Annotated in this window: 50 protein-coding genes (1 of these 50 running past the window's edge); 23 read left to right on the top strand and 27 right to left on the bottom strand. The window is 71.5% G+C overall.

Going from position 1 to position 57,479, the window contains the following annotated elements:
* Both ACWDRW_RS33210 and ACWDRW_RS33205 read right to left on the bottom strand, forming a co-directional pair.
* Positions 1-1,930: the 5' portion of a substrate-binding domain-containing protein gene (locus ACWDRW_RS33210; protein WP_451729932.1), read on the bottom strand. The gene continues 827 nt to the left of window position 1, outside the view; 1,930 of the gene's 2,757 nt are visible here — the first part of the coding sequence; the start codon lies at positions 1,928-1,930; the stop codon falls past the left edge of the window.
* Positions 1,931-2,061: 131 nt separating this feature from the next.
* The gene (locus ACWDRW_RS33205) at positions 2,062-2,319 is read right to left on the bottom strand and encodes an SCO2583/SCO2584 N-terminal domain-containing protein (RefSeq protein WP_451729929.1); all 258 of its coding nucleotides are present in this window, start codon (positions 2,317-2,319) and stop codon (positions 2,062-2,064) included.
* Between the two features lie 296 nt (positions 2,320-2,615).
* Between ACWDRW_RS33205 and ACWDRW_RS33200 the strand changes: the two genes are divergently transcribed.
* On the top strand, positions 2,616-3,296 hold the full coding sequence (locus tag ACWDRW_RS33200) for an esterase/lipase family protein (RefSeq protein WP_451729926.1): 681 nt from the start codon (positions 2,616-2,618) through the stop codon (positions 3,294-3,296).
* A 188-nt stretch (positions 3,297-3,484) separates the two neighbouring features.
* Here ACWDRW_RS33200 and glnA read toward each other — a convergent pair whose 3' ends face one another.
* The gene (glnA, locus tag ACWDRW_RS33195; RefSeq protein WP_451729923.1) at positions 3,485-4,894 is read right to left on the bottom strand and encodes a type I glutamate--ammonia ligase; all 1,410 of its coding nucleotides are present in this window, start codon (positions 4,892-4,894) and stop codon (positions 3,485-3,487) included.
* A gap of 210 nt (positions 4,895-5,104) precedes the next feature.
* Between glnA and ACWDRW_RS33190 the strand changes: the two genes are divergently transcribed.
* Entirely contained in the window at positions 5,105-5,572 is a 468-nt protein-coding gene (locus tag ACWDRW_RS33190) for an RDD family protein (RefSeq protein WP_451729920.1), read from the top strand.
* Between the two features lie 64 nt (positions 5,573-5,636).
* Here the strand turns inward: ACWDRW_RS33190 and ACWDRW_RS33185 are convergent, their stop codons facing one another.
* The 4 genes from ACWDRW_RS33185 to lipB all read right to left on the bottom strand — a co-directional run bounded on the left by ACWDRW_RS33185 (position 5,637) and on the right by lipB (position 8,756).
* A complete protein-coding gene (locus tag ACWDRW_RS33185) occupies positions 5,637-6,338 on the bottom strand; it encodes a DUF4191 domain-containing protein (RefSeq protein WP_451729917.1) in 702 nt (233 codons plus the stop codon).
* A gap of 76 nt (positions 6,339-6,414) precedes the next feature.
* Entirely contained in the window at positions 6,415-6,618 is a 204-nt protein-coding gene (locus ACWDRW_RS33180) for an SCO2195 family GlnR-regulated protein (RefSeq protein WP_451729914.1), read from the bottom strand.
* Between the two features lie 266 nt (positions 6,619-6,884).
* Positions 6,885-7,850, bottom strand: coding sequence for a lipoyl synthase (gene lipA / locus ACWDRW_RS33175; RefSeq protein ID WP_451729911.1), 966 nt, complete (start codon positions 7,848-7,850; stop codon positions 6,885-6,887).
* 108 nt (positions 7,851-7,958) lie between these two features.
* On the bottom strand, positions 7,959-8,756 hold the full coding sequence (gene lipB, locus ACWDRW_RS33170; protein WP_451729908.1) for a lipoyl(octanoyl) transferase LipB: 798 nt from the start codon (positions 8,754-8,756) through the stop codon (positions 7,959-7,961).
* Positions 8,757-8,990: 234 nt separating this feature from the next.
* Here lipB and ACWDRW_RS33165 point away from each other — a divergent pair, with 234 nt between their 5' ends.
* A complete protein-coding gene (locus tag ACWDRW_RS33165) occupies positions 8,991-10,427 on the top strand; it encodes a regulator (protein ID WP_451729905.1) in 1,437 nt (478 codons plus the stop codon).
* Between the two features lie 16 nt (positions 10,428-10,443).
* On the opposite strand, the gene ACWDRW_RS33160 is transcribed toward ACWDRW_RS33165, so the two are convergent.
* Complete coding sequence (locus tag ACWDRW_RS33160; RefSeq protein WP_451729902.1) at positions 10,444-11,799, bottom strand: NAD(P)/FAD-dependent oxidoreductase; 1,356 nt, start codon at positions 11,797-11,799, stop codon at positions 10,444-10,446.
* Positions 11,800-11,970: 171 nt separating this feature from the next.
* A complete protein-coding gene (locus ACWDRW_RS33155) occupies positions 11,971-12,867 on the bottom strand; it encodes a TIGR01777 family oxidoreductase (protein WP_451729900.1) in 897 nt (298 codons plus the stop codon).
* Positions 12,868-12,937: 70 nt separating this feature from the next.
* Between ACWDRW_RS33155 and ACWDRW_RS33150 the strand changes: the two genes are divergently transcribed.
* Entirely contained in the window at positions 12,938-13,429 is a 492-nt protein-coding gene (locus ACWDRW_RS33150; protein WP_451729897.1) for an N-acetyltransferase family protein, read from the top strand.
* Between the two features lie 145 nt (positions 13,430-13,574).
* On the opposite strand, the gene ACWDRW_RS33145 is transcribed toward ACWDRW_RS33150, so the two are convergent.
* A complete protein-coding gene (locus ACWDRW_RS33145; RefSeq protein WP_451729894.1) occupies positions 13,575-14,768 on the bottom strand; it encodes a MarP family serine protease in 1,194 nt (397 codons plus the stop codon).
* A gap of 218 nt (positions 14,769-14,986) precedes the next feature.
* On the opposite strand from ACWDRW_RS33145, the gene ACWDRW_RS33140 reads away from it, so the two are divergent.
* Positions 14,987-15,802 carry a peptidoglycan recognition protein family protein gene (locus ACWDRW_RS33140; RefSeq protein ID WP_451729891.1) on the top strand — a complete coding sequence of 272 codons (816 nt, stop codon included), beginning with the start codon at positions 14,987-14,989 and terminating at the stop codon, positions 15,800-15,802.
* A gap of 89 nt (positions 15,803-15,891) precedes the next feature.
* Positions 15,892-16,080, top strand: a complete 189-nt coding sequence (locus tag ACWDRW_RS33135; RefSeq protein ID WP_451729889.1) for a hypothetical protein — start codon at positions 15,892-15,894, stop codon at positions 16,078-16,080.
* A gap of 24 nt (positions 16,081-16,104) precedes the next feature.
* Here ACWDRW_RS33135 and ACWDRW_RS33130 read toward each other — a convergent pair whose 3' ends face one another.
* The 7 genes from ACWDRW_RS33130 to ACWDRW_RS33100 all read right to left on the bottom strand — a co-directional run bounded on the left by ACWDRW_RS33130 (position 16,105) and on the right by ACWDRW_RS33100 (position 26,573).
* On the bottom strand, positions 16,105-16,629 hold the full coding sequence (locus tag ACWDRW_RS33130; protein ID WP_451729949.1) for a DUF4240 domain-containing protein: 525 nt from the start codon (positions 16,627-16,629) through the stop codon (positions 16,105-16,107).
* Between the two features lie 56 nt (positions 16,630-16,685).
* A complete protein-coding gene (locus tag ACWDRW_RS33125) occupies positions 16,686-17,675 on the bottom strand; it encodes a helix-turn-helix transcriptional regulator (RefSeq protein ID WP_451729886.1) in 990 nt (329 codons plus the stop codon).
* A 72-nt stretch (positions 17,676-17,747) separates the two neighbouring features.
* Entirely contained in the window at positions 17,748-20,450 is a 2,703-nt protein-coding gene (gene aceE / locus ACWDRW_RS33120) for a pyruvate dehydrogenase (acetyl-transferring), homodimeric type (RefSeq protein ID WP_451729883.1), read from the bottom strand.
* Between the two features lie 308 nt (positions 20,451-20,758).
* Entirely contained in the window at positions 20,759-21,388 is a 630-nt protein-coding gene (locus ACWDRW_RS33115; protein WP_451729880.1) for a GntR family transcriptional regulator, read from the bottom strand.
* A 172-nt stretch (positions 21,389-21,560) separates the two neighbouring features.
* A complete protein-coding gene (gene sucB / locus ACWDRW_RS33110) occupies positions 21,561-23,357 on the bottom strand; it encodes a 2-oxoglutarate dehydrogenase, E2 component, dihydrolipoamide succinyltransferase (protein ID WP_451729878.1) in 1,797 nt (598 codons plus the stop codon).
* Positions 23,358-23,417: 60 nt separating this feature from the next.
* The gene (lpdA, locus tag ACWDRW_RS33105; RefSeq protein WP_451729875.1) at positions 23,418-24,806 is read right to left on the bottom strand and encodes a dihydrolipoyl dehydrogenase; all 1,389 of its coding nucleotides are present in this window, start codon (positions 24,804-24,806) and stop codon (positions 23,418-23,420) included.
* Positions 24,807-25,049: 243 nt separating this feature from the next.
* A complete protein-coding gene (locus ACWDRW_RS33100; protein WP_451729872.1) occupies positions 25,050-26,573 on the bottom strand; it encodes a leucyl aminopeptidase in 1,524 nt (507 codons plus the stop codon).
* Positions 26,574-26,916: 343 nt separating this feature from the next.
* Here ACWDRW_RS33100 and ACWDRW_RS33095 point away from each other — a divergent pair, with 343 nt between their 5' ends.
* The 4 genes from ACWDRW_RS33095 to ACWDRW_RS33080 all read left to right on the top strand — a co-directional run bounded on the left by ACWDRW_RS33095 (position 26,917) and on the right by ACWDRW_RS33080 (position 32,822).
* Entirely contained in the window at positions 26,917-28,983 is a 2,067-nt protein-coding gene (locus ACWDRW_RS33095; RefSeq protein WP_451729870.1) for a hypothetical protein, read from the top strand.
* Positions 28,984-29,074: 91 nt separating this feature from the next.
* Positions 29,075-30,598 carry a GT4 family glycosyltransferase PelF gene (pelF, locus tag ACWDRW_RS33090; protein ID WP_451729867.1) on the top strand — a complete coding sequence of 508 codons (1,524 nt, stop codon included), beginning with the start codon at positions 29,075-29,077 and terminating at the stop codon, positions 30,596-30,598.
* A complete protein-coding gene (locus ACWDRW_RS33085) occupies positions 30,595-32,169 on the top strand; it encodes a hypothetical protein (RefSeq protein WP_451729864.1) in 1,575 nt (524 codons plus the stop codon). Before pelF ends, ACWDRW_RS33085 begins: the two co-directional genes overlap by 4 nt.
* Positions 32,166-32,822: a spherulation-specific family 4 protein gene (locus ACWDRW_RS33080; RefSeq protein ID WP_451729862.1), complete on the top strand. Its 657-nt coding sequence runs from the start codon at positions 32,166-32,168 to the stop codon at positions 32,820-32,822. The genes ACWDRW_RS33085 and ACWDRW_RS33080 overlap by 4 nt, the downstream gene beginning before the upstream one ends.
* Here the strand turns inward: ACWDRW_RS33080 and ACWDRW_RS33075 are convergent.
* Positions 32,811-33,593: an adenosylcobinamide-GDP ribazoletransferase gene (locus tag ACWDRW_RS33075; protein WP_451729859.1), complete on the bottom strand. Its 783-nt coding sequence runs from the start codon at positions 33,591-33,593 to the stop codon at positions 32,811-32,813. The two genes, ACWDRW_RS33080 and ACWDRW_RS33075, sit on opposite strands and share 12 nt — an antisense overlap.
* Positions 33,594-33,669: 76 nt before the next feature.
* Here ACWDRW_RS33075 and ACWDRW_RS33070 point away from each other — a divergent pair, with 76 nt between their 5' ends.
* A complete protein-coding gene (locus ACWDRW_RS33070) occupies positions 33,670-34,416 on the top strand; it encodes a hypothetical protein (RefSeq protein ID WP_451729856.1) in 747 nt (248 codons plus the stop codon).
* A 66-nt stretch (positions 34,417-34,482) separates the two neighbouring features.
* Here the strand turns inward: ACWDRW_RS33070 and cobT are convergent, their stop codons facing one another.
* Entirely contained in the window at positions 34,483-35,604 is a 1,122-nt protein-coding gene (gene cobT, locus ACWDRW_RS33065) for a nicotinate-nucleotide--dimethylbenzimidazole phosphoribosyltransferase (RefSeq protein ID WP_451729854.1), read from the bottom strand.
* A 167-nt stretch (positions 35,605-35,771) separates the two neighbouring features.
* Between cobT and ACWDRW_RS33060 the strand changes: the two genes are divergently transcribed.
* Complete coding sequence (locus ACWDRW_RS33060) at positions 35,772-36,524, top strand: methyltransferase domain-containing protein (RefSeq protein WP_451729851.1); 753 nt, start codon at positions 35,772-35,774, stop codon at positions 36,522-36,524.
* Here the strand turns inward: ACWDRW_RS33060 and ACWDRW_RS33055 are convergent.
* Positions 36,508-37,710 (bottom strand): bifunctional adenosylcobinamide kinase/adenosylcobinamide-phosphate guanylyltransferase, encoded by a 1,203-nt coding sequence (locus tag ACWDRW_RS33055; protein WP_451729848.1) that lies wholly within the window; start codon positions 37,708-37,710, stop codon positions 36,508-36,510. The genes ACWDRW_RS33060 and ACWDRW_RS33055 overlap by 17 nt on opposite strands.
* A 127-nt stretch (positions 37,711-37,837) precedes the next feature.
* On the opposite strand from ACWDRW_RS33055, the gene ACWDRW_RS33050 reads away from it, so the two are divergent.
* Complete coding sequence (locus ACWDRW_RS33050; RefSeq protein WP_451729845.1) at positions 37,838-38,050, top strand: hypothetical protein; 213 nt, start codon at positions 37,838-37,840, stop codon at positions 38,048-38,050.
* Between the two features lie 69 nt (positions 38,051-38,119).
* Here the strand turns inward: ACWDRW_RS33050 and ACWDRW_RS33045 are convergent, their stop codons facing one another.
* The 3 genes from ACWDRW_RS33045 to ACWDRW_RS33035 form a co-directional block, all read right to left on the bottom strand.
* Positions 38,120-39,181 (bottom strand): S1C family serine protease, encoded by a 1,062-nt coding sequence (locus ACWDRW_RS33045; RefSeq protein WP_451729842.1) that lies wholly within the window; start codon positions 39,179-39,181, stop codon positions 38,120-38,122.
* Between the two features lie 78 nt (positions 39,182-39,259).
* Positions 39,260-39,961, bottom strand: coding sequence for a methyltransferase domain-containing protein (locus ACWDRW_RS33040; protein WP_451729839.1), 702 nt, complete (start codon positions 39,959-39,961; stop codon positions 39,260-39,262).
* 83 nt (positions 39,962-40,044) lie between these two features.
* Positions 40,045-40,719: a DUF3043 domain-containing protein gene (locus tag ACWDRW_RS33035; protein WP_451729837.1), complete on the bottom strand. Its 675-nt coding sequence runs from the start codon at positions 40,717-40,719 to the stop codon at positions 40,045-40,047.
* Positions 40,720-40,920: 201 nt separating this feature from the next.
* On the opposite strand from ACWDRW_RS33035, the gene ACWDRW_RS33030 reads away from it, so the two are divergent.
* The 6 genes from ACWDRW_RS33030 (at position 40,921) to ACWDRW_RS33005 (ending at position 49,628) form a co-directional block, all read left to right on the top strand.
* Complete coding sequence (locus tag ACWDRW_RS33030) at positions 40,921-41,718, top strand: PspA/IM30 family protein (RefSeq protein WP_451729834.1); 798 nt, start codon at positions 40,921-40,923, stop codon at positions 41,716-41,718.
* Between the two features lie 22 nt (positions 41,719-41,740).
* Complete coding sequence (gene pspAA, locus ACWDRW_RS33025; RefSeq protein WP_451729831.1) at positions 41,741-42,019, top strand: PspA-associated protein PspAA; 279 nt, start codon at positions 41,741-41,743, stop codon at positions 42,017-42,019.
* A 149-nt stretch (positions 42,020-42,168) separates the two neighbouring features.
* Positions 42,169-43,398, top strand: coding sequence for a sensor histidine kinase (locus ACWDRW_RS33020; RefSeq protein WP_451729828.1), 1,230 nt, complete (start codon positions 42,169-42,171; stop codon positions 43,396-43,398).
* Positions 43,395-44,078 carry a response regulator gene (locus ACWDRW_RS33015; RefSeq protein ID WP_451729825.1) on the top strand — a complete coding sequence of 228 codons (684 nt, stop codon included), beginning with the start codon at positions 43,395-43,397 and terminating at the stop codon, positions 44,076-44,078. The genes ACWDRW_RS33020 and ACWDRW_RS33015 overlap by 4 nt, the downstream gene beginning before the upstream one ends.
* 131 nt (positions 44,079-44,209) lie before the next feature.
* The gene (locus ACWDRW_RS33010; protein WP_451729822.1) at positions 44,210-47,311 is read left to right on the top strand and encodes an efflux RND transporter permease subunit; all 3,102 of its coding nucleotides are present in this window, start codon (positions 44,210-44,212) and stop codon (positions 47,309-47,311) included.
* An 88-nt stretch (positions 47,312-47,399) separates the two neighbouring features.
* Positions 47,400-49,628: a protein kinase domain-containing protein gene (locus ACWDRW_RS33005; RefSeq protein ID WP_451729819.1), complete on the top strand. Its 2,229-nt coding sequence runs from the start codon at positions 47,400-47,402 to the stop codon at positions 49,626-49,628.
* A gap of 18 nt (positions 49,629-49,646) precedes the next feature.
* Here ACWDRW_RS33005 and nadA read toward each other — a convergent pair whose 3' ends face one another.
* The gene (nadA, locus tag ACWDRW_RS33000) at positions 49,647-50,831 is read right to left on the bottom strand and encodes a quinolinate synthase NadA (protein WP_451729816.1); all 1,185 of its coding nucleotides are present in this window, start codon (positions 50,829-50,831) and stop codon (positions 49,647-49,649) included.
* Positions 50,832-51,155: 324 nt separating this feature from the next.
* Here nadA and ACWDRW_RS32995 point away from each other — a divergent pair, with 324 nt between their 5' ends.
* Positions 51,156-51,512, top strand: coding sequence for a HesB/IscA family protein (locus ACWDRW_RS32995; RefSeq protein WP_451729813.1), 357 nt, complete (start codon positions 51,156-51,158; stop codon positions 51,510-51,512).
* Between the two features lie 91 nt (positions 51,513-51,603).
* Here the strand turns inward: ACWDRW_RS32995 and ACWDRW_RS32990 are convergent, their stop codons facing one another.
* Together ACWDRW_RS32990 and ACWDRW_RS32985 are read right to left on the bottom strand one after the other, a co-directional pair.
* Positions 51,604-53,145, bottom strand: a complete 1,542-nt coding sequence (locus tag ACWDRW_RS32990; protein ID WP_451729810.1) for a hypothetical protein — start codon at positions 53,143-53,145, stop codon at positions 51,604-51,606.
* A gap of 94 nt (positions 53,146-53,239) precedes the next feature.
* Complete coding sequence (locus ACWDRW_RS32985) at positions 53,240-53,449, bottom strand: hypothetical protein (RefSeq protein WP_451729807.1); 210 nt, start codon at positions 53,447-53,449, stop codon at positions 53,240-53,242.
* Positions 53,450-53,582: 133 nt separating this feature from the next.
* On the opposite strand from ACWDRW_RS32985, the gene ACWDRW_RS32980 reads away from it, so the two are divergent.
* Positions 53,583-54,557, top strand: coding sequence for a carbohydrate kinase family protein (locus tag ACWDRW_RS32980; protein WP_451729804.1), 975 nt, complete (start codon positions 53,583-53,585; stop codon positions 54,555-54,557).
* Positions 54,558-54,616: 59 nt separating this feature from the next.
* Here ACWDRW_RS32980 and ACWDRW_RS32975 read toward each other — a convergent pair whose 3' ends face one another.
* Positions 54,617-55,993 (bottom strand): aminotransferase class V-fold PLP-dependent enzyme, encoded by a 1,377-nt coding sequence (locus tag ACWDRW_RS32975; RefSeq protein ID WP_451729801.1) that lies wholly within the window; start codon positions 55,991-55,993, stop codon positions 54,617-54,619.
* Positions 55,994-56,238: 245 nt separating this feature from the next.
* On the opposite strand from ACWDRW_RS32975, the gene ctaC reads away from it, so the two are divergent.
* Together ctaC and ACWDRW_RS32965 are read left to right on the top strand one after the other, a co-directional pair.
* Positions 56,239-57,198: an aa3-type cytochrome oxidase subunit II gene (gene ctaC / locus ACWDRW_RS32970; protein WP_451729798.1), complete on the top strand. Its 960-nt coding sequence runs from the start codon at positions 56,239-56,241 to the stop codon at positions 57,196-57,198.
* Positions 57,195-57,479 (top strand): cbb3-type cytochrome c oxidase subunit I (locus ACWDRW_RS32965; RefSeq protein ID WP_451729796.1); only part of this gene is annotated, 285 nt, incomplete at its 3' end. The genes ctaC and ACWDRW_RS32965, both read left to right, overlap by 4 nt.

Genomic DNA, 57,479 nt, shown 5'->3' with positions numbered 1-57,479 from the left:
GGAAGTCCCGAGCCACCTCCCGCTTCGCCTCGCTCATGCCGTTCAGCTCGATGTAGGGGTGATCGGAGTAGAGGATCCCGTCCGTCGGATAGAAGGAGACCAGGGGCGTGTCCGGCTTCGAGGTCTTCCCGCAGCCCTTGTCCTTGCTGAGCGCGCCGCAGGGATGTCCGGCGTTGTAGGCCGCGACGGTGCTCTCCTCCAGCGTGACCGCGGAGATGTACGACATGGCCTTCTGGGCGCTGGTCTCGTCGGCCCGGCGGAGGTTGGCGAGGAAGGTCAGGGTGGTCTCGCCGTAGTGGACGGCGGACTGTTCGATGCTCTCGACGAACGCGCGGTTCCGGCGCTCGTCGAGGCGCGCCTTACTCAGCTCCCCGTGGGCGCCGGTCGCGGCGTAGAAGGCGCCGAGCGTCGCGTTGAGCCCGGAGGTGGAGTAGGCCGGATTGGTCTTGCCGAGCCTGAAGTCGCCCCACTCCGGCTTGTCGCGTTCGCTCCAAAAGCCCTTGGCGTTCCTCGACCAGTCGGCCAGCTCGCGCCACGTGAACTGGTTCTCGGGCCAATCCAGCACGTCGGCCATCGGCTTCGGCATCGCGACGGTGAGCGGGCTCTTCACGATCGAACTCGCCTGCTTCGGGAACAGGCCCTTTGCCTCGCCCTTGGCACGAGCACGGGCCATCGAGAGCCACGAGGACCCGGCCGGAGCCCAGACGTCGGGCCGGTTGCCGTCGTCCTCGCCCCAGCCGCGGGTCAGTGCCCGCATGGCCTCGCCGGAGTTCTTGTCCTCGACCTGGACCTCCACGCATCTCCCACCGGCGGCCCGGTTGCCGTACTCCTTCGCCGCGTTCCGCATCGGCTCCGACTTGTCGACGGAGGCGGCTATGTACAGCACGGTGTTCGCCTGGGTGCACGACGGCAGCGCGGCGGATGCGGAGAGCGGGGTGGAGCCGTCGGTGACCGGGCCGCCGGTCCCGCACGACTGGAGGGCGATCACCGCGAGCACGGTGGCCACGGCGACCGACGGGACCGCCCACACCAGCCTCCGCCGACCGACCCTCGCGGCGACCGGCCTCTTCCGGGGCGGAGGGGCCGGACGGGTCGCCGCGTCGGGCTCCGGCCCGGCAGGTGGCTTGCCCTCCTTCGAGGGCAGACGAAGGGACAGGGTGGGCAGGGTGCGGGTGGACGGGGCGAGCGGCTCGACGGCTAGGGCGAGGAGAACGCCGACGGCGACCTCGGCCGCGTTGAGCGCGGCGTGTTCGTGGGCGTTCGCGGCCTCCAGGACCTTCTTCTCCCCGTCCGCCAGATCGCTGATGCCCCGGATGAGGAGCCACTGCAGTCCCTTGGAGGCATGGCTCTGGGTGGCCTTCGCGAAGCCGGCGCCCTCCGTCTCGATGGCCGCCGTGTCCTCGTAGAAGGTCCGGATGATCCGGTGCTCGGGGGCCAACGGGGAGTCGATCACCGTGTCGCCGGACGCGATCGGCTTGAAGTGGATCGTGTAGGTGCTCAGCGGGCCGAGCCTTCGGGCCACCCGCTCCGCGGTGCCGATGATGTCGGCCGGAGGCTCCCAGCTTCTGGGGCGGGCCTGGAACCCCTCCGCGGACTGCTTGCCCCGCTGGTACTCGTACACGGTCTCGGCGACGACGACATCCCGGGGGGCGGCGTCCTTGCGGCCCGCGGCGATACCGACGAAGAACGCGACCTCGGGCCGCACCTCGGTGAGCAGGCTGCTCACGGCGGCCGCGGTGGCGGTGTTGCCGGTGCCGGCCCTGACGAGGTGGACCCGCCAGGGCACCTGGCCGATCAGCTCGTAGACGACGTGATCGGCCTGGTCGGCCACCCGTTTCGCGCCGGCGTTCGTGAGATGCGCTTCGACCTTGTCGTACTCCACGGGAATCGCCGTGAAGACGATCGCTGTGCGCGGACGGGCTGCTGCCACACCTGACCAACCGATCTTGACGCGGACTGAAGATGAGGGATCACCCAAGGGCTCAACGACATCATGCAGCCCAACACCCCTGGCAGACACGGGTATTGACAAGAGCGCTCTACGGTACGGCGGCGCGGCCGCTAGGGTGCCCTGAAGTTCGCGTACCCCAGCAGCACGATGACCGCCGCCACGCAGCCGAGCACCACGGCGGTGGATATCCACGACCGGCGCCTGCTGTGCCGTACCGGATCGGGGTCGCCCCGGAAAGGTACGGGTCCGGGCGGGTTCTCCTTCCAGCGCGCGGCCAGCATCCTGGCCCGCGCGGAGGGTTCCTTGTGGGCGGCGGCATCCGCCCACTTGATGTCGAACTCCCGCTCGCCGTCGTCCTGTTCGGACATCCCCGTAAACCCTTCTCGAACAGCAGTACCCCCACGATACGACGACGCCGCGCCCTGAGACACGGGAACGGGGGCGCCGGCGGACGGCTCAGGCGTCGATCACACGTCGAAGAACTGAGGGGCCGGGAACTTCCGCGATCCAGGCTCGCCGGCTCACAAACGCTACGAGGCGGAGCGAAACCGCGGGTCAGCGGCCCTGCACCGATTCCTGCGCGGCTATTGACTCTGCCGACCTACTGGGGAGTAACCTCCTCCCGGCCTCCCCCCACAGAGCCGCCGATCACCCGAGGTACGCGTTGAAGAAGTACGTGCTTTCCGCCGTCGTGAGCACTCTGCTCGCGTTCACGTCCGCCGCTCCGGTTCACGCCGCCGACACATCGACCTTCGGCCCGTCCAGCCAACCTGTCCTGTTCGTCCACGGATACAGTTCGTCCGGCTCCTACTGGAACACCATGGCCGACGCCTTCCGAGCCGACGGCTGGCCGTCGTCCCACCTGGACCAGTGGAGCTACGACTGGCGACAGTCCAACACCACCACCGCCCAGCAGCTGGCCGCCGAGGTGGATCGCCTGCTCGCGGCCACCGGCGCATCCAAGGTCGACATCGTCACCCACTCCATGGGCGGGCTGTCCAGCCGGTACTACGCCAAGAACCTGGCAGGCGGCGGAAAGATCGACGCCTGGGTCTCGCTGGCCGGTCCCAACCATGGCACTGACTGGGCCAACGGATGCGGCTATGCCTCCTGCCTCGAGATGCGTATCGGGTCCGCTTTCCTCACCTCGCTGAACTCCGGTGACGAGACCCCGGGCACCCCGCGCTACGGCACTTGGTGGTCGCCCTGCGACACCATCATCAACCCGGACAGCAGTGTCTCCCTGAGCGGGGCGATGAACACCCAGACCGCCTGTCTCGGTCACATCGCCATCGGCTCGGATCCGACCGTCTACGGCCAGGTACGCGACTTCGTCAACGGCTGAGGCGCTGCCTCACGCCCGGCCCGCCCGGGCTGTACGCCGGACTGGGCGGCGCCGGGCCGAGCTTCTGCGGTCGTTCGCGATGCGGGACCGAAACGACCGTCGGCCGTGCCTTTCCGGTGAGGGAAGAGCACGGCCGACGGCCCACACACGGCCCAGGGAAGCGGAAACCCGCCTGACCTGGGGCGATATCACACGTCGAAGTACAGCTCGAACTCGTGCGGGTGCGGGCGCAGCTGCAGCGGGGCGATCTCGTTCGCGCGCTTGAAGTCGATCCACGTCTCGATCAGGTCCGACGTGAAGACGTCGCCCTGGAGGAGGAACTCGTGGTCGCGCTCGAGCGAGTCGAGGACGGCCGGGAGGGAGGTCGGGACCTGGGCCACGTTGGCGTGCTCCTCGGGAGCCAGCTCGTAGAGGTCCTTGTCGATCGGCTCGGCCGGCTCGATCTTGTTCTTGATGCCGTCCAGGCCCGCGAGCAGCAGGGCCGAGAAGGCCAGGTACGGGTTGCCGGAGGAGTCGGGCGCGCGGAACTCGACGCGCTTGGCCTTCGGGTTCGAACCCGTGATCGGGATACGCATCGCGGCGGAGCGGTTGCGCTGCGAGTACACCAGGTTGATCGGCGCCTCGAAGCCCGGCACCAGACGGTGGTAGGAGTTCACCGTCGGGTTGGTGAAGGCCAGCAGCGACGGAGCGTGCTTGAGGATGCCGCCGATGTAGTAGCGCGCGGTGTCCGACAGGCCCGCGTAACCGGCCTCGTCGTAGAACAGCGGGTCGCCGTTGCTCCACAGCGACTGGTGGACGTGCATGCCCGAGCCGTTGTCACCGAAGATCGGCTTCGGCATGAAGGTCGCGGTCTTGCCGTTGCGCCAGGCCACGTTCTTCACGATGTACTTGAAGAGCTGCAGGTCGTCGGCGGCGGCGAGCAGCGTGTTGAACTTGTAGTTGATCTCCGCCTGGCCCGCGGTGCCCACCTCGTGGTGCTGGCGCTCGACCTTCAGGCCCTGCTTGTCCAGCTCGAGGGAGATCTCGGCGCGCAGGTCGGCGAAGTGGTCGACCGGCGGGACCGGGAAGTAACCGCCCTTGTAGCGGACCTTGTAACCGCGGTTGTCCTCCAGCGCACCGGTGTTCCAGGCGCCCGCCTCGGAGTCGATGTGGTAGAAGGACTCGTTCGCCGAGGTGGCGAAACGCACACTGTCGAAGACGTAGAACTCGGCCTCGGGACCGAAGTACGCGGTGTCCGCGATACCGGTCGAGGCGAGGTAGGCCTCCGCCTTCTTCGCCACGTTGCGCGGGTCACGGGAGTACTGCTCGCCCGTGATCGGGTCGTGGATGAAGAAGTTGATGTTCAGCGTCTTGTCCCGGCGGAACGGGTCGACCCGGGCGGTCGACAGGTCCGCGCGCAGCGCCATGTCGGACTCGTGGATGGCCTGGAACCCACGGATCGACGAACCGTCGAACGCGAGCTCCTCATCCGGGTCGAACGCCTCGACGGGCACCGTGAAGTGCTGCATGACGCCCGGCAGGTCGCAGAAGCGGACGTCGACGAACTTGACGTCCTCGTCCGCGATGAACTTCTTGGCCTCGTCGGCGTTCTGGAACATCCAGCTCCTCCTACTCCCGACCGTCCGCGCCGGGGTGGTAGTTCGTTCGTGCGGCCAGTGCGGTGGCACACGCTGACCTCGACCCTAGGGACGCGTGATTTCTCGGGCGTGACCCATTTGTTTCGCACAAGTTAACCGGCTCGGCTTCCACCGTAGCTCCGACGCACCCCACCTGTCCTGGGTCATATACGGGCGCAGTACCGTGGACGGGTGGACAACAGGCAAGCAATCGGATCGTGGCTGTCCGGGCCCCGCGCGGCCATGGAAGACGCCGGTGTCGACTTCGGATACCGGGGCGAGCAGCTCGGTCTGCCCGAGCACGGGCCGGGCTCGATCGCCCGCCCCGGTCGGCGGCTCGGCGCCCTGGCCGTGGACTGGGGCCTGTGCCTCTTGATCGCATACGGCCTGATCACCCAGGGCTATGACACGGCGACCGGCAACTGGGCGCTGCTCATCCTGTTCCTGATGAACGCCCTGACCGTCGGCAGCGTCGGCTTCACCCCGGGTAAGCGGCTGTTCGGCATGCGGGTGGTGGCCCTGGAGACGGGCCGCGTCAACCCGCTGCGCGCCCTGCTCCGCTCGGTCCTGCTCTGCCTCGCCGTACCGGCCCTGATCTGGGACCGCGACGGCCGCGGCCTGCACGACCGGCTGGCGCGCACGGTGGAAGTGCGCATCTAGTTCGCCGTACGACGAAGGGGGCGCCCGGAGTGATCCGGGCGCCCCCTTTCTCGTACGAGACGAATCAGCGGGCCTTCGGGCCGCCCTTGGGCAGCTTCATGCCCTTCGGCATCGGGCCCTTCGGCAGCGGCATGTTGCTCATCAGGTCGCCCATGGCGCGCAGCCGGTCGTTGGTGGCGGTCACCTGGGGGCCGGAGAGCACGCGGGGCAGCTTCAGCATGGTCGTGCGCAGCTTCTTCAGCTCCACCTGACCCTCGCCGACGCCGACGATCAGATCGTGCACCGGCACGTCCGCGACCACGCGGTTCATCTTCCGCTTCTCGGCGGCCAGCAGGCTCTTCACCCGGTTCGGGTTGCCCTCGGCGACCAGCACGATGCCGGCCTTGCCGACGGCCCGGTGCACCACGTCCTGGCTGCGGTTCATCGCCACCGCGGGGGTGGTCGTCCAGCCCCGGCCGATGTTGTCCAGCACGGCCGCCGCTGCGCCGGGCTGTCCCTCCATCTGCCCGAAGGCCGCCCGCTCGGCCCGGCGCCCGAACACGATCGCCGTCGCGAGGAAGGCGAGCACGAGGCCCAGGATGCCGAGATAGATGGGGTGACCGATCAAGAAACCGATCGCGAGGAAGACACCGAGGGTGACGATTCCGACAGCCGCGAGTACAAGACCGATCTTCTTGTCGGCCCTGCGGGTCATCTTGTAGGTCAGAGCGATCTGCTTGAGTCGCCCGGGGTTCGCAGCGTCCGCTGCCGTGTCCTTCCTCGCCATGGCACGAAGTCTACGTGTCCCTCGGAGTGCCGACGACGGCAGTGCCTCAGGAACGGGTGGGCTCAGGGCCGCCGCTTCACAGCCGGGGCAGGGTGAGGGTCTGCTCCAGGACGCGCTGGGCCTCGACCCGGTCCTTGGCCCGGCGGCGGTCCTCCAGGACGGAGGTCCAGGCGTTGCGGCGGGCGGTGCGCTGGCCGCCGCTCATGAGCAGCGATTCGACGGCACGCAGTGCAGTGGTGAACGACGGGATGGCATTGGCGCGAACCGGCGCGGCCTGCATGGTGGAGGTTCCCCCCTAGGGAATGGCGGCTTTGGTGAACGGTGTACGGGCTGTACAACCAGGGTCACTGATTGGTGTTACCAGGGCGTGACCGGCCGGTCAAACACCAATGAAGCCTTGATGCGCCGCCCGAAAACGTTGACGCGGCCCTGTTGGCGCCCCTATCTGCGGGGACGCCCAGGACCGCGTCATTTGGCCACTACCGGGCGGTAGTTGCTTGTGCTCGGATTCACACGAGCCGGGTGGCACCGCGTGCCAGGAGAACCTCAGACGGCCTGCGAGGCGACGTACGCGCCGCGCTTCTCGACGGCCATCTGGTAGAGGCGGCCGGCGCGGTAGGAGGAGCGCACCAGCGGGCCGGACATGACGCCGGAGAAGCCGATCTGCTCGGCCTCCTCCTTCAGCTCGACGAACTCCTGGGGCTTGACCCAGCGTTCCACGGGGTGGTGGCGCACGGAGGGGCGCAGGTACTGGGTGATGGTGATCAGCTCGCAGCCCGCCTCGTGCAGCTGCCTGAGAGCCTCGCTGATCTCCTCGCGGGTCTCGCCCATGCCGAGGATCAGGTTGGATTTCGTGACCAGACCGTAGTCACGGGCCTCGGTGATGACCTTCAGGGAGCGCTCGTAGCGGAAGCCGGGGCGGATGCGCTTGAAGATCCGCGGGACGGTCTCGACGTTGTGCGCGAAGACCTCGGGGCGCGAGGCGAAGACCTGCTGGAGCAGCTCGGGGACGGCGTTGAAGTCCGGGGCGAGCAGCTCGACCTTGGTGCGGCCGGCCTCGCGGTCGGCGGTCTGCTGGTGGATCTGGCGGACCGTCTCGGCGTAGAGCCAGGCGCCGCCGTCCTCCAGGTCGTCGCGGGCGACGCCGGTGATGGTGGCGTAGTTCAGGTCCATGGTGACCACGGACTCGCCGACGCGGCGCGGCTCGTCGCGGTCCAGCGCCTCGGGCTTGCCGGTGTCGATCTGGCAGAAGTCGCAGCGCCGGGTGCACTGGTCGCCGCCGATGAGGAAGGTCGCCTCGCGGTCCTCCCAGCATTCGTAGATGTTGGGACAGCCCGCTTCCTGGCAGACCGTGTGCAGTCCCTCGCTCTTCACGAGTTTTTGCATAGCGGTGTACTCGGGACCCATTTTCGCCCGGGTCTTGATCCACTCGGGCTTGCGCTCGATGGGGGTCTGGGCGTTCCGGACCTCAAGGCGCAGCATCTTGCGTCCGTCGGGGGTGACTGCGGACACATCGGCTCCCTGTAGCTTCGATTCTTCGGCGTACACCAGGGTACGCCCGTGTTTACTCAGCCCTGCTGTGAGGCCAACCCCACCGCCGCAGGGCTGATTCCCCCTCGGTCAGGCGCTGGCCTTCTCGATCTCCCGCGGCTTCAGTTCCGCGTTCTCCAGTACGTCCCTCAAGTGCCGCTCGATGACCGGCAGCACCTCGTCGATCGTGACGTCCCGGCCGAGCTCGGCGGCGAGGGAGGCGACGCCCGCGTCCCGGATGCCACAGGGGATGATCCGGTCGAACCACTTCATGTCGGGGTTCACGTTGAACGAGAAGCCGTGCATCGTGACGCCCTTGGCCACCCGGATGCCGATCTGCGCGATCTTGCGGTCCTCGCGGCGCTGGCCCGCGTTGGACGGGGCGTACTCGGGGCCGTTCAGCCGCGGGTCGAACTCCTCGTCCTGGAGGCGGGGGTCGAAGTCTAGGGAGAGCCCGCCGAGCGCGGGGCGCTGCTCGACCGGGTCGCCGAGCACCCACACACCGCTGCGGCCCTCCACGCGCGTGGTCTCCAGGCCGAACTCCGCGCAGGTGCGGATCAGGGCCTCTTCGAGCCGTCGTACGTGCGCCACGACGTCCACCGGGCGCGGGAGCTTCTGGATCGGATAGCCGACCAGCTGGCCCGGGCCGTGCCAGGTGATCTTGCCGCCGCGGTCGACGTCGACGACGGGGGTGCCGTCGAGCGGGCGCTCGCTGTCCTCCGTGCGCCGCCCGGCCGTGTAGACCGGCGGGTGTTCGAGCAGCAGCACGGTGTCGGGGGTCTCGTCGGCGAACCGTGCCGCGTGCACCCGGCGCTGCTCGTCCCACGCCTCCTGGTACTCGACGGCGTTCGCTCCGAACCCCATACGGACGAACCGCAACTCACTCACGGCAAGCGCCTCCCTGGACGTCGTAAGGCACGAAGGGTGCCTACGCCACTGTACGACTGCCGGTCGAACGTCAGCCGGGCGGCCAATCCTCACACGATCGGATGAACGGGTGGGGAAGTGTGCGATCGCCTGCTCACTCTCCGCTACATTCGCGCCGTTCGCAGAGGCCATAAGGGCTGCTCACAGGCAATCCGGGCAAGTCAGAGGCCTGGAAGGCAGGAGACCGCACCGCAGATGACGGAACGACCCGCGCAGCGCACCCCCAACCGACAGCTCGCCGCGCTCATCGCAGAAGCGGGGTTCTCCAACGCGGGTCTCGCCCGTCGCGTGGACCAGCTCGGACTCGAACACGGTCTGGATCTGAGATACGACAAGACATCCGTGACCCGTTGGCTGCGCGGACAGCAGCCGCGCGGCACCACCCCCGCCCTCATCGCCGAGGTCTTCACCCGCCGCCTCGGCCGCCGACTCACCGCCCAGGACCTCGGCCTGGACGCCTGTGCCCCCGTCTACGCGGGTCTGGAGTTCGCCGCCACCCCGGAGGAGGCGGTCGACATCGTCAGCGGTCTGTGGCGCAAGGACTCCGGCAGCCATGCCGAACTCCGCAAGATCGCCTTCACCCCGGCCGGGCTCGTGGTGCCCAGCCGGGACTGGCTGATCGGCCGGGCCGACGACAGGGTCGCGCGCGGCGAGGCACCGGTCCGGGTGCCGGTGCAGGGGCGGCCCGCCGTCCCCCGGCAGCGCGCCCAGGCCGAGCGCGGCCCCGGCCAGAAGGTCACCGGCGGCGACATCAACGCCCTGCGCTCGGTCGGGGAGCTCTTCCGCACCCTGGACAACATGTACGGCGGCGGCCACGCCCGGCAGGCGCTCGTGCGGTACCTGGAGCACGAGTGCGAGCCGATGCTGCGCGGCACGTACGGCGAGACCACCGGCCGGCGCCTGTTCGCCGCGGCGGCGGACCTGACCCGGCTCGCGGGCTGGACGTCGTACGACATCGCGGCGCACGGGCTGGCGCAGCGGTACTACGTCCAGTCGCTCCGGCTGGCACAGGCGGCGGGGGACCGGGCGTACGGCTCGTACGTCCTGGTCACCATGAGCCGCCAGGCCGTCTATCTCGGGCACGGGCGGGAGGCGGTGCAGCTCGCGCGGGTGGCCCAGCAGGGCGTTGGCACGAACGCGCCGCCCACCGTCCAGGCGCTGCTGCACGCGGCCGAGGCGCGCGGGCACGGCGTGCTCGGGGAGGTACGGGCGGCCACCGCGTCGCTGGTCCGCGCCGAACGCGCGCTGGAGGCGGCCCGGCCCGGCGACGAGGTCCCGCACTGGGCGCGCTTCTTCGACGAGGCGCAGCTGGCGGACGAGTTCGGCCACTGCCACCGCGACCTGCAGCAGTTCCGCGCGGCGGCCCAGCACGCGGAGCGCTCCCTGCAACTGCGGGCGCCCGCCTTCGCCCGCAGCCGTCTGTTCTGCCGGGTGGTGCTCGCCTCCGCCCGGCTGGGCCTCGGCGAGCTCGACCAGGCCTGCGCCCTCGGCGCGGAGGCCGCGGGCCAGGCGGCGGAGATGCGCTCGGCCCGGGCGGTGGAGTACGTCAGGGACTTCGAGCGCCGGCTGGAGCCCTACAAGGACGCGGCACCGGTGAGGGGGTACCGGGACAAGGTGGCGGCGCTGAGCTGACCGGCACCCCCGGCGGCTAGGCCGCCCTCGGCACCGAGGGCACGGGGTCCGCCCTGTGCATCGAGCCCGTCGCGCCCAGGTCCGTCAGGATCGACCGGGCCGCGCGGTGGGCCGAGTGCAGGGCGCCCTGGACGGTACTGGTGTCCCGGTGGTCGCCGCAGACGTACAGGCCCGCCAGGAGGCGTACCGGGCGGTGCAGGTCGTGCGGCGGGCGCATCGACGGGACCGCGTCGGCGGTGTGGTGGACCGCCAGGGTCTCCCAGCGGGACGTGGGGGTGCCGTACAGGCGGGCCAGGTGGGTGCGGACCGCGGTGTCGAGGCCGGCCGGCGGGGCGCCCAGGACCGTGGACGACACCAGGGCCCGGCCCGCCGGTGCCCGGGTCGGGTCCACCGCGCTCAGCACCGCCGTGTGCGCCACCGGGCCGCCCCGGTCGGCGTCCAGCAGCAGCGCGCCGCCCGTCGCCGGCGGCTCGTCCGTCGTGTGGTGGACCACCGTCACCGGGTGGAACTCCGGAACCCGCAGACCCGGCAGCAGTGCGGCGGCGGTACGCGCCCCGGTCGCCAGCAGGACCGCCCGGCACCGGATCTCCCCGTGTTCCGCCGTGGTCACCGAGGTCGTGGACACCGAGGTGACGCGCACCCCGGTGTGCACGGTCCCCGGCGGCAGCGAGCGTGCCAGCAGATGCGGCAGGGCCTCGGCGCCGCCCTCCGGCACGCACAGCCGCCCGCTCGCGAAGGAGCGCAGCGCCAGATCCGCGCACCGGCTGGAGGCCGACAGCTCCGGATCGCACAGCAGGGCGGAGAGCAGCGGCCGCAGGAAGCCGTCCACGGTCCGGGCCGACAGCCCCCGGGCCACCAGCGCCTGGCTCGCCGGTGTCTCCGGGCGGGCCAGCAGCCGTTCGACCGGCGTCCCGGCGATCCGGGACAGCGCGGCGGCGAGCCTCGCCTGATCGACGGCCGTCCCCAGTGGCGCGCGCGGCGCCGACGGAGGCCGGGGGGCGCTCGCCAGGGCGCGCGCCACATGGAGTGCGCCCCTCGCGCCACCCCTCGCCCCGCCCTGGGACGCCACGGCACCCACGCGATGCCGGTGTCCGTCGCTGTGCAGCAGGGCGCCCGGGGCGAAGGCGCACAGGACGAGCGCGTCGAGTCCCGGGGTCAGGCGTAGTTCGGGATACGACGTGGACATCAGCTGCCCGACGCGGTCGAGCCGGAAGCCGTCGACCTTCTCGGTCGACATGCGGCCGCCCACGTCATGGGCGGCCTCCAGGACTGCGGTGGTCACTCCTGCGCTGGTCAGCCGATGCGCCGCCGCGAGGCCGGCGATCCCGGCTCCCACCACGACGACATCCGCCTGGTACGCGGGCTCAAGCACGTGCCCCTCCTCGAGGTTGCGCGGCCGGTGGAGACGTCATGCCCCCAACAGGCTCCGGGGATACCCGAGTTCGGGTCGAGGTTAGGGCCGTGATCGGTCAAGGGAAGTCGCGCATCGACAGGGCACGGTCGCACAACGGTCGCATACGGTCGAGCAGTTGGCCCTACGACGTCACAGCGCGGCCCGCACCGCTCCCTCGATGTCCGGGAACGTGAAGCTGAACCCCGACTCCAGCAGCCTCCTGGGCACCACCCGCGCACTGCCGAGCACGTCCCCGGCCATCTCCCCGAGCACCGTCCGCAGCACCGGCTCCGGGACCGCGAACAGCGTCGGCCGGTGCAGCACCCGGCCCATCGCCTCGGTGATCTCACGATTCGTCAGCGGCTCGGGCGCGGTCACGTTGAAGGGTCCGGACAGCCCGTCGGTGCGCAGCAGATGCCGGATCGCCGCCACCTCGTCGTACAGCGAGACGAACGACCAGTACTGCCGCCCGTCGCCCATCCGCCCCCCGAGCCCCGCCTTGAACAGCGGGAACAGCCGCCCCCAGGCCCCGCCCTCCCGGGCCACCACCAGACCGGTGCGCACGAACGCCGTCCGCACCCCCACCCGCTCCGCGGGCGCCGCGGCCGCCTCCCACTCCACGCACAGCTCGGGCAGGAAGCCCGTGCCGGGCGGCGCGCTCTCGTCGACCGTCCGGTCGCCGGTCTCGCCGTAGTAGCCCATCGCGCTGCCGTTGACGAAGACCCGCGGCGGCTCGTCCATGGACGCCATCGCCTCCGCGAGCGCCGCGGTGCCGTGCACCCGGCTGGACCGGATCCGCGCCTTGTACGCGTCCGTCCAGCGCCGCGAACCCACCCCGGCGCCCGCCAGGTTGACCACCGCGTCGCAGCCGGCCAGCGAGTCCGCGTCGACGAACCGGGCCTCGGGGTCCCAGCGGATCTCGTCCTTCGCCCGCGGCGCGTGCCGCACCAGGCGCACCACCTCGTGCCCGTCCGCCTTCAGGGACTCCACCAGGGCGCCCCCGATGAGCCCCGAGGCACCGGCCACCGCGATTCTTGAATGCTCCATGACCCCATCCTGTGCCCGCCGTCATAAATGCCTGGTCAGCCCAGCCTGTCGTCGTCGTAGGGTGACGGCCATGCCCGACTCACCCCACATACGCACCGCTCGACCCGGCGACGAGGAAGAGCTGGCGATCCTCGACCGCGCCACCTGGTCGACGCTGCACGCCGTCACGCCCCGCCCGCAACCGCCGTACGGCCCCTTCTTCGACGACCGCCACCTCCCCGAGGACTATCTGGTCGCCGAGCTGGGCGGCCGCGTCGTCGGCTACATCCGGCTCGCCTTCCCCACTCCGCTCGCCTCGAACGCGCATGTGCGCCAGATCCAGGGCCTCGCCGTCGCCGACGGGGCGCGCGGGTACGGGGTCGGGCGGGCGCTGGTCCGGGCGGCCGTCGAGGAGGCCCGCCGCCGGGGCGCGCGCCGGCTGACCCTGCGCGTGCTCGGGCACAACGCCCCGGCCCGGAAGCTGTACGAGTCCGAGGGGTTCGTGGTGGAGGGCGTCATGCCGGAGGAGTTCTTCGTGGGCGGCGCCTACGTGGACGACGTCGTCATGGGGCGCAGTCTCTGACCTGGTCGGCCACGGCGGCCGCCCGCCGCCTTCGCACGGCGAGGAACAGGGCGGCGCCCGCCACGAACAGCGAGATCAGGAAGAAGACGGCCACGGGAGCCTCCTTGAGGTGGGCGGGGCTCCCATGATCGTCGAGGGGGCCGCGCTACGACGTGATCAGCTCGCCCGTGTCCACCGGAGCCGTCGCCTCCGCCGCCCGCTCGGCCTCCTCGGCGACCTCCGCCGCGGTCAGGACGTAGCCGGTCTCGTCGTCGGAGGTGGAGCGGGCGAAGACCACGCCGTACACCCTGCCCTCGGTGGTCAGCAGCGGGCCGCCGGAGTTGCCCGGGCGGACGGTGGAGCGGATCGAGTAGATCTCGCGGGTGACGGTCTCGTCGTTGTAGATGTTCTGGCCCGTCGCACGCACCCGGTTCGCGACGGTCGCCGCCTGGAGGTTCAGGTCGCCGTCCTGCGGATAACCGGCGACCACCGCCGAGTCGCCGCGCTCCGCGTCGTCGTCCCACCTCAGCACCGGAGCGCTCAGCTCCGGCACGTAGAGCACCGCCACGTCCTTGTCCGGGTCGAACAGCACCACCCGTGCCTCGTACGCCGGTCCCACCCCGCCGACCCGCACGCTCGGCTCGTCGATCCCGGCCACCACGTGGGCGTTGGTCATCACATGCCGCGTCGCGTACACGAAGCCGCTGCCCTCGCGGCCCTGGGTGCCCGAGGAGCCCTCGATCTTGACCGTGCTCGTCTTGGCGGCGTTCGTGGCGGCCGTGGTGACGCTGTCGCCGGTGGGGCGGGCGACCTCGGCCGTGGATTCGTTCTCGAAGGGGTTGAACACCTGCGGGAAGCCCGCCTCGGTGAGCGCGGAGGTGGCCCCCGAGAACCAGCCGGGCGTGGTGTCCGGCATCGCGTCCTGCACGGTCCCCAGCAGCCGGGAGTCCCGGATCGCCGACGTCACCAGCGGCGAGGAGGACGCGGCCAGCACGCTCGCCGCGACCCAGGCCACGATCAGCACGGCCACCGCGTTCGCCACCGCGCCGCCGATCCCGTCGGCCACCCGCAAGGGACCGAGACGGGCCCGGCCCAGCTCCCGGCGCAGCCGCAGCGCGAGCCGCCCCGCCAGCTCGTGCCCCACCGCCGCCGGCACCAGCACCGTCATCACCGCGGTCACCGTGGCCGCGGTGGTCCCCGGCTCCACCAGGTCCATGACCCACGGCAGCACCCACACGCCGACGGCCGCGCCGCCCACGAACCCGGCCAGCGCGACGCACCCGGCGACCAGACCGCGCCGGTAGCCGGAGGCCGCGTAGGCCACGATCGCCAGCACCAGCAGGATGTCGAGCAGGTCCACGCGAGCCGCCTTTCCCTCGGGCCCTCCAGTACGCACGGAACGGGTCCAGTGATCAGTCCGTACCCACCGAACGGCCCGGTGATCAGCCACGCGCGCGTGGTCGCCGGATTCCGCCACGCGTGCGTGTACCCCGGAAAACGCCCCAGACCATGACGATGGTTCCACCAGGTGGCAGAGCCCACATCGCGGGCGGAGGGGATCCGTCGGACAGTGGGTCCATGCGTGTCTTCCGACCGGCTCTCAGAAGAACGCGGGGGGCACGAAGACCCCGTGCCCCCCGGATACCGGGCCCGGCCCTCGCGGCCCTCGGCTGTCTGCCGGGGCTCGCCGCCGTCGTCGCCCTCGCCCTGTGCGCCGGCGGCGTGGAACGCTCCGCCACGGCCGCCCGGTCTCTCGCGGCCCGTCCGGCCGCCGCGCACACCGCCACCCGGCCGCCCATCGTGCCGCGCGCCGAGTGGCTCGACGGGGACACCTGGCGCAAGCAGCCGCCGCCCCGCTACGACGACAAGGTCGTCGCCGTCTTCCTGCACCACACCGATTCGCCCAACGCCTACGACTGCGCCGAGGCCCCCCGGATCATCCGCTACCTGTACACGGGCCAGACGGGCGCCCGCGACTGGGACGACATCGGCTACAACTTCCTCGTCGACCGCTGCGGCACGATCTACGAGGGCCGCGCGGGCGGCGCCGACCGCCCCGTCACCGGTGCCCACACCCAGGGCTTCAACCACCGCACCGCCGGCATCGCCGCGCTCGGCACCTTCACCGACGGCGCCGAGGTGCCCAAGGCCATGACCGACTCCATCGCCGCGCTGGCCGCCTGGAAGCTCGGTCTGTCCGGCACCGACCCGCGCGCGAAGGTCCGACTGGTCTCCAGCAACAACGGCAGCCGCTTCGCCAAGGGCACCGCCACCACGCTCCCCGCCCTCGCCGCGCACAAGGACGGCTACATGACCAGCTGCCCCGGCGCGGCCCTCACCGCCCAGCTGCCGGCGATCCGCGCGCTGGCCGCCCGCCTCCAGGGCCGCCGATGACGCTCACAGGAAGGCCACAGCGGTCCCGCAGGGCGCTCCGATCCCGCCGCCCTACCGTCGTGCCCACAAGCCGACCGGAGGTGGGGATCATGAGCAGCAGGAGCAGCGGCACTCGGGTGTGGACGGTGGTCTGCGCGGTCGCGACCGTCGTCCTGGGACCGGCCGCCGTCACGGCGTCGGCGCTGGACCAGGCCAACGCGGCCCCGCGGCACCACGCGCCGAAGGCGGACCGGACGCAGGCGTACATCCCGTCCGACTCCAGCCGTCGGCGGTTCTAGCCCCCGGGTTTCAGCCCCCGCCGGTCACGGCTGGTCGCGGAAGCGTTCCCAGAGCTTGGGGTAACGATCCGCCAGCGCCTGCTCGTTCTCGAAGTCGACCGGCGCGCCCGCCGGTTCCGCGGCGGCGGGCGGGATGCCGAGGTCCGGGGCGACGGTACCGGTGAGCTGTTCATAGGCCTCGTCCGCGGCGTAGCCGAGCTCCTCGCCGTCGCCGTCGAACTCGTCGTCGAACTCGTCCAGCAGATCGGCGAGCGAGTCCGGGTCGTGCACCCCGCCCTCGTAGACCTCCCGGCCCTGGCCGATCAGCCAGCACCGGAAGAAGTCGAAGGCGTCGTCGCTGGCCCCGTCCAGCAACACCCAGGCGGCGCCCCACAGGTCCCAGGTGTAGGCGCGGTTGTAGCGGGCCTCGAAGTGACGCGCGAAGTCCAGGACCATCTCGGGGTCCAGTTGCAGGAGCCGGTCCACCAGCAGGTCGGCCTGCTCCTCCGGGTCGCCCTCGGCGGCCTCGCGGGTGGCGTCGACCAGCTCCCAGAACTCCGTCTCGTCCATCACGGGACAAGCATCGGCCCTGGACGGGTGGGGCGCACGCGGAGTGGGGCGGATTGTTATCGGGCGTCTTCCGCGCCGTACAGGGCCGCCAGGCGTCTCACGTCGGCGGTGAAGCGGGACCGGAGGCTCTCGGGTGCCAGCACCTCGACCTCCGGCCCGAGGGAGGCGAGCTGGGAATGGGCGACCTCCTCGGACTCCACGGGAAGCGTCAGGGTCACCCACCCGTGCTCGTCCGGCGGCCGTGTCTCCGCGAGCGCCTCCCGCGCGGCCTGCGGATCGACGGCGTACGGCAGCCGGCGCGCGCCGTCCGGGGACAGCCGTACCACGACCTCGGCGCGCAGGATCGACCGCGCGAACTGTTCGGCCCGCTCCTCCCAGAAGGCCGGCAGATCGAACGCGGGGTCGCGCTCGAACCGTACGTCGTCCTCGGTCTCCACCGCGGTGAACCGGTCGATGCGGTAGACGCGATAGCTCCCCTGCCCGGCGACCCGGGCGCACAGGTACCAGACCCCCGCCTTCAGCACGAGCCCGTACGGCTCCAGCTCCCGCCGTACGTCCCCCTCGCCGCGCCGGTACACCGCCGTGACCCGCCGGTCGTCCCACACGGCCTCCGCGACGGCGGGCAGCAGTGCGGGGGTCTCCGGCTCGGTGAACCAGCTGGGAGCGTCGAGATGAAACCGCTGCGAGGCCGTACGGGAGGCGTCGCGCAGCGAGGGCAGCAAGGCGGCGGACACCTTGAGCCGAGCGGCGGAGGCCGCGTCCTCGAGCCCCATCTCCCGCAGCGCCCCAGGCACCCCGGACAGGAACAGCGCCTCCGCCTCACCCCGATGCAACCCCGTGAGCCGGGTCCGGTAGCCCCCGATGAGCCGGTACCCCCCGGCCCGCCCCCGATCGGCATACACCGGTACCCCGGCCTCCGACAGCGCCTGCGCGTCCCGGGTGACGGTCCGCTCGGACACCTCCAGCTCCCGAGCCAGCTCGGCGGCGGTCATGGAGACCCGTCCCTGGAGCAGCAGCACCATCTTGATGAGCCGGGCAGCACGCATACGGCCATCATGCAGGAGGCCCCCACCGAAGTGAGGGCCCCCTGACGTCCTGTCCTCCAGGCGATGTCCTGCCTACAGGCCGTACTTCTCGCGGGCTTCCTTCACCGCCGCCGCCTTGGTCTCGCCGCGCTTGGCGAGCTGGGCGAGGGCCGCGACCACGATGGACTCGGCGTCGACGCCGAAGTGGCGGCGGGCCGCCTCGCGGGTGTCCGAGAGGCCGAAGCCGTCGGCGCCCAGCGAGGAGTAGTCCTGCTCCACCCACTGCGCGATCTGGTCGGGAACCTGGCGCATGTAGTCGGAGACCGCCAGCACCGGGCCCTCGGCACCCTGCAGCGCCTGCCGGACGTACGGCACCCGCTCCTCGCCGCGCAGCAGCGCCGCGTCCGCCTCCAGGGCGTCCCGCCGCAGCTCGGTCCAGGACGTCGCCGACCAGACGTCGGCCGCGACACCCCACTCCTCGGCGAGCATCCGCTGCGCCTTCAGCGCCCAGTGGATCGCCGTACCGGAGCCCAGCAGCTGGATGCGCGGGGCGTTGGCGACCGGCGACAGACCCGCCGACTCCGCGGTGTTGAACCGGTACAGGCCCTTGACGATGCCCTCGTCGACCCCGAGCCCGGCCGGCTTCGCGGGCTGCGGCAGCGGCTCGTTGTAGACGGTCAGGTAGTAGAAGACGTCCGGGTCCTCACCCGGGGCCGCCTCGCCGTACATCCGGCGCAGACCGTCCTTGACGATCGTCGCGACCTCGTACGCGAAGGCCGGGTCGTACGTCAGCGCCGCCGGGTTCGTCGCCGCGATGACGGGGGAGTGGCCGTCGGCGTGCTGCAGGCCCTCGCCCGTCAGCGTCGTACGGCCGGCCGTCGCGCCGATGAGGAAGCCGCGGCCGAGCTGGTCGCCGAGCTGCCACATCTGGTCGGCCGTGCGCTGCCAGCCGAACATCGAGTAGAAGATGTAGAACGGGATCATCGTCTCGCCGTGCGTGGAGTACGCGGTGGACGCGGCGATGAAGTCGGCCATCGAACCGGCCTCGGTGATCCCCTCGTTGAGGATCTGGCCGTTCTTGGCCTCCTTGTAGTACATCAGCTGGTCGCGGTCGACCGGCTCGTACGTCTGGCCCTTGGGCGAGTAGATGCCCAGGGACGGGAAGAGGCTCTCCATACCGAAGGTGCGCGCCTCGTCGGGGACGATCGGCACCCAGCGCTTGCCCGTCTCCTTGTCGCGGACCAGGTCCTTGACGAGCCGGACGAAGGCCATGGTGGTGGCCACGTTCTGCGAGCCGGAGCCCTTGTCGAAGGAGGCGAAGGCCTTCTCGGCGGGCGCGGGCAGCGGAGCCACCGGGTGGACGCGGCGGGCCGGGGCCGGACCGCCGAGGGCGGCGCGGCGCTCCTGGAGGTAGCGGACCTCGGGGGAGTCGGCGCCGGGGTGGCCGTAGGGCACGACCCCGTCGACGAACTGCGCGTCCGAGATCGGCAGTCCCAACAGGTCACGCATCGTCTTGAACTCGTCCACCGTCAGCTTCTTCATCTGGTGGTTGGCGTTCTTCGACGCGAAGCCCTCGCCGAGCGTGTGGCCCTTGACCGTCTGGGCCAGGATCACGGTCGGCGCGCCCTTGTGCTCGACGGCGGCCTTGTACGCGGCGTACACCTTGCGCGGCTCGTGACCACCGCGGGAGAGGTGGAAGATCTCCAGGATCTTGTCGTCGCTCAGCAGCTTCGCCAGCTCGGCCAGCTCCGGGTCCTTGCCGAAGAAGTCCTGGCGGATGTAGGCGGCGTCACGGGTCTGGTACGTCTGGACCTGCGCGTCCGGTACCTCCCGCAGCCGGCGTACGAGCGCGCCCGTGGTGTCGAGCTGGAACAGCTCGTCCCAGGCCGAGCCCCACAGGGTCTTGACGACGTTCCAGCCGGCGCCGCGGAACTGGGCCTCCAGCTCCTGCACGATCTTGAAGTTGGCGCGCACCGGTCCGTCGAGGCGCTGCAGGTTGCAGTTGATGACGAAGGTGAGGTTGTCGAGCCCCTCACGGCTCGCCAGCGCGAGGGCGGCCGTCGACTCCGGCTCGTCCATCTCTCCGTCGCCGAGGAACGCCCACACGTGCGAGGCGGAGACGTCCTTGATGCCGCGGTTGGTGAGGTACCGGTTGAAGCGCGCCTGGTAGATGGCGGAGAGCGGACCGAGACCCATGGACACGGTCGGGAACTCCCACAGCCAGGGCAGGCGGCGCGGGTGCGGGTACGACGGGAGGCCGTTGCCGCCGGCCTCCTGGCGGAAGTTGTCGAGGTGCTGCTCGCTCAGCCGGCCGTCGAGGAAGGCGCGGGCGTAGATGCCGGGGGAGGCGTGGCCCTGGATGTAGAGCTGGTCGCCGGACCCGTCGGCCTCCTTGCCCTTGAAGAAGTGGTTGAAGCCGGTCTCGTACAGCCAGGCCGCCGAGGCGAAGGTGGCGATGTGGCCGCCGACGCCGTACTTGCTGCCGCGGGTCACCATGGCGGCCGCGTTCCAGCGGTTCCAGGCGGTGATGCGCTGCTCCATCTCCTCGTCACCGGGAACAGCGGGCTCCGCGGCGGTGGGGATGGTGTTGACGTAGTCGGTCTCGAGCAGCTTGGGCAGCGCGATGCCGGTGCCCTCCGCGCGCTCCAGCGTACGGCGCATCAGGTAAGCCGCACGGTGCGGGCCGGCCGCCTTGGCGACGGCGTCCAGGGAGGCCTGCCATTCGGCGGTCTCCTCCGGGTCGCGGTCGGGGAGCTGGTCGAGCTCGCTCGGCTGGATGGCGTTGGGGTCGGTCATGTCGCCGCCTTCCTCAGTCGAAGGGGGTTCCCTCATCGGTAAGGGTTCGGGGGTGCCCTAGGTCTTTGGCAGGACAGGGCAACGGACCTCGGTGGAGGTCCGTCGGCGACTGTAACTCCCTGATCGATGATCGATCAAAGGGTTGAGGGCGAAAACCTCTTGATCACGAGAAAGTCGGCACGGCGTGCCTTCGGCGATGGCACCGGGTGTCGGCTTTTCGGGTGGTTTCCGCAGGTGGGGGCACGTTTGAGCGAGGGGTCGCTCAGGCCTCTGGGAGGCCGTCGCGCGGGCCTCGGTGACGCCGTCGCTCAGGCCTCGTGGCGGGGCGCGCAGCCGAGCACGTGCGCCTTGACGAGCTCGGCGATACGGGGATCCCGGCGCTGGAAGGCGGCCACGAGCTCCTCGTGCTCCTCCGCGTACGACTGCTGCACGGTGCCGAGCCACCGGATCGACAACGCCGTGAACACCTCGATGCCGAGGCCCTCCCAGGTGTGCAGCAGCACGGAGTTCCCGGCGGCACGGACCAGCTCACGGTGGAAGGCGACGGTGTGGCGTACCTGGCCGGTGCCGTCCGCCTTGCTGTCGGCCTCGTAGAGGGCGGCGACATGCGGCTCCAGGGCCGAGCAGTCCCGCGCCAGCCGCTCGGCCGCCAGCTCGGCGGCGATGGCCTCCAGGCCGGCCCGCACGGGGTAGCTCTCCTCGAGATCGGCGGCGGTCAGATTCCGCACCCGTACGCCCTTGTTGGGAGCGGACTCGATGAGCCGGAGCGACTCCAGCTCCCGCAGCGCCTCCCGCACCGGCGTCTGGCTGACCTCCAGCTCGGTCGCGATCCGCCGCTCCACGATCCGCTCACCCGGCTGCCAGCGCCCGCTGATGATCCCTTCCAGGATGTGCTCGCGGATCTGTTCGCGCAGCGAGTGGACGACGGGCGCGGTCATGAGGGCTCCTTAGGGCGCGCGTTTGACGTAAAGACAATAAGGCCGCGGGCCCGTCCCGTAGGGGCGCACAGGGGCGCTTTCCCGCAGGTGAGACGAGACTTACACGCACCGACGACGGTGCCCCCGCCCGGACGACTCCGGACGGGGGCACCGCGGTGGGACCACTGAGGCGTCAGAGGCCGAGCTCGACCTCGAACTCGCCCGCCTCCAGGATCGCCTTGACCGCCGTCAGGTAGCGGGCGGCGTCGGCGCCGTCCACCAGGCGGTGGTCGTAGGAGAGGGTCAGGTAGGTCATGTCGCGCACGCCGATGACCGGGCCGTCCTCCGTCTCGATCACGGCCGGACGCTTGACCGTGGCACCGATGCCGAGGATCGCGACCTGGCCCGGCGGCACGATGATCGTGTCGAAGAGCGCACCGCGCGAACCGGTGTTGGAGATGGTGAAGGTCGCGCCCGACAGCTCGTCCGGCGTGATCTTGCTGGCCCGGACCTTGCCCGCCAGGTCGGCGGTGGCCTTGGCGATACCGGCGAGGTTGAGGTCACCGGCGTTCTTGATGACCGGGGTCATCAGGCCCTTCTCGGAGTCCACCGCGATACCGATGTTCTCGGTGTCGAAGTAGGTGATGGTCCCCTCGGCCTCGTTGATCTTGGCGTTGATCGGCGCGTGGGCCTTCAGCGCCTGGGCCGCGGCCTTGACGAAGAACGGCATCGGGGAGAGCTTCACGCCCTCACGGGCCGCGAACGCGTCCTTGGCGCGGGCGCGCAGCTTCATCAGGCGGGTGACGTCGACCTCGACGACCGACGACAGCTGGGCCTGCTCGTGCAGGGCCTTGACCATGTTGTCGCCGATGACCTTGCGGATGCGCGGCATCTTGACGGTCTGGCCGCGCAGGGGGGAGGCCTCCAGGGCCGGCGCCTTCTTGGCGGCAGCCGGCGCGGCGGCGGGCGCCGGAGCGGCGGCGGTCTTGGCGGCCTCGGCGGCGGCCATGACGTCCTGCTTGCGGATCCGGCCGCCGACGCCGGTGCCCTTGACGGACGCCAGGTCGACGCCGTTCTCGGCGGCGAGCTTGCGCACCAGCGGGGTCACGTAGGCGCCCTCGTCGGTCGCCTGCGCGGCGGCGGGCGCCGGAGCGGCCGGGGCCGGGGTGACCGGAGCCGGAGCGGCGGGCGCGGGCGCCTGCGCGGCCGGAGCCGGAGCCGGAGCGGCCGGGGCGGGCGCGGGAGCCGGGGCGGCGGGTGCGGCCGGAGCCGGAGCCGGTGCCGCGGGGGCGGCCGGGGCGGGCGCGGGCTCGGCGGCCGGGGCCGGGGCGGCGGGGGCCTGGGCGGCGGCCGGAGCCGCACCCGGGGCGCCGATGACGGCGAGCTTGGCGCCGACCTCGGCGGTCTCGTCCTCGCCGACCGTGATCTCGAGCAGCACACCGGAGGTGGGCGCAGGGATCTCGGTGTCGACCTTGTCCGTGGAGACCTCGAGCAGCGGCTCGTCGGCCTCGACGGAGTCGCCGACCGACTTCAGCCAGCGGGTGACGGTGCCCTCGGTGACGGACTCGCCGAGCGCGGGCAGGACGACGTCCGTGCCCTCGGCGGAACCGCCGCCGGCGGCGGCCTCGGCGGTGGGAGCGGGCGCCGGGGCGGCCTGCTCGGTGGAGGGAGCGGCAGCGGCCGGCTCCGGAGCCGCGACGGGCTCCGGCTCGGGCTCGGCGGCCGGGGCGGGGGCGGCAGCCGGCGCACCGGTGCCGTCGTCGATGACGGCCAGCTCGGCGCCGACCTCAACGGTCTCGTCCTCGGCGACCTTGATGGACGCCAGGACACCGGCGGCGGGCGAGGGGATCTCGGTGTCGACCTTGTCGGTCGAGACCTCGAGCAGCGGCTCGTCGGCCTCGACGCGCTCGCCCTCGGCCTTCAGCCAGCGGGTGACAGTGCCCTCGGTGACGCTCTCGCCGAGCGCCGGAAGGGTTACGGAAACCGCCATGGTTTCGGTTGCTCCTAACGGATTGCGGAAGTCTGTGTCGTCGCGTTCTTCGACCGAGGGTCAGTCGTGCGCGTGGAGCGGCTTGCCCGCCAGGGCCAGGTGGGCCTCGCCGAGCGCCTCGTTCTGCGTCGGGTGGGCGTGGATGAGCTGGGCGACCTCGGCCGGCAGCGCCTCCCAGTTGTAGATCAGCTGGGCCTCGCCGACCTGCTCGCCCATGCGGTCGCCGACCATGTGGACGCCGACCACGGCACCGTCCTTCACCTGGACGAGCTTGATCTCGCCCGCGGTGTTGAGGATCTTGCTCTTTCCGTTGCCCGCCAGGTTGTACTTCAGAGCGACGACCTTGTCCGCGCCGTAGATCTCCTTGGCCTTGGCCTCGGTGATACCGACGGAGGCGACCTCCGGGTGGCAGTAGGTCACGCGGGGGACACCGTCGTAGTCGATCGGAACGGTCTTGAGACCGGCCAGACGCTCCGCCACCAGGATGCCCTCGGCGAAGCCGACGTGCGCGAGCTGGAGGGTCGGGACGAGGTCACCGACGGCGGAGATGGTCGGAACGTTGGTGCGCATGTACTCGTCGACGAGGACGTAGCCGCGGTCCATCGCGACGCCCTGCTCCTCGTAACCGAGACCGGCGGAGACCGGGCCACGGCCGACGGCGACGAGGAGGACCTCGGCCTCGAACTCCTTGCCGTCGGCGAGGGTGACCTTGACGCCGTCCTGGGTGTACTCGGCCTTCTGGAAGAAGGTGCCCAGGTTGAACTTGATGCCGCGCTTGCGGAACGCGCGCTCGAGCAGCTTCGAGGAGTTCTCGTCCTCGACCGGGACGAGGTGCTTGAGGCCCTCGATGACGGTGACCTCGGAGCCGAAGGACTTCCAGGCGGAGGCGAACTCGACGCCGATGACGCCGCCGCCCAGGATGATCGCGGACTTGGGCACGCGGTCCAGGACCAGGGCGTGGTCCGAGGAGATGATGCGGTCGCCGTCGATCTCCAGACCGGGCAGCGACTTCGGCACGGAGCCCGTCGCCAGCAGGACGTGGCGGCCCTGGACACGCTGACCGTTCACGTCGACGGAGGTCGGGGAGGACAGCCGGCCCTCACCCTCGATGTACGTCACCTTGCGGGAGGCGACGAGACCCTGCAGGCCCTTGTACAGACCGGCGATCACGCCGTCCTTGTACTTGTGGACCCCGGCGATGTCGATGCCCTCGAAGGTGGCCTTCACACCGAACTGCGCGCTCTCGCGGGCCTGGTCGGCGATCTCGCCCGCGTGCAGCAGGGCCTTGGTGGGGATGCAACCCCGGTGCAGGCAGGTGCCGCCGACCTTGTCCTTCTCGATCAGGGCGACGTCCAGGCCCAGCTGCGCCCCGCGCAGGGCCGCGGCGTAACCGCCACTACCACCGCCGAGGATCACTAGGTCGAAAACGGTGCTGGCGTCGTTCGCCACGTCACGTCCTCCATGCATGTGCGCCACGCCGGTCTCCAGTGACCGGTCGGCGGCTGGTGTCCGGCCGCTCTTGCTTTCGGCCCTTCGGTGGGGGCCCTGTCCTGCCGTGCCCCATCTTCGCACTTGTCGCCACCGGACGAGACGCCGGGCCGACGTGTGAGACACCACACGCTCACAAGGGAGGGCAGGCCAGAAAGGCGCCGAGGCCTCGCTCCACTCGGGTGCGAGGCCCCGTCGAGGAGATCAGCCCAGTTCGCCGGCCGCCGTCAGCTCCGCGAGCCGCACCAGCGTCCGCACACCCGACCCCGTGCCGCCCTTCGGGGTGTAGCCGAACGGCCCCTGCTCGTTGAAGGCCGGGCCCGCGATGTCCAGGTGCGCCCAGGTGATGCCCTCGCCCACGAACTCGCGCAGGAAGAGACCGGCGACCAGGCCGCCGCCCATCCGCTCGCCCATGTTCGCGATGTCGGCGGTGGGAGAATCCATTCCCTTGCGCAGGTGCTCCGGCAGCGGCATGGGCCAGGAGGCCTCGCCGACCTCCTCCGCGGCCTCCACCAGCGCCGAGCGGAACGCGTCGTCGTTGGCCATGACACCGAACGTCCGGTTCCCCAGCGCCAGCACCATCGCGCCGGTCAGCGTCGCCACGTCCACGATCGCGTCCGGCTTCTCCTGGGAGGCCGCCCACAGCGCGTCCGCCAGTACCAGCCGGCCCTCGGCGTCGGTGTTGAGGACCTCGACGGTCTTGCCGCTGTACATGCGCAGGACGTCACCCGGGCGGGTGGCGGAGCCGGACGGCATGTTCTCGGCCAGCGCCAGCCAGCCCGTCACGTTGACCTCGAGCCCCAGCCGCGCCGCCGCGACGACGGCCGCGAACACCGCCGCCGCACCGCTCATGTCGCACTTCATCGTCTCGTTGTGGCCCGCCGGCTTCAGCGAGATGCCGCCCGAGTCGTAGGTGATGCCCTTGCCCACGAAGGCGAGGTGCTTCTTCGCCTTCGAGTGGGTGTACGACAGCTTCACCAGCCGCGGACCGGCCGCGGACCCGGCGCCGACGCCGAGGATGCCGCCGTACCCGCCCTTCTGCAGGGCCTTCTCGTCGAGCACCTGCACCTTGATGCCGTGTTCCTTGGCCGCCACCTGGGCGACCGCGGCGAACGACTCCGGGTTGAGGTCGTTCGGCGGGGTGTTGATCAGGTCGCGGGCGCGGTTGAGCTCCTCGGCGACGGCGGTGGCGCGCTCGAGGGCGGCCTTGAACGCCTTGTCCCGCGGCTTCCCGCCGAGCAGGGCGATCTCGGCGAGCGGCGCCTTGCCGTTGCCCTTGCCGTTCTTGCCGTTGTCCTTGTAGGCGTCGAAGGAGTACGCCCCGAGCAGCGCGCCCTCCGCGACCGCGCCGGCGTCGGCGGCGTCCGCGAGGGGCAGGGCGAAGGCGGCCTTCTTGGACCCGGCGAGCGCGCGGGCGGCGGCACCGGCGGCCCTGCGCAGCGCCTCCGCGCCGTACTCGGCGTCCTTCTCGGGCTGAGCGCCGAGGCCCACGGCCACCACGAGGGGAGCCTTGAAACCGGCCGGGGCGGGGAGCTTCGTCACCTCGCCCTCGCCGCCGGAGGCGCCGAGGGTCTCCAGGACGCCGGCGAGCCTGCCGTCGTAGGCCTTGTCCAGGGCTTCGGCACCCGGGGCGACCACGGGGCCCTTGGCGCCCTTGGCGACACCGATCACGATCGCGTCGGCCCGCAGGCCGGGCGCCGCGGCGGTGCTGAGAGTGAGAGCAGTCACGGTGGTGAAATCTCGCTTCCGATGTGAAGTTGCAGTGGCCGAAAGGTGTGGGTCGACCGGGCCCGACGGCCGACCCTAGTTCCGACCTCAGGGTCCTGGCTCAGCCGGGGCCTTCCCCGGTGCGGCTGACACTCGGGACGAGCCTACGCGCGTCAGTCCCGTTCGCTCATTCCTACGGGCGTTCACCTGTCGGTGGCGTCATGGCCACTTCCCAACTCTCACTCCCCGTGACCTGAGACACACTCATCGCGTTCCGGTGAGCCCGTAGCTCACCGCTTCGCATGATTTCCAAGGATCCTCCCCGGATGTGGCGCAGGGGGATCTTCTGGGGGGAGGACGACACATGGCGCACCGTGCGCATCGACGCGGAGGGACCGCTCCGCGCAGCACCGCTCTGCGAAACACCGCGGCCACCTTGACGGCCGCGGGACTGCTGACACTGGGTCTGGGGGTCCCGGGGGCGTCGGCCGCCGTGGACCCCCGCGTCGACCTCAGGGTCCTGGTGGTGGACGACGGCGGCAGCGCCGTACGGGCCATCGCGGCCCAGTTGCGCAGCACCGGCGTCCCGTACACGACGATCGACCTGAACGATTCCGCCCGTCCGGCGGTGACCGGGGCGTTCCTGAGCGACACGGTGAACGGGCGCCCGCGGGCGAAGTTCCAGGGCGTGGTCCTGCCGAACGAGGCCCCCTTCGGCGCCGGCTCCGCCGAGCAGAGCGCGCTGGAGACCTACGAGCGGACCTACGGCATCCCGCAGGTCGACGCCTACACCTGGGCCCACCCGGGCGTCGGCCTCGACTACACCACCGAGGGCGGCTGGTCCGGCAGCCTCGACGGACGCCAGGCCTCCGTCACCGACGCCGGACGCGCGGGGGCTTTCGGCTATCTCGACGGCGCCTTCGCCTTCGAGGACAACGCCCCCTCGATCCAGGAGAGTTACGGCTACGTCGCCCGCCCCCGGGCCGGCTTCACCAGCTACGTCGACCTCCCCGTCCCCGAGGGCTCCGGCCGCGGCAGCCTGGTCGGCGAGTACGCCCACGACGGGCGCCGCGAGCTGGTCGTCACCTTCGCCTACAACCAGCACCAGCGGCAGTTCCGGCTGCTCGCCCGCGGCATCGTCGAATGGCTGACCCAGGGCGTGCACCTGGGCCAGGACCGCAACTACTTCGCCGTGCACATCGACGACGTCTTCGCGCCCGACGCCCGCTGGGACACCGAGCGCAACTGCACGCCCGGCGACATCGACTGCGTGGGCGGGGGCGAGGAGACGAACCCGATCCGCATGACGGCGGAGGACGCCGTCCACGCCGCCCAGTGGCAGCGGACGCAGGGCTTCACGATGGACATGGTCTACAACGCCGGCTCCGGCGAGGAGTGGAAGGCCGAGCACGGCGGCACCGACGCGCTCACCGCCCGGCTGCTCGCGGACAAGGCGCAGTACCGCTGGATCAACCACACCTACACGCACCCCTTCCTCGGCTGCGTCCAGGACACCTCGACGGTGCCGTGGACCTGCGCGAAGAACGCCGACGGCTCGACGAAGTACATGAGCCGCTCCGAGATCGCCGGGCAGATCCGCGACAACCACAACTGGGCCGTCGGCAAGGGCCTCCCGGTCGACCGCACCGAACTGGTCACCGGCGAGCACTCGGGCCTGAGGACGCTGCCGCAGCAGCCGAACGACAACCCGAACCTGGCCGGCGCCCTTGCCGACAACGGCGTCAAGTGGGTCGCCTCGGACAACTCCCGCGAGCCCGAACAGCGCGCGGTGGGCGCCGCCCAGACCGTGCCCCGGCATCCGATGAACGTGTACTACAACGTCGGCACGAAGGCGGAGATGGCCGACGAGTACAACTGGATCTACACCTCCGCGGAGGACGGCGGCAGCGGCATCTGTACGACCAACCCGGCCTCCACCTGCCTGGACGCCCCGCTCGATCCGGCCACCGGCTACGACGACCACATCGTCCCGCAGGAGGCCCGCATCGCCCTGAGTCACGTCGTCAACAACGACCCGCGCCCCCACTACGTCCACCAGTCCAACCTCGCCGAGGACCGCATCCTCTACCCGGTCCTGGACAAGGTCCTCGCCGACTACCGGGGCCTGTTCGCCGACAACACCCCGGTGGAGAACCTCTCCCAGAAGGCGATCGGCACCGAACTGCAGCGCCGCACGGCCTGGCGTACGGCGGTGGCGAACAACCGTGTCACGGCGTACCGCATCGGCACGACCGTGACGGTGACCGGTCCGTCCGGGACCCAGATCCCGGTGACGGCGCCGGAGGGCACCAGGCAGCAGCAGTTGCTGGGCACGACCGTCTTCGGCACGGCGTACGCGGGCAAGCGCTCGGCGTGGGCGGCACCCGGCGCGCTCCAGTCGGCGCTGACGCTGAAACTTCCGTCGGCCTGAGGCGAGCCGCCGGCCGAGCGCACCCCGGATCCTGACCGGCCGGGGTGCGCTGCCGGGCCGTACGACCTGTTCCGCAGGGGGGAACTCACGCATGAGGCGATCAGGCCGTCATGTCACCATGCTCACCGAAGGCACCTATCCGCACGTCCACGGCGGCGTCAGCACCTGGTGCGACCAGCTCGTCAAGGGCATGCCGGAGGTCGACTTCCACGTCGTCTCGCTCACCGGCACCGGCCGGGAACCGGTGACCTGGGAACTGCCGTCCAACGTCTACCGGCACACCTCCGTGCCGACCTGGGGTCCGCGTCCCGGAAGCGGACGCGCCCCCTTCGGCCGGGCCCGTCGGCGGTTCCTCGACTCCTACGAGCGGTTCCTGCTCTCCTTCCTCGACCCCGAGACCCAGGTCGACTTCGGCGAGGCCCTGTACGAGCTGGCCGAACTGGCCCGCGCCGGACGTCTCTCGGCGGCCCTGCGCACGGAGGCCGCGCTCCGCTCGCTGATGTGGATCTGGACGATGCCGCATCTGCCGACGGCCGCCGCCGAGCCGACCGTGCACGACGCGCTCACCGCGACCGACCTGCTGGAACACGCTCTGCGCCCGCTGGGCGTGCGGATCCCGGAGGACTCGGTGGCGCACGCGGTGAGCAGCGGCCTCGCCACGCTGCCCGCGCTCGCGGCCCGCAAGCTGGACGGCGTCCCGTTCCTGCTCACCGAACACGGCATCTATCTGCGCGAGCGCTACCTCGGCTACCGCAGCGCCGAACAGCGATGGCCCGTGAAGGCGTTCATGCTCGGCTTCTACCGTGAACTGAATTCACACGGGTACCGCACGGCCGACCTGATCACCCCGTGCAACCAGTACAACCGCCGCTGGGAGGAGCGCGGCGGCGCCGACGCGGACAAGATCCGCACGGTGTACAACGGCGTCGACCCGCACGCCTTCCCGCACGCGGGCCCCGAACCCGAGGTTCCCACGCTCACCTGGTGCGGCCGGGTCGACCCGATCAAGGACCTGGAGACCCTCCTGCGGGCATACGCCATGGTCCGCGCCGAACTCCCCGAGACCCGGCTGCGGTTGTTCGGCCCGGTGCCGCCGGGCGGGGAGGCGTACCGGACGAGGCTGGAGAAGCTGGCCGCCGAACTGGGCGTGACCGACGGCCTGACCTTCGAGGGCCGGATCAGCGAGGTCTGGCGCGCCTACGCGGCCGGCCACGTCGTCATGCTCTCCTCCATCTCCGAGGGCTTCCCGTTCTCGATCATCGAGGCGATGTCCTGCGGACGTACGACGGTTTCGACGGATGTCGGGGGAGTGCGCGAGGCGGTGGGTGACACGGGCCTGGTGGTCCCGCCGCGGGAGCCGGAGAAGATGGCGGCGGCGGCCCTCACCCTCCTCTCGGACGACGAAAGACGCCTCGAGCTCGGCGAGTTGTCGCGTCAGCGGGTGATCGACCGGTTCACCCTCCGCCGTTCCGTGGACGCCTTCCGGACGATCTACCAGGAGCTGGCGGGCCTGCCGGAGGTGTACGAGCCGACGGTCGAGACGGTCGCCGACTGGACCCTGGAACTGCGGGACCCCTGGTACGAGAAGGTGGCGACGGACGGGACCGACTGGTGAGCGGCGGCCTGCGGATCCCGCCCGGCACGCCCGCCGAGGCCCTCCCGTCGATCCCCCGCCAGCGCGACCCGAGCTGGGCGCGGCCCGATCCGGTGGACGAACTCGCCGAACGCCTGGCCGACTTCGCGGCGGCCGCCGTCCATCCCGACGAGATCGCGGCCCTGCTGGAATCCGACGGCCTCTCGGACGAGCAGATACGCGAGCGATACGGCGTGAAGAACTCCTTCGCGCTGGCCGAGGAACTGTACGACCGGGTACCCCGCGCCTATCCCGAGCCGGCCGGACCGGTCGGCGACCCCTGGCGGGTGGGCCTGGTGTCCTGCCTGCTGCGCGGGGTGGTCTTCGCACTCCCCGGCCTCGCGTACGTCCTGGGCGCCCCTTTCCTCGTGGGCCCCAAGGACGATGCCGGCCTCCCGGCAGGAACGGTCCCCCTGCTGTCCGCGGCCCTGTTCGGCTGGGCCTGGAACCAGGGCCTGGCGCACCGGGCGTACACCTGGCTGGGCCTGGGAGACCGCACGGCGGCCCGCCGCGCGCTCCTGGTGGGCGGCCCGGCGGGGGCGTTGCTGGGCACACTGGTGGCCACCGCCACGGCAGGCACGGCATCTGCGACGGCGGTCGCGTTCGCCGGGGGTCAGTCCTGTTATGTGGCGGCGGCAACGGCCCTGCTGGTGCTGGGCAGAGAGCGAGCCCTGCTGGCTGCACTCCTGCCGATGACGGCGGGCGCGACCCTGACCCTGCTCCACCCCGTCCCGCACGCGGCGAGGATCGTCCTCCTGCTCGGTTCCCTGGCCACGGTGGTGGTGCTGGCCCTGCGGGAAGCGGCGCCGCCGATCGGTCGGCGCGGCCTCGCGCAGTGGTGCGGGCGGGCGTCGCGCTTCCTGCGCGGCTGCGGGCGGTCGGGCCGCCGGGCGGCTCCGGCGACCGCCGAGGCGGCGCCCCGCAAGCGCGGGCGGGCGAAACCCACCCACGCCGCGACCTCCACGCCGGGCGCCCTGGCCGGCTCCCTCCCGTACGCGCTCTTCGGCCTGGGCAGCGGCACCCTCGTCGTCTACGCCGCCCTGGGCGACGTACTCGCGGACACCCCGGCCCCCGCCACAGCCGCCCCGTCCGCCGTAGCCCTCACCCTCAGCATGGGCCCGGCCGAATGGCTGCTGCACCGCTTCCGCGGCCGCACCACCACCGCCCTCCGCCACAGCCGCACCCCCACGGCCTTCCGCCGCAGCACGGCCCGCACGGTCGCCACCTGCCTCACCGCCTACCTGACCACCCTCGCCGCGCTCACCCTGACCACCACCGCCCTGTGGCCGCACAGCCCCGCCCCCGCCCTCGCCCACCTCGCCGCTCTCCTCCTGCTCGGCGTCGTGCTGTGGACCGGCCTGCTGCTCCAGTCCTTCGGGGCGGTGCTCGGCGCGGCGACGATCTGCTGCGCGGCGGCCCTGGCCCAGACGCTCGCCCTGGCGACCCACACGGGCAGCCCGCACGGGACCGGTCTGATCGTCCACGGCACCGCGGCGGTCGCCCAAGCCGCCCTGGTCTGCGCCCTGCTGGGCAGAGTGACGGCCCACCGATGAACGATCTGCTGGTCCCCTACTACGAGCACCCGTCCGTCCGCCCCGCCGAATGGGAGGCGGTCATCGCGGCCGCGTCCCGCCTCTACGGGGTCGTGCTGAACCCGGCCAGCGGCTCCGGTGAGAGGCCCGACCCGGCGTTCGGGGAGGTCGCGTCCCGGCTGCGGAAGGCCGGAGCGCGGGTGCTCGGCTACGTCGACACCGACTACGGCCGCCGACCGCACGCCCACGTCGTCCGTGACCTCGCACGGCACCGCGACTGGTACGGCGCGGACGGCGTGTTCCTCGACCAAGTCGCCGCGGGCCGGGAGGAGTTCCCGTACTACCAGGACCTGGCGACCGCGGCCTGGCGCGCCGGCTTCGGCACCCTCGCCCTCAACCACGGCACGGCACCGCATCCGTCGTACGCCAGGATCGCCGACCTCCTGGTCACCTTCGAGGGCACCTGGACGACGTACCGCGAACAGCCCCCGCCACAAGGGACGTACGGCCCCGGAGTCCGGGTGGCCCATCTGCTGTACGGCGTCCCTCCCGGCGCCGACGCGGAGGCGCTGGCCCGGGCGCGCGGGGCCACGGTGCACTGTGCGGTGCCCGGAGCGGGGGATCACCCCTGGGGCACCTTGCCGCACGCGCTGGAGGCCGGGTCAGCCCAGTGACAGCACCACGAGCGCCGTCGTCGCCGCCGTCTCCGCGAGGCCGCCGAACACATCCCCGGTGACCCCGCCGAAGCGGCGGACACAGCGGTGCAGAAGGAGTTCGGCGAGGCCGAGGGCGGCGAGGACGGCGAGGGCGGTGCGTACGCCGTCGTCGGCACCGAGGAGCGCACCGGCGGCACCGGCAGCCAGGACGACACCGACGGCCACGGTCACCGCCCACCGCACCGGCACCACTTCGGCGACCGCCGCGCCGAGCCCCTCCGGCCGGGCCGCGGGAACACCCGTGCGGGCGGCGAGCGTGAGGGCGAGCCGGGCGGCCACGGCGGCGACCAGAGCGGCGAGGGCGCCCCGGGCCCAGGAGTCGTCGTACACCTCAGCGAGTGCGGCGACCTGCGCGAGCAGCGCGAAGAGCAGGGTGATCACGCCGAACGGCCCGATGTCCGACTGCTTCATGATCCGCAGCGCGTCCTCGGCGGGCTTGCCGCTCCCGAGCCCGTCCGCCGTGTCGGCGAGACCGTCCAGGTGCAGCCCGCGGGTCAGCACGGCGGGTACGGCCGCGGTGGCGACGGCGGCGAGCAGCGGGCCGGCGCCCGAGAACAGCAGCGCGAGTCCGAGGGCGGCGGCGCAGCCGCCGACGACGAGACCGACCGCGGGTGCGCTCAGCATCCCGCCCCGCGCGGCTTCCCGGTCCCATCGCTCCACCCTGGCCGGCAGGACGGTGAGGGTGCCGAAGGCGAAACGCAGGCCGTGCGGGAGAGGGCTGGTGAACACGCCGGAAGGGTACGTGAGCCCTCCAACGGCCGTATCTCGGGGGCGGCCCGCGAAGGCCCCGTTCACACTGGGGCGCATGGGGCACTGGCTGGAACGCAACATCATCGAACCGGGCAAACTGCCCCTGCTCCTGGCGCTGAGCGCGTTCATCGTCACGTTCGTCGTCACCCGGATCGTCACGCGGCTCATCCGCGCGGGCAAGGGCCCCTTCGGCAACGTCGAGGCGGGCGGCGTGCACATCCACCACGTCGTCCCGGGCGTGGTCCTGACCATCGTCGGCGGCTTCGGCGCGGTCGCGACCGGCGGGCGCGGGTTCGGGGCCGGCGCCTGCGCCGTCGTCTTCGGGATCGGCGCCGGTCTCGTCCTCGACGAGTTCGCGATGATCCTGCACCTGGACGACGTGTACTGGACCGAGGCCGGCCGCCGCAGCGTCGAGGTCGTCGTCCTCACCGCCGCCCTCGTCGGGCTGGTCCTCGTGGGCTTCGTGCCCTTCGGCGTCAACGACCTCAGCCAGGACGAGGTCCAGGACCGCGGCACCCTCGCCTGGACCGTCGCGACGAACTTCCTCATCGCCCTCGTCGCCCTGTTCAAGGGAAAGCCGCTGATGGCCGTCTTCGGCGTGATCATCCCGGTCATCGCGCTCGTCGGCGCGATCCGCCTGGCGCGCCCCGACTCCCTCTGGTTCCGCCGCTTCTACGGCCGCCGCCCGCGCGCCCGTGCCAAGTCCGCGCTGCGCGCCTACCGCCACGACAAGCGCTGGGCGGGGCCCAGTCGCACGGTTCAGGACTGGATCGGCGGCAAACCGGACCCGGAGCGCCCCTGACCCGGTACCCGCGCACAGAGCCGGCACGCCGCGGACGGCGGCCAAGTCCGGCGAGGCGCCCGGCCGCTACTCCGAGGCCGCGGCCTCCTGGTCCTTCTCCTCCGACTCCGGCTTCTCCACCGGCTCCGCCGTCTCCTCGGGCTCCGACTTCTCCGGCAGCTCCGCCGCCAGTGCCGCCGCGGCCTGTACCAGGGGGAGTGCCAGCAGGGCCCCGGCTCCTTCCCCGACGGTCACGCCCTGGGTGAGGACCGGCTCCAGGGCCATCCGGTCCAGCGCCTTCGCCTGGCCCGGCTCCCCGCTGTCGTGCGCCGCCAGCCACCAGTCCGGCGCCCGGAACGCGACCCGCTGGCCCACCAGCGCGCACGCGGCCACGACCACGCCGTCGAGGATCACCGGCATCTTCCGTACCGCGCTCTGCAGCAGGAACCCGGTGATCGCCGCGAGGTCGGCGCCGCCGACGGTCGCCAGCAGCTGCAACTGGTCCCCGAGCACCGGCCGGGCCCGCCGCAGGGCGTCCCGGATCGCCGCGCACTTGCGCATCCAGGCCAGGTCGTCGATGGCGAGCCCGCCCCGCCCGGTCACCACGGACGCGTCCGTCCCGCACAGCGCGGCCACCAGCACGCCCGCAGCGGTGGTGCCGCCGACGCTCACATCGCCCAGCACGACGAGATCCGTACCGGAGTCCGCCTCCTCGTCGGCCACCGCTACCCCGGCACGGAACGCGGCCTCCGCCTCCTCCGGCGTCAGCGCGTCCTCGATGTCGATCCGCCCGCTGCCGCGCCGCACCCGGTGCCGTACGACGTCCTCGGGCAGGGTCCCGGGGTCGCAGTCCAGGCCCATGTCGACGATCCGCACCGGAACGCCGAGGCGTCGCGCGAGCACGGACACCGGCCGGCCGCCCTCCAGGACCTCCCGCACCAACTGCCCCGCGCTGCCCGCGGGCCGCGCCGAGACGCCCAGTTCGGCGATCCCGTGGTCACCGGCGAACAGCACCACCCGCGGCCGCTCCACCGGCCGCACCGGCACGGCGCCCTGCGCCGCGGCCAGCCACTCACCCAGGTCGTCGAGGCGGCCCAGCGACCCGGGCGGCACGATCTGACGCTCCCGGCGCGCCTCCGCGTCGCGGCGCACCCCGCCGTCGGGGCGCTCGATCAGATCGGTGAAGTCGTCGAGATTAAGCGAGCTCATTCGCCGAACAGTACCGGCACCGCTCGAACGGAACGTCGCCACATGGCCACCACTCGCCCCGCCACGTCACCCCCGCTCCGGCGCGACGTCGTTGCACCCAAGATCGCGATCCCATACGTTCCGTTTTGCAGCGGATTGTCGTACGCCCCTCGCGCCCGGAGTCGCCCATGTCCGCACCCGCCGAACTCGCCCTCGCGACGGACGGTTTCCTCGAACCGCGCCGCGACGACTGCCCCTGGTGCGGCTCACGCAGCCTGCGCACCCGGCTCAGTGCCGAGGGCTACACGCTCGACGCATGCCACGACTGCGCCCACGCCTTCCAGAACCCCGGCCCCACCCGCCACCGGTCCGAGCGCGCGTACGGCCGTCGGCGGCTGCTCGCGGCCGCCCGCGCGATGCTGCCGTACGGCGAACCGGAGAGCTGGCTGGACGTCGGCACGGGCGCCGGGGAGTTCCCGGCGGCGGCGAAGGAGGTCTTCCCTTACACGTCCTTCGACGGCGTGGACCCCACCGGCAGGGTGGAGCGGGCCCGGGCGGCGGACCGCGTGGAGGAGGGCTACGCGGGCGACCTGACCAACCCTCACCTCATGGCCCATGTGCGCGGCCGCTACGACGTGGTCAGCGTCCTGCGCCACCTGCCGCAGGCCAAGGACCCCCGCGCACTCCTGAGCGCGGCGGTGGCGGCCCTGCGCCCCGGAGGCCACCTCCTCCTGGAACTCCCCGATCCCCACACCCCGCTCGCACAGCTCCTGGGCCGCTGGACGCACCCGCGCACCCGCCCCCGCCACCTCATCCCCCCGGACAACGTCCGCGCGGAGCTGGACATCCTGCACTGCGAGATCGTGCCCCCCGCCCGCCGGATCCCCGTCGGCACCGGCGGCCACCGCCTCGTCGCCCGCCTCGTCACCCGCGCAGAGTGACCGCCTGCCCCGCCACCACCAGCAGCACGTGCTCGCACTCGTTCGCGAACGCCGCGTTCAGCCGCCCCAGTTCGTCCCGGTAGCGCCGACCCGAGGCCGTGGCCGGCACGATTCCGGAGCCGACCTCGTTGGACACCGCCACCACGGTCCGGCGCGTGGCGCGCACCGCCTCCGTCAGCTCCCGCACCCGTTCCCGCAGCGCCCGCTCACCCCCGTCCGCCCACACCGCGTCGTCCCACGCCCCGGCCGAGTCCATCGCGTCCGTCAGCCACAGCGACAGACAGTCGATCAGCAGCGGCGCCCCCTCCTCCGCCAGCAACGGCACCAGGTCGCACGTCTCCGTCGTACGCCAGGACCCCGGCCGCCGCTCCCGGTGCGCCGCCACCCGGGCCGCCCACTCGGTGTCCCCGCCGCGCAGCCCGCCGGTCGCGACGTACAGCACGTCGGGGAACGCCTCGAGCCGCCGCTCCGCCTCCACCGACTTCCCGGACCGGGCCCCGCCCAGCACCAAGGTCCGTCGCGGCACGTCCGGCACCTCCTCGTACGCCCCGACCACCAAGGTCGTCCCGTCCGCCACGGCCCGCGCCCCCAGGGACGCCAGCCGCCGCCGCAACTCGCCGCCCGGCGGCACGTCATGGTCCAGATGTACGGCGATGACGTCCGTCGTCGGCCTGATCGCCCCCACCGCCCGCAGCCGCGCCAGCGCGTCCGGCCGCCCGGTCACGTCCGCCACGACCATGTCGTACGTCCCGACGTCCGCGTCCTCGATCCCCGCCGGCGCGCTCCCGGGCGGCAGATACAGCAGCCGCTGGCCGCCGGGGCCGGTCACCGCGTACCCCGTGCCCCCGGCGTCCATGGCCAGCGCCCGCACCCGATGGCCCGTCAGCAGCGCCAGCTCCCGACCGTCCGGCACCCGGGCCGGCGCGGGCAGCCCGGCGGGCACCTCCACGGCCGGCCCGTCGTGCGGGTGCGACAACAGCACCTGCCGCACCCCGGCCAGCGACTTCCCGGCCCGGGCCGCCGCGAACGCCGCCCCCGGGGTCAGATCCAGCAGCAGCGCCCCGTCGACGAGCAGCGCGGTCGCCGCCCGTACCTCCGCCCCGAGGGCGGTGGCACAGGCGGCACAGGGACAGTCGGGGCGGGGGAGGCCGGTGGGGGCTCCGGTGCCGAGCAGCGTCAGTTCCACGTCCCGATTTTCACCGGTGCCCCGATGACATGCTCACTCGAGACCCCCCATAGGTGCGCCGATCTTGTTCGCAGCATCCGTCCCAACGCATAGGGTGACCACACCAAGCTCACCCGAGGAGGCCTGCATGGCAGCATGGATCTGGCGCTTCGAGAAGGCCGATGGGTCGGAGACGGCACCCCCCGTGGAGCCGGAGGAGTTCACCACCCAGGGAGACGCCGAGTCCTGGATCGGCGAGGTCTGGAAGGACCTCCTCGCCGGCGGAGTGGACCAGGTGCGCCTGTTCGAGGACACCACGGAGATCTACGGGCCGATGAGCCTGCACGCCGAGGAGGCGTAGGAGCGAGCGCAGGGGCGGCCGTGCGGCGGTGAAGCCTGTGGAGCCGTAGAGGCGAGAGCGGCCGCCCCCTCACTGCTCGCCCAGCGTCACGTCCACCGTCTTCTCGCCGCCGTCGCGGACGTACGTCACCGTCGTCCGGCCCCCGGGCTGCCGCGAGGCCAGCGCCTCGGCGAGTGATGTGAGGGTCGTGATGTCCGTGTCACCCAACCCGGTGATGACGTCCCTCGGCCGGATCCCGGCCCTGTCCGCCGCCCCGCCGTCCTTGACCTCGACCACGGCCACCCCGGCGGCCCGGTAGTCGTCGTCGACGACCGTGCGCCCGGTGATGCCGAGCGCCGCCCGCCCGGAGTCCGTGACCCTGCCGTCCTTGATGATCTGGTCCGCGACCGTCCTCACCATGGACGAGGGGATCGCGAACCCGATCCCGGGCGCCGCGCTGCCCCCGAGGTCGGGGTCGGTGGCCGCGAGCGTCGGGATGCCGATGACCTCGCCGTCCAGGTTCACCAGCGCGCCCCCGCTGTTGCCGGGGTTGATCGCGGCCGAGGTCTGCACCATGTTGCCGATGGTCGCGCCCGTGCCGCCGCTGCCGCCCTCGGTGACGGTCCGTCCGGTCGCCGAGACGATGCCCTGGGTGACGCTGGAGGACAGGCCGAGCGGGGAGCCCATCGCCAGGACGATCTGGCCGACCTCCACCTTCGAGGAGTCCCCGAACCCGGCCGCCCTCAGCCCCTCGGGGATCCGGTCCAGCTTGATCACCGCGAGGTCCTGGTCGGGGTAGGCGTACACCAGCTTCGCGGTCAGCTCCGTCTCGCTGTTGGCGGTCGTCACCGTGAAGGTCCGCTCGTCCCCGACCACGTGCGCGTTGGTGACGACGTGCCCCTCGTCGTCGTAGACCACCCCCGAGCCCAGATCACGGCGGGCCTCGATCTGGACGACCGACGGCAGGACGTCCCTGATCACCTTGAGGTAGTCGTCCTGGAGGTCGTTGGCCGCGGCGGGGACGGCGGCCTGCGTCGTCGTGGCGCGCGCGCCCGCCTCGGTGCCCGAGCCGGATCCGGATCCCGAACACCCCGGGACCAGGGCCGCGGAACACACAAGGGTGACCAGGAGGCGGCTCCGGGAAGCGTTCATGCTCCCGAGTCTCGACTCACGGCGCGGGCCCGGCTTGTCGTGAACGCCCGAATGGGGAGCCGGGTCGGAGCCCGTACGTCAGCCCCGCACACCGCACAGATGCAGCAGCGCGGCGACCCCGCGGTACGGATCCGTGCGCCCCGCCCGCTCCTCGGCCGCCAGCAGTGCCTCCACGTCGGCCGGGATCTCGGCGTCGTCCGCCGCGGTGTCCGTGAAGACCCGCACGCCGTACCAGCTGTGCAGCGGGGCGCCGATGCCGGCGAGCGTCGCGGTCAGGGTGGCCAGGCGGTCCGCCCGTACGTCCAGGCCCAGGCGGTTGCGGTAGGCGGTGGTGTCGAACGAGGCGAGGGCTGCGGACCAGTCGCCGGACAGGCCCGGGCGCATCGCCAGCGCGTCGGCGTTGCGGACCAGCAGGGAGAGCAGTCCGCCGGGGGCGAGCATCCGGGCGAGGCCCGCCAGCAGCGGGTCGGGCTCCTCGACGTACATGAGGACACCGTGGCAGAGCACCACGTCGAAGCTGCCCGGCAGGAAGTGCACACCGGTGTCCCGGCCGTCACCCTCGATGATCCGCATCCGCTCGCGGATCCCCTCCGGCTCGCACGCCAGCGACTGCCGCGCCGCCGCGATCATCCGCGCGTCCTGCTCCAGGCCGGTCACCTGATGACCGGCCCGCGCGAGCCGCAGGGCCTGGGTGCCCTGGCCCATCCCGACGTCGAGGATCCGCAGGCGCTGCCCGACCGGGTAGCGCCCGGCTATCTGCTCATCGAGCTGCCGGGCCACCAGCTCCTGCCGTACGACGTCCCGCAGTCCGCCCAGCTTGCTCAGCCAGGCCTCCGCCGCACCCCCGGAGAACGGCGTCGTGCTCAGGGCCGCGCCCCGCGCTTGACCTGCGGCTTCGGCAGCCGGAGCCGGCGCATCTGGAGGGAGCGCATCAGGGCGTAGGCGACGGCGCCACGCTTGTTGTCGTCCGGGTAGCGCTCGTTCAACTGCTTCTTCAGACGGAAGCCGGTGACGATCGAGTCCAGCACGATCAGCACGATCACGACGAGCCACAGCAGCAGCGCGATGCTCTGCAGGGCGCCCACCCGGACCATGCTCAGCACGAGGATGATCACGGCCATCGGGAGGAAGAACTCCGCGACGTTGAAGCGGGAGTCGACGAAGTCGCGGGCGAAGCGGCGCACCGGGCCCTTGTCACGGGCGGGCAGATACCGCTCGTCGCCGCTCGCCAGCGCCTCGCGCTGCTTGGCCAGCGCCTGTCGGCGCTCCTCGCGCGAACGCTTGGCCGCCTCCTTGCGCGTGGTCGGCGTATTGGCGACGCTGCGGCGATGGGACTGGGCCTCACTGCGCTTGGGCGTGGGCCTGCCCTTAGGGGCCTGCGGGTCGCGGGGCTGATTGGAGTCGGTCAGCGGCGCCTTGTCGGCGACCGATGCCTTCTCATCCTTGGCACGGCTACGGAACACAAAACCCAAGGGTACGGGGTCGCCGCGCATGGACCCCAGCCCGGTGGGGAACGAATCGGCAACACCAGTCGTCATGTAGGGGACAGAGGGGACGTCGCGCACGTTTCCGGGAACCCCGGGGAGCACCTACTCCCTACGCCGGAGCCGGAGCGAACGCAGTCGTCCTTGGGGATGAGCGCATCCGTCCCCGAACAGTGCGTCAATGGATGCAGGGCCCGTACTGTGGGTTCTGTCGCAGAGCTGGAGCTGGACGTCAGAAGGGGGCGCGCGAAGCCCATGAGCGGTGTCATGAAGCGTATGGGGATGATCTTCCGCGCGAAGGCGAACAAGGCCCTTGACCGGGCCGAGGACCCGCGCGAGACCCTCGATTACTCGTACCAGAAGCAGCTGGAACTGCTCCAGAAGGTGCGCCGCGGCGTGGCCGACGTGGCCACCTCGCGCAAGCGCCTGGAACTGCAGCTCAACCAGCTCCAGTCCCAGTCCTCCAAGCTGGAGGACCAGGGCCGCAAGGCGCTCGCGCTGGGCCGTGAGGACCTGGCCCGCGAGGCGCTGTCCCGGCGCGCGGCGCTCCAGCAGCAGGTGACCGACCTGGAGACGCAGCACGCCACGCTCCAGGGCGAGGAGGAGAAGCTCACCCTCGCGGCCCAGCGGCTCCAGGCCAAGGTGGACGCCTTCCGCACGAAGAAGGAGACCATCAAGGCGACCTACACCGCGGCCCAGGCGCAGACCCGGATCGGCGAGGCCTTCTCCGGCATCTCCGAGGAGATGGGCGACGTCGGCCTGGCGATCCAGCGCGCCGAGGACAAGACCGCCCAGCTCCAGGCGCGCGCCGGCGCCATCGACGAACTGCTCGCCTCCGGTGCCCTCGACGACCCGACCGGCATGCACAAGGACGACATCCAGGCCGAGCTGGACCGGCTCTCCGGTGGTACGGATGTAGAGCTGGAACTGCAGCGCATGAAGGCGGAGCTGGCGGGGGGCACCTCGGGGCAGCAGCAGGCCATCGAGGGCGGCAACGGCCAGTCCCAGCCCCAGCAGCAGCCGCAGGACACCCCGCGCTTCGACAAGCAGTAGGGCCCACGCCTAGGAGGGCGACATGATCGTACGGATCATGGGGGAGGGGCAGGTGAGGCTGGCCGACAGCCACCTCGTCGAGCTGAACAAGCTGGACGACGAGCTGATGGCCGAGCTGGAGGGCGGCGACGAGTCCGGCTTCCGCCGAACCCTCCATGCCCTGCTGAACAAGGTCCGAGAGCTGGGCGCCCCCCTCCCGGACGACTCCCTGGAACCCTCGGAACTGATCCTCCCGTCCCAGGACGCGACCCTGGAGGAAGTCCGGGAGTTGCTGAGCGACGACGGCCTGATCCCGGGCTGAGGATGTCTCCGGTGCGGTGTCGCGCCCCCTTCAGGGGCGCGGGGCCGGATCGACGCGCGGCTCGTCCACGGGGGGCGAGCAGCCCTCACCGGCCCGCAGATGCATCGCGGTGCTTCCGCCGGAGGCAACCCCGGCTACCGTAATCAGCCGTGAACACCCTCGACCGCGCCCGAGCCCACCTCAAAGCGCACCCCCTCGCACTGGACGCGGCCATCGCGGCCGGCGCCCTGATCTGCATGGTGGCCGGCTCGTTCGTGGACCCGCACGGCAAGGACGGCGTCACCTGGGGCATCCGCAGCCCCGACGTCCCCAGCCTGCTCCTGATCACCGTCAGCGCCATCGCCCTCGTCTTCCGCCGCCGCGCCCCCAGGACCGTCCTCGCCGTCACCGGCGCCGTCTCCGTCATCGAGAGCGTCACCGGCGACCCCCGCGCCCCCGTGGCCATGTCCGCGGTCATCGCGCTCTACACCGTCGCCTCCACCACCGACCGCCACACCACCTGGCGCCTCGGCCTGCTCACCATGACCGTCCTCACCGGCGCCGCCATGCTCGCGGGCCCCCTCCCCTGGTACGCCCAGGAGAACCTCGCCATCTTCGCCTGGACCGGCATCGGCGCCACCGCCGGCGACGCCATCCGCAGCCGCCGTGCCTTCGTCGACGCCATCCAGGAACGCGCCGAACGAGCCGAGCGCACCCGGGAGGAGGAGGCCCGCCGCCGGGTCGCCGAGGAACGCCTCCGTATCGCCCGCGACCTGCACGACGTCGTCGCCCACCACATCGCCCTGGTCAACGTGCAGGCCGGAGTCGCCGCGCACGTCATGGACAAGCGCCCCGACCAGGCCAAGGAGGCCCTCGCCCACGTCCGCGAGGCCAGCCGCTCCGCGCTCAACGAACTCCGCGCCACCGTCGGCCTGCTGCGACAGTCCGGCGACCCCGAGGCACCCACCGAACCCGCGCCCGGCCTGGACCGGCTCGACGAACTCGTCGGCACCTTCCGCAGCGCCGGACTCCAGGTCGAGGTCGCCCGCGCCGACCAGGGCACCACCCTCCCCGCCGCCGTCGACCTCGCCGCCTACCGCGTCATCCAGGAAGCCCTCACCAATGTCCGCAAGCACGCGGGCAACGAGGCCAAGGCCGAGGTCAGCGTCGTCCGGGTGGGACCCCATGTCGAGATCACCGTCCTCGACGACGGCGTCCACGACCCCGACGCCCCCGTCGAGGGCGGCGGCCACGGACTGCTCGGCATGCGCGAGCGCGTCACCGCCCTGCGCGGCACCCTGACCACCGGTCCCCGCTACGGCGGCGGCTTCCGCGTCCATGCGATCCTGCCTGTCAAGACCCGTACCGCCACCACGGCAGAGCCGGGGGAGACCGCATGACCATCCGTGTCCTGCTCGCCGACGACCAGGCCCTGCTGCGCAGCGCCTTCCGCGTCCTGGTGGACTCCGAGCCCGACATGGAGGTCGTCGGGGAGGCGTCCGACGGGGCCGAGGCGGTGGCGCTGGCCAGGGAACAGCGCGCCGACGTCGTCCTGATGGACATCCGGATGCCCGGTACCGACGGCCTCGCCGCCACCCGCCTGATCAGCGCGGACCCCTCCCTCGCCCACGTCCGGGTGGTCATACTGACCACCTTCGAGGTCGACGACTACGTCGTGCAGTCGCTGCGGGCCGGCGCCTCCGGCTTCCTCGGCAAGGGCTCCGAGCCCGACGAACTGCTGAACGCCATCCGCGTCGCCGCGGGCGGCGAGGCCCTGCTCTCCCCGGCCGCCACCAAGGGCCTGATCGCCCGCTTCCTCGCGCAGGGCGACGGGGGCGACGAGAGCCACGACCCGGCCCGCGCCGAACGGCTCGACGCGCTCACCGTCCGGGAGCGCGAGGTGCTGGTGCAGGTCGCCGGTGGCCACTCCAACGACGAGATCGCCGAGCGCCTCGTCGTCAGCCCTCTGACGGTGAAGACCCACGTCAACCGGGCCATGGCGAAACTGGGCGCCCGGGACCGGGCCCAGCTCGTGGTGATCGCCTACGAGTCGGGGCTGGTACGCCCAAGGGTGGACTGACGTCGGACCGGCGTACTGCGCCCGGAGTATGCGCTGTATAAGGAACGGGACCTCGGGGCTACGAATCAGGGGTTCCGGATGGCTCAGGGTGTAGAAGCCGCTCTGCTCGACAGAAGAGAGACCCTGATCCCATGTCCTGGCTGTCCAGGTTCAGCCTTGCCCAAAGAGCCCTGATCGGGCTGGTGTCGATCATCGCGCTCGCCTTCGGGGCGATCGCGATACCCCAGCTCAAGCAGCAACTGCTGCCGTCCATCGAACTGCCCATGGTGTCTGTGCTCGCCCCCTATCAGGGCGCGTCCCCGGACGTGGTGGAGAACCAGGTCGTCGAGCCCATCGAGGACAGCCTCGAAGGTGTCGACGGCATCACCGGCGTCACCTCGACGGCCAGCGAGGGCAACGCCCTGATCATGGCGTCCTTCGAGTACGGCAACGACACCCAGCAACTCGTCGCCGATGTGCAGCAGGCCGTCAACCGGGCCCGCGTCCAGCTCCCCGACGACGTCGACCCGCAGGTCGTCGCCGGCTCCACGGACGACATGCCGACCGTCGTGCTCGCCGTCACCGCCGACACGGACCAGCAGGCCCTGGCCGACCAGCTCGACCGGACCGTCGTTCCGGATCTGAAGGACATCGACGGCGTCGGCCAGGTCACCGTCGACGGTGTGCGCGACCTCCAGGTCAGCGTCACCCCGGACGAGGCGAAGCTCGCCAAGGCCGGGCTGACCGCCCAGTCCCTCACCCAGGCCCTCCAGGCGGGCGGCGCCACCGTGCCGGCCGGCTCCTTCGACGAGAACGGTGCCAACCGGACCGTCCAGGTCGGCGGCGGCTTCACCTCGCTGGAGCAGATCGAGAACCTGCGGATCAAGGGCGAGGGCACGCCGGTCCGCCTCGCCGACGTCGCCGAGGTCGAGCAGGAGCAGGCTCCGGCCGACTCCCTGACCCGCACCAACGGCGAGCCGAGCCTCGCGGTCATGGTCACCATGGACCGCGACGGCAGCGCGGTCGCCATCTCGGACGCGGTGAACGACAAGCTCGCGCAGATGCGCGCGGACCTCGGCGCCGGTGCGACCGTCACGGTCGTCAGCGACCAGGGTCCGGCGGTCGCCAAGGCCATCGACGGCCTGACCACCGAGGGCGCCCTCGGTCTGCTCTTCGCCGTCCTCGTCATCCTGGTCTTCCTCGCGTCGGTGCGCTCGACGCTGGTGACGGCCGTGTCCATCCCGCTCTCGGTCGTGCTCGCGCTGATCGTGCTGTGGACCCGGGACCTGTCCCTCAACATGCTCACGCTCGGCGCCCTGACCATCGCCATCGGCCGGGTCGTGGACGACTCGATCGTGGTCCTGGAGAACATCAAGCGGCACCTGGGCTACGGCGAGGAGCGCGAGGAGGCCATCCTCAAGGCGGTCCGCGAGGTGGCGGGCGCGGTGACGTCCTCGACGCTCACCACGGTCGCCGTGTTCCTGCCGATCGGCCTGGTCGGCGGCATGGTGGGCGAGCTGTTCGGCTCGTTCAGCCTGACCGTGACGGCGGCCCTGCTGGCCTCCCTCCTCGTCTCGCTGACGGTCGTACCGGTGCTGTCGTACTGGTTCCTGCGCGCCCCGAAGGGCACCCCCGAGGACGCCGAGGAAGCCCGCCGCGCGGCCGAGGAGAAGGAGGCCAGGAGCCGTCTGCAGCGCCTGTACGTCCCGGTCCTGCGGTTCGCGACGCGCCGCCGGCTCACCAGCGTGGCCATCGCCGTGGTGGTGCTCATCGGCACCTTCGGCATGGCGCCGCTGCTGAAGACGAACTTCTTCGACCAGGGCGAGCAGGAAGTCCTCACCGTCAAGCAGGAGCTGAAGCCCGGCACCAGCCTGGCGGCGACCGACGCGCAGGCGAAGAAGGTCGAGCGGCTGCTCGGCGACACCGAGGGCGTCAAGGACTACCAGGTCACCATCGGCTCGTCCGGCTTCATGGCGGCCTTCGGCGGCGGTACGGACACCAACCAGGCGTCCTACTCGGTGATGCTGGAGGACTCCGCGTCCTCCGACGACGTCACCGACCGGATCGAGGCCGGCCTGAAGAAGCTCGACGGCGTCGGCACGACCACCGTCGCCGCCGGTGACGGCTTCGGCAGCCAGGACCTCAGCGTGGTCGTCAAGGCGGCCGACGGGACCGTCCTGCGCGAGGCCGCGGAGGAGGTCCGCAAGGCCGTGGCGGGCCTGGACGACGTCACCGACGTCACCAGCGACCTGTCCCAGAGCGTCCCGCGGATCTCGGTGAAGGCCAACGAGAAGGCGGCCGCCGCCGGTTTCGACGACCAGACCCTGGGGATGGCGGTCGCCCAGGCGGTCCGCGGCACGACGGCCGCGCGGGCCACCCTGGACGACACCGAGCGGGACGTCGTCATCAGGTCGGCGAAGGCGGCCGCGACGCTGAAGCAGCTCCAGGCCCTGCGCCTCGGCCCGGTGAAGCTGGGCGACATCGCCGACGTGAAGCTGGTCGACGGGCCGGTGTCGATGACCCGCATCGACGGCCAGCGTGCCGCGACCATCACGGCGAAGCCGACCGGTGAGAACACCGGCGCGGTGAGCGCGGACCTCCAGTCCAAGATCAACGGCTTGGATCTGCCCGCGGGCGCCACGGCCGAGATCGGCGGCGTCTCCGAGGACCAGGACGAGGCGTTCGCCAATCTGGGCCTGGCGATGCTGGCGGCCATCGCGATCGTCTTCATGCTGCTGGTCGCGACCTTCCGTTCGCTCGCCCAGCCGCTGATCCTGCTGGTCTCGATCCCCTTCGCGGCCACCGGCGCGATCGGCCTGCTGATTGTCACCGGCACCCCGATGGGCGTCCCCGCGATGATCGGCATGCTGATGCTGATCGGCATCGTGGTGACGAACGCGATCGTGCTGATCGACCTGATCAACCAGTACCGCCAGCAGGGTCACGGCGTCGTCGAGGCCGTGGTGGAGGGCGGCCGCCACCGTCTGCGCCCGATCCTCATGACGGCCCTGGCGACGATCTTCGCGCTGCTGCCGATGGCGCTGGGCGTCACCGGCGAGGGCGGCTTCATCGCCCAGCCGCTCGCGGTGGTCGTGATCGGCGGCCTGATCACCTCGACGCTCCTCACCCTCCTGCTCGTCCCGACGCTCTACGCGATGCTGGAACTCCGCAAGGAGCGCCGGGCGAAGAAGCGCGCGGCGAAGCGAGAGAAGAAGACAGAGGTCCCGGCCCAGCCGGAGCCGGCCGGAGTGTGACCGGAACGGCCGGGTACGGCGGCTGCCGCCACCGGACCCGGCCGTATCCTTTCCTCCCAACAGGCATACGGGGGAGAGGGATCGGGGCGTGCCACTGCACAAGGACGACCCGAAGTCGGTCGGCGGGTACAGGCTGGTCGACCGGCTGGGCGCGGGCGGTATGGGCGTCGTCTACCGGGGCAGGGCGCGCTCGGGCCGCGAGGTCGCGGTCAAGGTGGTGCATGCCCAGTACGCCGAGGACCCGGTTTTCCGCGCCCGTTTCCGCCAGGAGATCGAGGCCGTCCGCAAGGTGAGCGGCGCTTTCACCGCGCCGGTCGTGGACGCGGATCCGGAGGCGGTACGGCCGTGGATGGCGACCCAGTACGTGCCGGGCCGCTCGCTGGCCGCGCGGATCCGGGACGTCGGCCCGCTGCGGGAACCGGAACTTCGGCGCCTCGCGCTGGGGTTGGTGGAGGCGCTGCGGGACATCCACCGGGCGGGTGTCGTCCACCGCGACCTGAAACCCGCCAACGTCCTGCTCGCCGACGACGGCCCCCGGGTCATCGACTTCGGCATCTCCCGCGCGGCGGAGAACAACACCCTCACCGAGACCGGCCAGATGATCGGCACCCCGCCCTTCATGTCCCCGGAACAGCTGACGGACGCCCGTTCGGTGGGCCCGTCCTCCGACGTCTTCTCGCTCGGCGCGCTGCTGGTGTACACCGTCACGGGCCGCGGCCCGTTCGACGCGGACAGCCCCTATCTGACGGCTTACCGCGTGGTCCACGACACCCCCGTTCTGGACGGTGTGGGGCTGCCGTTGCGCGCGATCCTGGAGCGCTGTCTGGCCAAGGAGGCCAAGGACCGCCCCGTACTGGACGAGCTGGCCCAGGAGTTCGCGACCGCGCTGCCGGCCGGGGAGGCCGACGACGACCCGCCCACGGTGGCGCTGCGCAGGGAGATACCGACGCTCACCGACGGGGCGGGCACGGATCCGGGGGCGTACACCGCGCCCGGTCGCCGCCGCCGTCTTCGTCCCTTGTGGGCCGCGACCGGCACGGTCGGCGCGCTCGTGCTCGGCCTGACGGCGTATCTGCTGGCCGGGCCGGACCGGGCGGCGAGCGACAGCGGCGCGCCTGCCGCGGTGACCGAGGCGTCGCGCTGGGGCGCGCTGCCGAAGGGCTGGAAGCCCTGGGAGACGACGGCGTTCGAGAAGGCCCCGCTCGGCGCCCGCGACGCGCTGACCACGGAGGGCGGCCGTCCCGGCGGCGAGCCCTCCTGCCGGATGTACGAGGGCGACGTCTACTGCGCCGGCGAGGGCGCGCTGCCGGTACGCCTGGACGGAAGCACCGGCCGGACGCTGTGGCGGGCCGAGGTCGCGCCGTCCTCCACCGACAGCGCGATGTACTCCTCCTCGGCCGTCGCCGCTGTCGACGACACGCTGATCGTGCGGCAGACCATCTCCACGGACTCCCCGGAGATGGACCCCGCCTATCTGATCGGTCTCGACGTCGACACCGGTGAGCAGCTGTGGAAGCACCGGGCGAACGAGGAGAACCTCGAACTGGGCCTGGCCGGCGGCATGGTCCTGACCTCCGACGACGGCAGGACCGTCACCGCCCGCTCGCCGCGCACCGGCGCCGAGCGCTGGAGCGCCGAGATGCCCGCCGATCACTACTGCACGTTCCCGGCGGCCGGTACGGGCGTGTACGCCCAGTGCACGCGGTTCACGGACGAGGCCACGAACTCCCAGCTCCTGACGCTCGACCCGGCGGACGGCTCAACACGGCGGCGTACGACGCTGCCGCTCGCGAGCGGTGTCCTCGGCGAGCTGGACGGGCGGCTGGTCGTCCTGGAGTGGACCGAGCCGGCGGACCTGTCCATCGAGGGCAACAGGTACGACCGGATCATGCTGGTGGACCCGGACACCGGTGCCCTCACGTCGACGAGGCTGGCGACCGAGTACCCGGGTGAGGCGTCGCTGGCCGGCGGCGAGCTGGTGTTCGTCTCGTCCAGCGGCCGGGTCACGGCGGTGTCGCCGAGGACCGGCAAGCAGCTGTGGCAGACCCAGACCAGTCTGGAGTCGCCGGGCCCCGCCGTGCACGACGAGCGGACGCACACCCTGTACCTGGCCACCATCAGCGGCCGGGTGGTCGCGCTCGACTCGCGCGAGGGCGACCCGCTGTGGGAGACGCTGCCGCGCGCGCAGGTCGCGTCCGGCGGCATCATCGAGCCGGAGGCGCTGCTGAACGAGGGCGCGCTGGTCGTGGCCACCCCGGGCGGCACCGTGTTCACCCTCGACCCCGCGCACCCCGACCGGAAACCCGTGTCGGGGTGAGCGGGCGCCCCTCGCGGGCTACGGGAGGGCCAGCATCCGCTCCAGCGCGAGCTTGGCGAACGCCTCGGTCTCCTTGTCGACCTCGATGCGGTTGACGAGGTTGCCCTCGGCCAGGGACTCCAGGGCCCAGACCAGGTGGGGCAGGTCGATGCGGTTCATGGTCGAGCAGAAGCAGACCGTCTTGTCGAGGAAGACGATCTCCTTGCCCTCCGGCGCGAAACGGTTCGCGAGGCGGCGGACCAGGTTCAGCTCCGTGCCGATGGCCCACTTGGAGCCGGCCGGGGCGGCCTCCAGCGCCTTGATGATGTACTCGGTCGATCCGACGTAGTCCGCGGCGGCCACGACCTCGTGCTTGCACTCGGGGTGGACCAGGACGTTCACGCCCGGGATGCGCTCGCGGACGTCGTTGACCGAGTCCAGCGAGAAGCGGCCGTGCACCGAGCAGTGGCCGCGCCACAGGATCATCTTCGCGGCGCGCAGCTCCTCGGCGGTGAGGCCGCCGTTCGGCTTGTGCGGGTTGTAGACGACGCAGTCGTCCAGCGACATGCCCATGTCCCGCACCGCAGTGTTCCGGCCGAGGTGCTGGTCGGGCAGGAACAGGACCTTCTCGCCCTGTTCGAAGGCCCAGTCCAGGGCCCGCTTGGCGTTGGACGACGTACAGATCAGGCCGCCGTGCTTGCCGGTGAACGCCTTGATGTCCGCTGACGAGTTCATGTACGACACGGGCACGACCTGCTCGGCTATCCCGGCCTCGGTCAGCACGTCCCAGCACTCGGCGACCTGCTCGGCCGTGGCCATGTCGGCCATGGAGCAGCCGGCCGCGAGGTCGGGGAGCACGACCTTCTGGTCGTCGGAGGTCAGGATGTCCGCGGACTCCGCCATGAAGTGCACACCGCAGAACACGATGTACTCGGCCTCGGGCCGCGCGGCCGCGTCCCGGGCCAGCTTGAAGGAGTCGCCGGTGACGTCCGCGAACTGGATGACCTCGTCGCGCTGGTAGTGATGGCCGAGCACGAAGACCTTGTCGCCGAGCTTCTCCTTGGCCGCGCGGGCGCGCTCGACCAGGTCCGGGTCGGACGGCGAGGGCAGGTCACCGGGGCACTCCACACCGCGCTCGCTCCTCGGGTCGGCCTCACGGCCGAGGAGGAGCAGGGCGAGGGGCGTCGGCGTTACGTCGAGCTGCTGGGTCTGGGCGGTGGTCACGACACGCACCCTTTCTGTTCTGCGGCTCGCCGACCCGATTCACCGGGTCGGCGGGGTCACCAACTGGCTTTTCGTCGAAATGACGCTATCTATCATAACCGGTTCACGTCAGTTTGACGACGGGCATAGCGTCTATGTGACGTGAATCCCTGTGGGCCTCGTTTCATTCCCGAAAGGGCCGTTTTCCGCTCACCGGCCTGTGTGCGAGCATGAAGAAGGAACCGCACGAACCGGTAAGACACGCGCTCGGCCCGGAATGAATCCGCGGCCCCGCCGGTTGCAACCGTCGGCAAGCAGTCTCCGTACAACCCGGGAGAGATGTAGATGTCCGTATCGGACGAGACCAGCACCGTCACCGACGGCATCGTCCTGACCGACGCCGCCGCGTCCAAGGTCAAGGCCCTGCTCGACCAGGAAGGCCGTGACGACCTCGCCCTGCGCGTCGCCGTCCAGCCCGGCGGCTGCTCCGGCCTGCGCTACCAGCTCTTCTTCGACGAGCGCTCCCTCGACGGCGACGTGGAGAAGGACTTCGGCGGCGTCAAGGTCGTCACCGACCGTATGAGCGCCCCGTACCTGGGCGGCGCCACGATCGACTTCGTCGACACGATCGAGAAGCAGGGCTTCACGATCGACAACCCGAACGCCACCGGCTCCTGCGCCTGCGGCGACTCCTTCAACTGAGCAGTCCGCCGGCCTGACGGCCAAGGCTCCAGTACGACGAAGGCGGCGACCCCCTCCGACGGGGCCGCCGCCTTTGCGTGTCCGGAGGTCCCTACCGGGCCCCGGACGTCTCCGGCAGCCGAGCGCCCTCCTTCTCCAGCGGGACCGCCCTGCCGTCCGAGCCCACGACCTCGCGGTCACCGAGCGGCTCGTCCAGCTGGACCGTGCGGTGGTGGCCCTTGGCGATCATGATGCAGACCTTGTCGGGCCACGGCCGCTCGGTCACCGTGACCGTCACCGCGTCCTCGGTCTCGCTCACCTTCGCGTCGTAGTCGGCGCAGACACCGCCGGTGAAGGCGACGGTCAGCTCCTTGCCCTCGGTGGTGTAGCCCTCGACGGTCACGTCCCGGGTGGGCGCCTCCTCGCTCGGCCCGGTCGGCCGCGGGCTGGGCTGCCCGGTCGCGGGGTCCGACGGCGCGGTCGAGGTCAGGAACTCCGGGTCGATCGCCGGATGCGTCACCGTGAAGCTGTCCTGCGCGCCCGGCGCCCGCACCTGGAACAGCCAGGACGGCACCAGCGCCTGCCGTGCGTCCACGTAGTGCGCGGCCAGACCGAACACGGCCTTCTCGACCTTGATCGTGTCCTGCCCGGCCGGCTTCTCCGGCTTCTCCGGCTCCACGCACGGCTCCGTCCCGTCCAGCGGTACGGGGCTGGCGCAGCCGCCGACGCCGGCCCGCGGGTCCTGTGCCGGAGCCGTGTTCATCAGCGCGAGCGTCCTCTCGGCGCTCAGCACCGGATACGTGTCGCTCTTCACCGGCGCCTTCAACTGACCGCTGCCGACCACGACCTCGCCCTGCGCGCTCACGGTCACCCCGGTGGTCCAGCCGTAGGTGGGAAGTCCGCCGACCACCGGATCGGCGTTCACCACCCGGTCGCCGCCCATCACCTGACTCGTGTCGAGTTTCGCGTCGTCCTGGCCGACCGCCTTCAGCACCGGGGCGGCGGCCTTCTTCGCGGCCTCCGGGCTCACCGGTCCGACGCTCTGGTCGCTGGACGAGCCGCCCGGCTTCTCCGTGCAGACGGTCGGGCTCTCGCAGCTGTCCGAGCCGCCCGCGTACCGCTGGAAGGTCCAGGTGCCCGGCGCCCGCTGGTTCACCTGCAGAGAGGGCCCCGACCCGTCCTTGGCGCCGATCCGCCAGGCCTGCCCCTGAAGCACCGGCTTCCCCGGGACCCCGAGAGCCGTGGCGAGCCGGGACACCTCGTCCGCGCCGACCTCACCCCGGGTCCGGTACACGGCAGCCGAGCCGGGCCCCTTCGGAAGCGCTCCGTCCGCCTGGAACGTGGCGCCGTACGGATTCGGCTCACCTGGCGCGATGCCACCCGTGGAGCCCTCGGTGTACCCGTCCAGCGCGAGCGGCGGGGGCGTGTCGTCGCCGGGCGCGCCCGAGGACGTACCGCCGTCGGGGTCGTCGGACGCACTGGCGGCGAGGTAGGCCCCGCCGCCGCCCGCGAGGAGTACCGCGGCGGCGACGGAGGCGATGATCACGGGGGAGCGGCGCCGGCCGGAACCGGACTCGGCGTCCCGTGGGGTGCCGGTGTGGTCGACGGCGCCGGGCTCGGCCGCGTCGTCGTTGCCGGGTCGCTCGGTGTTCACCGCATCGCTCCTAGGGTCGTATCCCGCATCCCCTTTCCGGGGGACAGCAATGGGACGCGGCACACGAGCGCACGGTTCCCGCGAACGCGCCGGTTCAGTCGCCGTAGTCCGACATGGCGTCCAGTAGCCGTGCCGCCTTGCTCGGCACCTTCACCCCGTGGATCAGCGAGGGGGAGACCGGAAGCGGAGTGACCCGGTCGGGAGCCGCCCAGTGGGGAGCCATCCGGGCGCAGTCGCCGCGCAGCGCCGCCAGATCGCCGTCGAGGTCGACCGGAACGGGCGCCGGAGCCTTGAGTTTCGTCATAGCGGAACCGTAGGCACGCCATGGCCTGCGAAGAAAGATCTACTATCGGGTAGTTTTGGACGCTTCTGAGTCACCTACGGACCCGGTAGCGTTAACTGTCAACCGCCTCCGCATCCGCAGGAGAATCCCAGCCGTGCGCATCGCAGTCACCGGCTCCATCGCCACCGACCACCTCATGACCTTCCCCGGCCGCTTCGCCGACCAGTTCGTCGCGGACCAGCTGCACACGGTCTCGCTGTCCTTCCTGGTCGACAACCTGGACGTCCGCCGGGGCGGCGTCGGCGCGAACATCGCCTTCGGCATGGGCCAGCTGGGCACCCGGCCGCTCCTCGTCGGCGCCGCGGGCTTCGACTTCGACGAGTACCGGGCCTGGCTCGAGCGCCACGGCGTCGACACCGACTCGGTGCGCATCTCGGAGACCCTGCACACCGCGCGTTTCGTGTGCACCACCGACTCCGACCACAACCAGATCGGCTCCTTCTACACCGGCGCGATGAGCGAGGCCCGCCTCATCGAGCTGAAGACCGTCGCGGACCGCGTCGGCGGCCTCGACCTGGTCCTCATCGGCGCCGACGACCCCGAGGGAATGCTCCGCCACACCGAGGAGTGCCGGTCCCGCGGCATCCCCTTCGCCGCGGACTTCTCCCAGCAGATCGCCCGGATGAACGGCGACGAGATCCGGATACTGCTGGAGGGGGCCACGTACCTCTTCTCCAACGAGTACGAGAAGGGCCTCATCGAGACGAAGACCGGCTGGTCGGACGCCGAGATCCTCGCCAAGGTCGGCTGCCGCGTCACGACGCTGGGCTCCCGCGGTGTCCGGATCGAGCGGGTCGGCGAGGACCCGATCGAGGTCGGCTGCCCCGACGAGGAGCGCAAGGCCGACCCGACGGGCGTGGGCGACGCCTTCCGCGCCGGGTTCCTGTCGGGCCTGGCCTGGGGCGTCTCCCTGCAGCGCGCGGCCCAGGTCGGCTGCATGCTGGCGACGCTCGTCATCGAGACGGTGGGCACGCAGGAGTACCAGCTGCGCCGGGGCCACTTCATGGAACGGTTCACCAAGGCCTACGGCGATGAGGCCGCGGACGAGGTGCGGGGGCACCTGGGCTGACGCGCCGGGTGCGGGCGCGTGGGGACTGGTCGCGCAGTTCCCCGCGCCCCCCGGGTGGCTCAACCGGCCCGGCGTACCAGGTAAGCCGTTCCCCTCTCCGCCGGCTCTTCCCCCACGTACTCCTGCCCGCGCATCTCGCACCACGCCGGAATGTCCAGGCGGGCCGCCTCGTCGTCCGACAGCACCCGGATCAGGCCGCCCACCGGCACCTCGCCGATGACCTTCGCCAGCTCGATGACCGGGATCGGGCAGCGCTTGCCGAGGGAGTCCACGACCAGGACGTCGTCCCGTACGACGGTCTCGGTGACCGGCGCCCCCAGCTTCTGACGCACCCCGGCCACCGCCCCCGGCAGCACGTCGAGGAACCGCTCCACGTCCTGCGCCGCCGCCCCCGGCGGCAACGACACCCGCACATTCCCCTCACTCAGCACACCCATCGCCCTGAGCACATGGCTGGGCGTCAGCGTGCTGCTCGTGCAGGACGATCCGGACGAGACGGAGAAACCGGCTCGGTCCAGCTCGTGCAGCAAGGCCTCGCCGTCGACATAGAGACAGGAGAAGGTGACGATCCCGGGCAGCCGGCGCTCCGGATCCCCCACCACCTCCACATCCGGCACCAGTTCCGGCACCCGGGCCCGGATCCGCTCCGTCAGCTCCCGCAGCCGTACCGCCTCCCGCGCGGCCTCACCGCGCACCGCCCGCAGCGAGGCCGCCGCCGCGACGATGGCCGGCAGATTCTCGAACCCCGCCGCCCGCCCGGACTCCCGCTCGTCCAGGGGCCCTTGAGGAGCGAACCGCACCCCCTTGCGCACGACGAGCAAGCCGACCCCGGAGGGTCCACCCCACTTGTGCGCACTGGCCGTCAACAGCGACCAGTCCCCCTCGACGGGCCCCCACCCCAACGACTGCGCCGCGTCCACCAGCAACGGCACGCCCGCCTCCCGGCACACCCCGGCCACTTCGGCCACGGGCTGGCGGGTGCCCACCTCGTGATTGGCCGACTGAAGACACGCCAGCGCGGTGTCCGGTCGGAGGGCTTCCGCGTAGGCCGAGGGGTCGGCCGTTCCCTTTCGGTCGACGGCCACTTGGGTGACCGCGCCGCCGTCCCGCTCGTGGACTTCGGCCGAATGGAGCACGGAAGAATGTTCAACGGCTGACACGATGAGGTGACGCCCCACTCGCCGCCGCCCGGCCAATGCCCCCGCCATTCCGGTGTGTACGGCCCGCGTTCCGGACGAAGTGAAGGTCAGTTCGTCGGCTCGGCATCCGACGGCCTCGGCAGTGGCCTCCCGCGCCGCGTCGAGCAGCATCCGGGCCCGCCGCCCTTCCCGGTACAGCCGCGCGGGATCGGCCCACCCCTCGTCCAGGGCGGCCAACAGAGCCTGACGGGCGACGGGGTGGAGCGGAGAGGCGGAAGCGGCGTCGAAGTAGGACACACGGCAACGCTAACCCCCTCAGGGGCGCGGGGAACTGCGCGATCAGCCACAAACGACCCGCACCCGCCAATTCAGCGAACCCACGGAGTGACTAGGCACCCCTCCCCGCGAACCCCCGGAGGGCGTCGGCTAGGGTTTGGTCCGCATAAACATCCAAACCCCTGCCCGACGCAGGGCGGCGACCGACCAGCGAGAAGGCAGGCCGCAGCCAATCCGCGCGGGCGAGACTCTCGGGAAGGCGCTACGTGAGTCCCAACGGCTCCGACCGCTCGCCGCGGCGCCCGATGCGGCGGAAGCTGCTGCAGGCACTGACCGCGGGCCTGGTCCTGGCGACCGCCACCGGTTGCACATACAAGGACTTCCCCCGCCTTGGTATGCCCACCCCGACCACGGAAGAGGCTCCGCGGATCCTCTCCCTGTGGCAGGGCTCCTGGGCTGCCGCGCTCGCCGTCGGCGTGCTGGTGTGGGGCCTGATCCTGTGGAGTGCCATCTTCCACCGGCGCAGCCGCACCAAGGTCGAGGTCCCTCCGCAGACCCGGTACAACATGCCGATCGAGGCGCTGTACACGGTGGTCCCGCTGATCATCGTCTCGGTGCTCTTCTACTTCACGGCCCGGGACGAGTCGAAGCTCCTCGAGCTCAAGGACAAGCCCGACGTCACCATCAACGTCGTCGGCTTCCAGTGGAGCTGGTGCTTCAACTACGTCGAGGGCGTCGACGGTTCCACCGGTGACGCCACCAAGGCCAAGGAACTGGACGCGATTCCGGACCGCTACAAGGAAGACTTCCCGGCCAACGCCGGCGGCGTCTACGACTGCGGCACCCCGGGCACGCGGAACCCGCAGACCGGCAACCCGGGCCCGACCCTGTGGCTGCCGGAGGGCAAGCGCGTCCGCTTCGTCCTCACCTCGCGCGACGTCATCCACTCCTTCTGGGTCGTGCCGTTCCTGATGAAGCAGGACGTCATCCCGGGCCACACCAACGCCTTCGAGGTGACTCCCAACCAGGAGGGCACCTTCCTGGGCAAGTGCGCCGAGCTCTGCGGCGTCGACCACTCCCGCATGCTGTTCAACGTGAAGGTCGTCTCTCAGGAGCGCTACGAGCAGCACCTCCAGGACCTCGTGAAGAAGGGGCAGACCGGTTACGTTCCCGCCGGCATCGCGCAGACGAGCCACGAGAAGAACCGGGAGACGAACAACCTGTGAGCATCCTCAACGAACCCCAGGGTGCCGCGGCGGCGGAGTCCCACTACAAGGACGAGCTGCCGGTCAGGCGCAAGCAGCCCGGCAACGTCGTGATCAAGTGGCTCACCACCACTGACCACAAGACGATCGGAACGCTGTACCTCGTCACGTCGTTCGCGTTCTTCGTGATCGGTGGCGTGCTGGCGCTGTTCATGCGCGCCGAGCTGGCCCGACCTGGTCTGCAGATCATGTCGAACGAGCAGTTCAACCAGGCGTTCACGATGCACGGCACGATCATGCTG

The organism is Streptomyces sp. NPDC003635 (genome assembly GCF_053587635.1).
Note: the sequence above shows the minus strand (reverse complement) of the source record. Positions and strands in the feature narration are given on the sequence as shown.

Excerpts from the sequence above, each read along its gene's own strand:
- ACWDRW_RS33205 (WP_451729929.1), bottom strand. The coding sequence starts at position 2,319 with ATGTCCGAACAGGACGACGGCGAGCGGGAGTTCGACATCAAGTGGGCG.
- glnA (WP_451729923.1), bottom strand. The coding sequence starts at position 4,894 with ATGTTCCAGAACGCCGACGAGGCCAAGAAGTTCATCGCGGACGAGGAC.
- ACWDRW_RS33185 (WP_451729917.1), bottom strand. The coding sequence starts at position 6,338 with ATGGCGAGGAAGGACACGGCAGCGGACGCTGCGAACCCCGGGCGACTC.
- ACWDRW_RS33180 (WP_451729914.1), bottom strand. The coding sequence starts at position 6,618 with ATGCAGGCCGCGCCGGTTCGCGCCAATGCCATCCCGTCGTTCACCACT.
- ACWDRW_RS33165 (WP_451729905.1), top strand. The coding sequence starts at position 8,991 with ATGACGGAACGACCCGCGCAGCGCACCCCCAACCGACAGCTCGCCGCG.
- ACWDRW_RS33155 (WP_451729900.1), bottom strand. The coding sequence starts at position 12,867 with ATGGAGCATTCAAGAATCGCGGTGGCCGGTGCCTCGGGGCTCATCGGG.
- ACWDRW_RS33150 (WP_451729897.1), top strand. The coding sequence starts at position 12,938 with ATGCCCGACTCACCCCACATACGCACCGCTCGACCCGGCGACGAGGAA.
- ACWDRW_RS33140 (WP_451729891.1), top strand. The coding sequence starts at position 14,987 with ATGCGTGTCTTCCGACCGGCTCTCAGAAGAACGCGGGGGGCACGAAGA.
- ACWDRW_RS33135 (WP_451729889.1), top strand. The coding sequence starts at position 15,892 with ATGAGCAGCAGGAGCAGCGGCACTCGGGTGTGGACGGTGGTCTGCGCG.
- ACWDRW_RS33130 (WP_451729949.1), bottom strand. The coding sequence starts at position 16,629 with ATGGACGAGACGGAGTTCTGGGAGCTGGTCGACGCCACCCGCGAGGCC.
- ACWDRW_RS33125 (WP_451729886.1), bottom strand. The coding sequence starts at position 17,675 with ATGCGTGCTGCCCGGCTCATCAAGATGGTGCTGCTGCTCCAGGGACGG.
- aceE (WP_451729883.1), bottom strand. The coding sequence starts at position 20,450 with ATGACCGACCCCAACGCCATCCAGCCGAGCGAGCTCGACCAGCTCCCC.
- ACWDRW_RS33115 (WP_451729880.1), bottom strand. The coding sequence starts at position 21,388 with ATGACCGCGCCCGTCGTCCACTCGCTGCGCGAACAGATCCGCGAGCAC.
- sucB (WP_451729878.1), bottom strand. The coding sequence starts at position 23,357 with ATGGCGGTTTCCGTAACCCTTCCGGCGCTCGGCGAGAGCGTCACCGAG.
- ACWDRW_RS33095 (WP_451729870.1), top strand. The coding sequence starts at position 26,917 with ATGGCGCACCGTGCGCATCGACGCGGAGGGACCGCTCCGCGCAGCACC.
- pelF (WP_451729867.1), top strand. The coding sequence starts at position 29,075 with ATGAGGCGATCAGGCCGTCATGTCACCATGCTCACCGAAGGCACCTAT.
- ACWDRW_RS33080 (WP_451729862.1), top strand. The coding sequence starts at position 32,166 with ATGAACGATCTGCTGGTCCCCTACTACGAGCACCCGTCCGTCCGCCCC.
- ACWDRW_RS33070 (WP_451729856.1), top strand. The coding sequence starts at position 33,670 with ATGGGGCACTGGCTGGAACGCAACATCATCGAACCGGGCAAACTGCCC.
- cobT (WP_451729854.1), bottom strand. The coding sequence starts at position 35,604 with ATGAGCTCGCTTAATCTCGACGACTTCACCGATCTGATCGAGCGCCCC.
- ACWDRW_RS33060 (WP_451729851.1), top strand. The coding sequence starts at position 35,772 with ATGTCCGCACCCGCCGAACTCGCCCTCGCGACGGACGGTTTCCTCGAA.
- ACWDRW_RS33050 (WP_451729845.1), top strand. The coding sequence starts at position 37,838 with ATGGCAGCATGGATCTGGCGCTTCGAGAAGGCCGATGGGTCGGAGACG.
- ACWDRW_RS33045 (WP_451729842.1), bottom strand. The coding sequence starts at position 39,181 with ATGAACGCTTCCCGGAGCCGCCTCCTGGTCACCCTTGTGTGTTCCGCG.
- ACWDRW_RS33035 (WP_451729837.1), bottom strand. The coding sequence starts at position 40,719 with ATGACGACTGGTGTTGCCGATTCGTTCCCCACCGGGCTGGGGTCCATG.
- ACWDRW_RS33030 (WP_451729834.1), top strand. The coding sequence starts at position 40,921 with ATGAGCGGTGTCATGAAGCGTATGGGGATGATCTTCCGCGCGAAGGCG.
- pspAA (WP_451729831.1), top strand. The coding sequence starts at position 41,741 with ATGATCGTACGGATCATGGGGGAGGGGCAGGTGAGGCTGGCCGACAGC.
- ACWDRW_RS33015 (WP_451729825.1), top strand. The coding sequence starts at position 43,395 with ATGACCATCCGTGTCCTGCTCGCCGACGACCAGGCCCTGCTGCGCAGC.
- ACWDRW_RS33010 (WP_451729822.1), top strand. The coding sequence starts at position 44,210 with ATGTCCTGGCTGTCCAGGTTCAGCCTTGCCCAAAGAGCCCTGATCGGG.
- ACWDRW_RS32995 (WP_451729813.1), top strand. The coding sequence starts at position 51,156 with ATGTCCGTATCGGACGAGACCAGCACCGTCACCGACGGCATCGTCCTG.
- ACWDRW_RS32985 (WP_451729807.1), bottom strand. The coding sequence starts at position 53,449 with ATGACGAAACTCAAGGCTCCGGCGCCCGTTCCGGTCGACCTCGACGGC.